The 57,671-nt window shown below is 63.9% G+C and carries 46 protein-coding genes (2 of these 46 running past the window's edge); 21 read left to right on the top strand and 25 right to left on the bottom strand.

The annotated features are described in order from the left end of the window. Nucleotides 1–1,192: the 3' portion of a flavocytochrome c gene (locus tag K7R21_RS14230; RefSeq protein WP_224983955.1), read on the top strand. 605 nt of this gene lie to the left of the window's left edge; 1,192 of the gene's 1,797 nt are visible here — the last part of the coding sequence; the start codon falls outside the window, past its left edge; it ends in the stop codon at nucleotides 1,190–1,192. Nucleotides 1,193–1,317: 125 nt separating this feature from the next. Continuing rightward, on the top strand, nucleotides 1,318–2,511 hold the full coding sequence (locus K7R21_RS14225; RefSeq protein ID WP_224983954.1) for an MFS transporter: 1,194 nt from the start codon (nucleotides 1,318–1,320) through the stop codon (nucleotides 2,509–2,511). A gap of 80 nt (nucleotides 2,512–2,591) precedes the next feature. Here K7R21_RS14225 and nifJ read toward each other — a convergent pair whose 3' ends face one another. Beyond that, entirely contained in the window at nucleotides 2,592–6,308 is a 3,717-nt protein-coding gene (gene nifJ / locus K7R21_RS14220) for a pyruvate:ferredoxin (flavodoxin) oxidoreductase (RefSeq protein ID WP_224983953.1), read from the bottom strand. Between the two features lie 250 nt (nucleotides 6,309–6,558). Beyond that, nucleotides 6,559–7,482 (bottom strand): LysR family transcriptional regulator, encoded by a 924-nt coding sequence (locus tag K7R21_RS14215; RefSeq protein ID WP_224983952.1) that lies wholly within the window; start codon nucleotides 7,480–7,482, stop codon nucleotides 6,559–6,561. Between the two features lie 515 nt (nucleotides 7,483–7,997). Between K7R21_RS14215 and extH the strand changes: the two genes are divergently transcribed. From extH to extS, 10 genes are all read left to right on the top strand, one after another. Further along, nucleotides 7,998–9,299 (top strand): selenite/tellurite reduction operon rhodanese-like protein ExtH, encoded by a 1,302-nt coding sequence (extH, locus tag K7R21_RS14210; protein WP_224983951.1) that lies wholly within the window; start codon nucleotides 7,998–8,000, stop codon nucleotides 9,297–9,299. Nucleotides 9,300–9,355: 56 nt separating this feature from the next. Then, complete coding sequence (gene extI, locus K7R21_RS14205; RefSeq protein ID WP_224983950.1) at nucleotides 9,356–10,555, top strand: selenite/tellurite reduction operon porin ExtI; 1,200 nt, start codon at nucleotides 9,356–9,358, stop codon at nucleotides 10,553–10,555. A gap of 69 nt (nucleotides 10,556–10,624) precedes the next feature. Beyond that, on the top strand, nucleotides 10,625–10,945 hold the full coding sequence (extJ, locus tag K7R21_RS14200) for a selenite/tellurite reduction operon protein ExtJ (RefSeq protein ID WP_224983949.1): 321 nt from the start codon (nucleotides 10,625–10,627) through the stop codon (nucleotides 10,943–10,945). A gap of 65 nt (nucleotides 10,946–11,010) precedes the next feature. Continuing rightward, nucleotides 11,011–12,363 (top strand): multiheme c-type cytochrome (seleno)protein ExtKL, encoded by a 1,353-nt coding sequence (gene extKL / locus K7R21_RS14195; protein ID WP_263630715.1) that lies wholly within the window; start codon nucleotides 11,011–11,013, stop codon nucleotides 12,361–12,363. 204 nt (nucleotides 12,364–12,567) lie between these two features. Next, nucleotides 12,568–14,391 (top strand): selenite/tellurite reduction operon c-type cytochrome ExtM, encoded by a 1,824-nt coding sequence (gene extM / locus K7R21_RS14185; RefSeq protein WP_404813673.1) that lies wholly within the window; start codon nucleotides 12,568–12,570, stop codon nucleotides 14,389–14,391. Next, on the top strand, nucleotides 14,345–15,601 hold the full coding sequence (gene extO, locus K7R21_RS14180) for a selenite/tellurite reduction operon b-type cytochrome iron-sulfur cluster-binding subunit ExtO (protein WP_224983945.1): 1,257 nt from the start codon (nucleotides 14,345–14,347) through the stop codon (nucleotides 15,599–15,601). Before extM ends, extO begins: the two co-directional genes overlap by 47 nt. Then, nucleotides 15,556–15,948 carry a QcrA and Rieske domain-containing protein gene (locus K7R21_RS14175; RefSeq protein ID WP_224983944.1) on the top strand — a complete coding sequence of 131 codons (393 nt, stop codon included), beginning with the start codon at nucleotides 15,556–15,558 and terminating at the stop codon, nucleotides 15,946–15,948. The genes extO and K7R21_RS14175 overlap by 46 nt, the downstream gene beginning before the upstream one ends. Before the next feature lie 99 nt (nucleotides 15,949–16,047). After that, the gene (locus K7R21_RS14170) at nucleotides 16,048–16,668 is read left to right on the top strand and encodes a cytochrome b N-terminal domain-containing protein (protein WP_224983943.1); all 621 of its coding nucleotides are present in this window, start codon (nucleotides 16,048–16,050) and stop codon (nucleotides 16,666–16,668) included. Then, complete coding sequence (gene extQ / locus K7R21_RS14165; protein WP_224983942.1) at nucleotides 16,665–17,078, top strand: selenite/tellurite reduction operon b-type cytochrome membrane protein ExtQ; 414 nt, start codon at nucleotides 16,665–16,667, stop codon at nucleotides 17,076–17,078. The genes K7R21_RS14170 and extQ overlap by 4 nt, the downstream gene beginning before the upstream one ends. Next, nucleotides 17,054–17,869, top strand: a complete 816-nt coding sequence (gene extS, locus K7R21_RS14160) for a selenite/tellurite reduction operon c-type cytochrome lipoprotein ExtS (RefSeq protein ID WP_224983941.1) — start codon at nucleotides 17,054–17,056, stop codon at nucleotides 17,867–17,869. The genes extQ and extS overlap by 25 nt, the downstream gene beginning before the upstream one ends. An 80-nt stretch (nucleotides 17,870–17,949) precedes the next feature. Here extS and K7R21_RS14155 read toward each other — a convergent pair whose 3' ends face one another. Next, the gene (locus tag K7R21_RS14155; protein WP_224983940.1) at nucleotides 17,950–19,068 is read right to left on the bottom strand and encodes a methyl-accepting chemotaxis protein; all 1,119 of its coding nucleotides are present in this window, start codon (nucleotides 19,066–19,068) and stop codon (nucleotides 17,950–17,952) included. A gap of 302 nt (nucleotides 19,069–19,370) precedes the next feature. On the opposite strand from K7R21_RS14155, the gene K7R21_RS14150 reads away from it, so the two are divergent. Next, nucleotides 19,371–20,486 carry a glycosyltransferase gene (locus tag K7R21_RS14150; RefSeq protein WP_224983939.1) on the top strand — a complete coding sequence of 372 codons (1,116 nt, stop codon included), beginning with the start codon at nucleotides 19,371–19,373 and terminating at the stop codon, nucleotides 20,484–20,486. Between the two features lie 39 nt (nucleotides 20,487–20,525). On the opposite strand, the gene K7R21_RS14145 is transcribed toward K7R21_RS14150, so the two are convergent. The 6 genes from K7R21_RS14145 to glf form a co-directional block, all read right to left on the bottom strand. Beyond that, on the bottom strand, nucleotides 20,526–22,760 hold the full coding sequence (locus K7R21_RS14145) for a family 1 glycosylhydrolase (RefSeq protein WP_224983938.1): 2,235 nt from the start codon (nucleotides 22,758–22,760) through the stop codon (nucleotides 20,526–20,528). An 11-nt stretch (nucleotides 22,761–22,771) separates the two neighbouring features. Then, entirely contained in the window at nucleotides 22,772–23,848 is a 1,077-nt protein-coding gene (gene galK, locus K7R21_RS14140; protein WP_224983937.1) for a galactokinase, read from the bottom strand. Nucleotides 23,849–23,861: 13 nt separating this feature from the next. Continuing rightward, entirely contained in the window at nucleotides 23,862–24,953 is a 1,092-nt protein-coding gene (locus tag K7R21_RS14135) for a M24 family metallopeptidase (protein WP_224983936.1), read from the bottom strand. Continuing rightward, nucleotides 24,950–26,035, bottom strand: a complete 1,086-nt coding sequence (galT, locus tag K7R21_RS14130; protein WP_224983935.1) for a galactose-1-phosphate uridylyltransferase — start codon at nucleotides 26,033–26,035, stop codon at nucleotides 24,950–24,952. Before galT ends, K7R21_RS14135 begins: the two co-directional genes overlap by 4 nt. A 58-nt stretch (nucleotides 26,036–26,093) precedes the next feature. Continuing rightward, nucleotides 26,094–27,881 (bottom strand): glycoside hydrolase family 2 protein, encoded by a 1,788-nt coding sequence (locus K7R21_RS14125; protein WP_224983934.1) that lies wholly within the window; start codon nucleotides 27,879–27,881, stop codon nucleotides 26,094–26,096. A gap of 64 nt (nucleotides 27,882–27,945) precedes the next feature. After that, nucleotides 27,946–29,082, bottom strand: coding sequence for a UDP-galactopyranose mutase (gene glf, locus K7R21_RS14120; protein ID WP_224983933.1), 1,137 nt, complete (start codon nucleotides 29,080–29,082; stop codon nucleotides 27,946–27,948). 315 nt (nucleotides 29,083–29,397) lie between these two features. Here glf and K7R21_RS14115 point away from each other — a divergent pair, with 315 nt between their 5' ends. The 3 genes from K7R21_RS14115 to K7R21_RS14105 are packed head-to-tail and all read left to right on the top strand — an operon-like array spanning nucleotide 29,398 to nucleotide 33,613. Further along, nucleotides 29,398–30,066, top strand: a complete 669-nt coding sequence (locus tag K7R21_RS14115) for a cobalamin B12-binding domain-containing protein (protein ID WP_224983932.1) — start codon at nucleotides 29,398–29,400, stop codon at nucleotides 30,064–30,066. Further along, the gene (locus K7R21_RS14110; protein ID WP_224983931.1) at nucleotides 30,063–31,097 is read left to right on the top strand and encodes a uroporphyrinogen decarboxylase family protein; all 1,035 of its coding nucleotides are present in this window, start codon (nucleotides 30,063–30,065) and stop codon (nucleotides 31,095–31,097) included. Before K7R21_RS14115 ends, K7R21_RS14110 begins: the two co-directional genes overlap by 4 nt. Before the next feature lie 2 nt (nucleotides 31,098–31,099). Beyond that, nucleotides 31,100–33,613, top strand: a complete 2,514-nt coding sequence (locus tag K7R21_RS14105; RefSeq protein WP_224983930.1) for an ATP-binding protein — start codon at nucleotides 31,100–31,102, stop codon at nucleotides 33,611–33,613. Here the strand turns inward: K7R21_RS14105 and K7R21_RS14100 are convergent. From K7R21_RS14100 to radA, 11 genes are all read right to left on the bottom strand, one after another. Continuing rightward, nucleotides 33,588–35,009, bottom strand: a complete 1,422-nt coding sequence (locus K7R21_RS14100) for a glutaredoxin family protein (RefSeq protein ID WP_224983929.1) — start codon at nucleotides 35,007–35,009, stop codon at nucleotides 33,588–33,590. The genes K7R21_RS14105 and K7R21_RS14100 overlap by 26 nt on opposite strands. An 8-nt stretch (nucleotides 35,010–35,017) precedes the next feature. Continuing rightward, nucleotides 35,018–36,022 carry an AI-2E family transporter gene (locus K7R21_RS14095; protein WP_224983928.1) on the bottom strand — a complete coding sequence of 335 codons (1,005 nt, stop codon included), beginning with the start codon at nucleotides 36,020–36,022 and terminating at the stop codon, nucleotides 35,018–35,020. 133 nt (nucleotides 36,023–36,155) lie between these two features. Next, nucleotides 36,156–36,659, bottom strand: coding sequence for a thiol peroxidase (gene tpx, locus K7R21_RS14090; RefSeq protein WP_199390705.1), 504 nt, complete (start codon nucleotides 36,657–36,659; stop codon nucleotides 36,156–36,158). 60 nt (nucleotides 36,660–36,719) lie between these two features. Next, the gene (locus K7R21_RS14085; RefSeq protein WP_224983927.1) at nucleotides 36,720–37,091 is read right to left on the bottom strand and encodes a hypothetical protein; all 372 of its coding nucleotides are present in this window, start codon (nucleotides 37,089–37,091) and stop codon (nucleotides 36,720–36,722) included. 3 nt (nucleotides 37,092–37,094) lie between these two features. After that, nucleotides 37,095–39,275: a putative bifunctional diguanylate cyclase/phosphodiesterase gene (locus tag K7R21_RS14080; protein ID WP_224983926.1), complete on the bottom strand. Its 2,181-nt coding sequence runs from the start codon at nucleotides 39,273–39,275 to the stop codon at nucleotides 37,095–37,097. Between the two features lie 8 nt (nucleotides 39,276–39,283). After that, complete coding sequence (locus K7R21_RS14075) at nucleotides 39,284–42,118, bottom strand: response regulator (RefSeq protein WP_224983925.1); 2,835 nt, start codon at nucleotides 42,116–42,118, stop codon at nucleotides 39,284–39,286. A gap of 202 nt (nucleotides 42,119–42,320) precedes the next feature. Then, on the bottom strand, nucleotides 42,321–42,749 hold the full coding sequence (locus tag K7R21_RS14070; protein ID WP_224983924.1) for a bacteriohemerythrin: 429 nt from the start codon (nucleotides 42,747–42,749) through the stop codon (nucleotides 42,321–42,323). A gap of 169 nt (nucleotides 42,750–42,918) precedes the next feature. Further along, a complete protein-coding gene (locus tag K7R21_RS14065; protein ID WP_224983923.1) occupies nucleotides 42,919–43,563 on the bottom strand; it encodes a flavodoxin family protein in 645 nt (214 codons plus the stop codon). 145 nt (nucleotides 43,564–43,708) lie between these two features. After that, entirely contained in the window at nucleotides 43,709–46,012 is a 2,304-nt protein-coding gene (locus K7R21_RS14060; protein WP_224983922.1) for a GAF domain-containing sensor histidine kinase, read from the bottom strand. 38 nt (nucleotides 46,013–46,050) lie between these two features. Then, nucleotides 46,051–46,407, bottom strand: a complete 357-nt coding sequence (gene dksA, locus K7R21_RS14055) for an RNA polymerase-binding protein DksA (RefSeq protein ID WP_183343984.1) — start codon at nucleotides 46,405–46,407, stop codon at nucleotides 46,051–46,053. Between the two features lie 127 nt (nucleotides 46,408–46,534). After that, nucleotides 46,535–47,896, bottom strand: coding sequence for a DNA repair protein RadA (gene radA / locus K7R21_RS14050; protein WP_224983921.1), 1,362 nt, complete (start codon nucleotides 47,894–47,896; stop codon nucleotides 46,535–46,537). Between the two features lie 178 nt (nucleotides 47,897–48,074). Here radA and K7R21_RS14045 point away from each other — a divergent pair, with 178 nt between their 5' ends. Next, complete coding sequence (locus K7R21_RS14045; RefSeq protein ID WP_224983920.1) at nucleotides 48,075–48,815, top strand: HD-GYP domain-containing protein; 741 nt, start codon at nucleotides 48,075–48,077, stop codon at nucleotides 48,813–48,815. A gap of 5 nt (nucleotides 48,816–48,820) precedes the next feature. Here K7R21_RS14045 and K7R21_RS14040 read toward each other — a convergent pair whose 3' ends face one another. After that, nucleotides 48,821–49,414: a HEAT repeat domain-containing protein gene (locus K7R21_RS14040; protein ID WP_224983919.1), complete on the bottom strand. Its 594-nt coding sequence runs from the start codon at nucleotides 49,412–49,414 to the stop codon at nucleotides 48,821–48,823. Nucleotides 49,415–49,484: 70 nt separating this feature from the next. Here K7R21_RS14040 and K7R21_RS14035 point away from each other — a divergent pair, with 70 nt between their 5' ends. After that, nucleotides 49,485–49,796, top strand: a complete 312-nt coding sequence (locus tag K7R21_RS14035) for a hypothetical protein (RefSeq protein WP_224983918.1) — start codon at nucleotides 49,485–49,487, stop codon at nucleotides 49,794–49,796. A 76-nt stretch (nucleotides 49,797–49,872) separates the two neighbouring features. Further along, on the top strand, nucleotides 49,873–50,853 hold the full coding sequence (locus K7R21_RS14030) for a beta-ketoacyl-ACP synthase III (protein WP_224983917.1): 981 nt from the start codon (nucleotides 49,873–49,875) through the stop codon (nucleotides 50,851–50,853). A 276-nt stretch (nucleotides 50,854–51,129) separates the two neighbouring features. On the opposite strand, the gene K7R21_RS14025 is transcribed toward K7R21_RS14030, so the two are convergent. The 4 genes from K7R21_RS14025 to K7R21_RS14015 all read right to left on the bottom strand — a co-directional run bounded on the left by K7R21_RS14025 (nucleotide 51,130) and on the right by K7R21_RS14015 (nucleotide 54,362). After that, entirely contained in the window at nucleotides 51,130–52,182 is a 1,053-nt protein-coding gene (locus tag K7R21_RS14025) for a chemotaxis protein CheR (protein WP_224983916.1), read from the bottom strand. 1 nt (nucleotide 52,183) lies between these two features. Further along, complete coding sequence (locus K7R21_RS14020; RefSeq protein ID WP_224983915.1) at nucleotides 52,184–53,527, bottom strand: MATE family efflux transporter; 1,344 nt, start codon at nucleotides 53,525–53,527, stop codon at nucleotides 52,184–52,186. 99 nt (nucleotides 53,528–53,626) lie between these two features. Then, nucleotides 53,627–53,881 carry a GSU3128 family (seleno)protein gene (locus K7R21_RS20720; protein ID WP_263630714.1) on the bottom strand — a complete coding sequence of 85 codons (255 nt, stop codon included), beginning with the start codon at nucleotides 53,879–53,881 and terminating at the stop codon, nucleotides 53,627–53,629. Between the two features lie 127 nt (nucleotides 53,882–54,008). Further along, nucleotides 54,009–54,362: a hypothetical protein gene (locus K7R21_RS14015; RefSeq protein WP_224983914.1), complete on the bottom strand. Its 354-nt coding sequence runs from the start codon at nucleotides 54,360–54,362 to the stop codon at nucleotides 54,009–54,011. A gap of 244 nt (nucleotides 54,363–54,606) precedes the next feature. Between K7R21_RS14015 and K7R21_RS14010 the strand changes: the two genes are divergently transcribed. Beyond that, nucleotides 54,607–55,938 (top strand): GAF domain-containing sensor histidine kinase, encoded by a 1,332-nt coding sequence (locus tag K7R21_RS14010; protein ID WP_224983913.1) that lies wholly within the window; start codon nucleotides 54,607–54,609, stop codon nucleotides 55,936–55,938. Between the two features lie 186 nt (nucleotides 55,939–56,124). Continuing rightward, nucleotides 56,125–57,671 carry the 5' portion of a PAS domain S-box protein gene (locus K7R21_RS14005; protein WP_224983912.1) on the top strand. 931 nt of this gene lie beyond the right edge of the window, so 1,547 of the gene's 2,478 nt are visible here — the first part of the coding sequence; its start codon is at nucleotides 56,125–56,127; the stop codon falls past the right edge of the window.

Genomic DNA, 57,671 nt, shown 5'->3' with positions numbered 1-57,671 from the left:
GACTCGCTACCAGGAGCGGCTGGGGATGCACGACGACCCGGCCGAGATGGTGAAGGAAACCATGAAGGGGGGGCGTGACAAGAACGACCCCGAACTGGTCAAGGTCCTTGCCTACAAATCCGCCGATGCGGTTGACTTCCTGGTGTCGCTGGGTGCCGACATGACCGACCTGGTACGCTCGGGTGGCGTCGCGGTCGACCGTACCCACCGTCCCGTGGGTGGGGCCGCGGTGGGCCCGCACCTGATCAAGGTGTACCGGGAGAACGCGGCCAAGCGTAACATCGACGTCAGGGTGAACTCCGAGGTGGTACAGATCCTCTCCGACGGAAAGGGGCGCGTCACCGGTGTCCAGGTCAAAGGCAAGCATAGCGGCGTGTACACCATCAACGCCAAGGCCGTGATCGACACCGCGGGCGGCTTCGCCGCCAACAACGAGCTGGTCGGCTCCTACAAGCCGCAGTTCAGGGAAACCGCCTCCTCCAACCAGCCGGGCGCGACCGGCGAAGGGATGTTCCTCGCGGAAAAAGTGGGCGCCAAGCTCATCGACATGGAACAGATCCAGATCCACCCGACCATGGGGGGCGAAACCAAGGTCCTCATCTCCGAAACCGTGCGTGGCAGCGGCGCCATCCTCGTGAACCATGCCGGCAAGCGCTTCGTCAACGAGCTGACCACCCGCGACAAGGCCTCCGCCGCCATCCTGGCGCAGCCTGAGAAGTCGGCCTTCCTGGTCTTGGGCGAGAGCACACGCAAAAGCAACGTCCAGATCGACGGCTACATCGTCCTCGGGCTGGTGCAGCAGGCGGACAGCATCGCCGGCCTGGCGGCCAAGATGGGTGTGCCGGCTGATGCGCTTAGCGCCACGGTGGCAGCCTACAACAAGGCGTTCGAGGCGAAGAAGGATCCGGAATTCCAGCGCCAGGACATCCCGCGCCCGGTGGACGGACCGAAGTACTACGCCATCTGGGTCAAGCCGGGTCGCCACCACACCATGGGCGGCGTGAAGATCAACACCGAGGCGCAGGTGATAGCCAAGGACGGTAAGCCGATCACCGGCTTCTACGCAGCGGGCGAAGTCACCGGCGGCGTGCATGGCTGGAACCGCCTGGGCGGCAACGCCATCACCGACACCGTGGTCTTCGGCAGGATCGCCGGCAGCAACGCGGCAAGTTTCGTGAAAGAAGCGAAATAGGCAGTACCCGTCACAACAGAAGCGCCCTGTGCCGGCAAGCGCAGGGCGCTTCACCATGAGCACAAGGCAGGGCACCATCGGGCAGGGACGGACGTACGGAAGCGAAACCCTGCAAGGACACCGGCATGAAGAACGAAAACCTGTTCCAGTCGCTGTTTCTGATAAATTTCGCCACCAGCCTCGGCTTCGGCATCGCGGATGCCTTCTTCTCCACCTACCTTTTCAGTCTGGGCGGGCGCGGCATCCTGCTGGGCCTGCCGCTCCTCCTCTTCTCCCTTTCCAAGATCGTTTTTGGCCCACCGATGGGGGCCTGCGTGGACCGCTTCGGCCCGAGGACGGCCGTCACGCTCAGCCTTTCTCTCTATCTCCTGGTTTCCATTGGCTACCTTTTAAGTTCCAGCCTGGTGCTCATCACGCTGCTGAGAGTGGTGCAAGGGGGCGCCTGCGCGATGTTCCGTCCCGTGATGTTGTCGCTGGTTGGAGCCACGAGCAGCAACAAAGGGGAGGGGTGCGCCACCGGGACCTTCGACATCTCCTTTTACCTTGCCATCGGGATAGGGCCGCTTCTCGGCGGTGCCCTGCACGACTGGTGCGGTTTCTACGGCATATTCTCCTGCCTTGCACTTCTCTGTCTGTTCGCGCTGACCGTCGCATTGCGGCGCATACCTCGCAACGCTGTGGCAGGCCCGTCCCGAAAGCCGGCTGCGGCCGTGGCACTGCCGGACGCCCTGGAAGCGGCACGCCACGGCGCTATGGGCGGGCTGTTGGTATTCATCTTTGGACGGGGGTGCGGCATTTCGCTGCTGGCGGGCTTCCTGCCCCTTCTGTTGAACGGGCGGCTGGGACTGACCGGCACCCAGACCGGCGTGGTGCTCGCCTCCAGCACCGTCGTGATCAGCTCGCTGCTGCGCCCGGTCGGCCGGTTGTCGGACCGGCTTCCCCGCAAGGGCCTCGTGCTCCTGGGCGGGGTCTCGGTGTCGCTGCTCTATTTCCTGATTCCTGTTGCCCAAGGGTTTCATCAGGTGCTCATGCTGGGGGGCGGGATCGGGCTGTGCAGCGTCCTTTCGCAGCCGGCCAGCACGGCGCTTCTTCTGGAACAGGGCGAGCGTCACGGGACGGGGCTGGCGGTCGGCATCTTCAACACTGCGCTGAACCTGGGATTCGTGGTGGGACCGCTACTTGGGGGATGGTTGCAGAATCATTTCGGGCTCACTGCCGTCTTTTACGCCGCCGGCTGGATCGGCCTGGCGGCAGCGGCCCTTTTCGCAGTCTGTACCATGGTGCGGGAGAAAAGAAACTGCGCCTGCTCACCTGCCTGAAATAACTTCGGGAGCGGCTACCACGGCCGGATCAACACCGTCGCCGTGGTCAGCAGCTCCCGTTTTTCCTTCCTGTCTATCTACTCCTTGATGTTCTTGTCGATCCCGGCGCGACCGTCGTCGCATTCCTCCTCCGGTTCGCTGGGGCGGCTGTAGCGCGGGTCGCTGGTCGCGCTGACGCAGACCGGCGACGGCTCCTCGGCGGCACCCGCTGCGGCGGGGACGTGGTCGTGCTTCCTGCCACCCTCCTTGGGGACGTCCCCCTTGGTCGGTTGCCAGTCGGCCATGTCTCGGAACATGCGGAAACGCTCCATTGCCTCTTGCTCCATCTGCTCGCGCAGTTGCCGCGCCACCTCGGGGTTCTGCTTTTCCAGTGCCTGAAAGCGCACCTCGCCTGAGAGGAACTCTGCCATGCTGCCGTCGGGCTTCTTCGACTCCAGGATGAACGGGTTCTTCCCGTCCAGCTTCAGGAGCGGGTTGTACCGGTACAGCGGCCAGTAGCCGCACTTGACCGCGAGCTGGCTCTCCTCGATAGATTTCCCCATCCCTTTCCGGAGCCCCTGGTTGATGCAGGTCGAATAGGCGATGATGAGCGATGGGCCGGGATAGGCCTCCGCCTCCGTGATCGCCTTCAGTGTCTGGTTCTTGTCGGCGCCGATGGCGATGGACGCGACGTAGACGTAGCCGTAGGTCATGGCCATGCGCCCCAGGTCCTTCTTGGAGGTCCGCTTGCCGGAGGCTGCGAACCGGGCAATGGCGCCCAGTTGGGTGGCCTTGGAGCACTGGCCGCCGGTGTTGGAGTAGAGCTCGGTGTCCATCACCAGGAGGTTCACATCCTCGCCGGTGGAGATGACGTGGTCCAGGCCGCCGAAGCCGATGTCGTAGGCCCAGCCGTCGCCGCCGTAGATCCAGATCGACTTCTTGGTGAACAGGTCGGCAGAGACGGCAATCTGTTGCAGGAGTTCGTTGTCGCCTGCTTTTGGTAGCAGCTCCTTCAATCGCTCGCCGTGGCGTCGGGAGAGTTCCGGGTCCATCATCCCCGCCAGCCAGGCATTAAGCACTTCCCTGAGTTCCCCTTCCGGCAGGCTGTGCACAGCGCGGCGCACCTGGTCGGCTAAAAGGTGCCTGCGCTGAGAAACTGCCATGTGGTAGCCGAAGCCGAACTCGGCGGCATCCTCGAAGAGCGAGTTGTTCCAGGCGGGGCCGTGCCCGTCGGCGTTGGCGCAGTAGGGTGAGACCGGCGCCGAGGCACCCCAGATCGAGCTGCAGCCGGTGGCGTTGGCGATCATCATCCGCTCGCCGAAGAGCTGGGTGACGATCCTGGCGTACGGGGTTTCGCCGCAGCCGGAGCAGGCGCCGGAGAACTCGAGGAGCGGCTGCTGGAGCTGGCTGCCGATCACCGTGGTCCGCTTCACCAGGTGCCCCTTGGGGGAGAGGGTTTCGGCGAACTTGCGGTTTTCCTCCTGAACAGCGGACTGGGTGTCGATCGGCTTCATCACCAGCGCCGGCACCTTGGCGGGGCAGATGTCGGCGCAGTTGCCGCACCCCATGCAGTCCATGGTGTAGACCTGGATCCGGAAGCCCATCCCCTTGAGTTCCTTGGCGTTGACCGGAATCGTCTGGTAAGTCTCGGGGGCGTTGGCCAATTCACCGTCGGTGGCAACGAAGGGGCGGATGGTGGCGTGCGGGCAGATGTACGCGCACTGATTGCACTGGATGCAGTTTTCCTTGATCCACTCGGGGACGTTGATGGCGACGCCTCTTTTTTCGTAGCGCGCGGTGGAGAAGGGGAAAACGCCGTCGGGGGCGAACGAGGAAACCGGCAGGTCGTCACCCTTCTGGCGCAGGATGGGGAAGACCATGTCGCGCATGTAGTCCGGCATCTGCTGGTTGAGGCGGAAGTCGGTGCCGCGCTGGTCGTCGGCGTCGCGCCAGGAATCGGGGTAGGAAATCTCGATCAGGCTCTGCACGGCAAGGTCAACCGCGGCCAGGTTCATCTCCACCACCTGGTCCCCCTTGCGGCCGTACTCCTTGCGGATGGAATCCTTCAGAAGTTCCACGGCCCGCTCGAAGGGGAGGACGCCGGAGAGCTTGAAGAAGGCGGTCTGCATGATCATGTTGATGCGCCCACCCAGCCCGGCGGACTGGGCGATGCTGATGGCGTCCACGTTGTAGAGGCGCACCTTCTTCTGCGCGATGGCGCGGCGCATGGTGGCGGGGAGGTTGGCCTCCATCGCCTCGACGCTGTTCCAGGGGGAGTTGAGCAGGAAGGTGCCACCTTCCCGGATCCCCTCCAGCAGGTCGTAGATCTGCACGTACGGGGCCTTTTGGCAGGAGATGAAATCGGCCGCGTCGACGAGATAGGTAGACTGGATGGGGCTCTCGCCGAAGCGCAGGTGCGAGACGGTGATCCCGCCCGACTTCTTGGAATCGTAGGAGAAGTAGGCCTGGACGTGGAGGTCGGTGTTGTCGCCGATGATCTTGATGGCGGCCTTATTGGCCCCGACGGTGCCGTCGGCGCCCATGCCCCAGAAGCGGCACTGGATGGTTCCCTCGGGCGTGGTGGAGAGGGTGCCTTCGACGGGGAGCGAGCTGTCGCTCACGTCGTCGGTGATGCCGACCGTGAAGTGGCGCTTGCCGGGGTGGCCGGCCATGTTGTCGAAGATGCTCTTCACGTGCACCGGCCGGAATTCCTTGGAGCCCAGGCCATAGCGCCCGGCGTAAAGTTCCGGCATCTCGCCCCCGCGCTCCAGCAAAGCCGTGCAGACGTCCTGGTAGAGCGGCTCGCCCAGCGAGCCCGGTTCCTTGGTGCGGTCGAGCACGGTGATCTTGGCTGCGGTGGGGGGGATGACGGCGAGAAGGGCATCAGCGTCAAAGGGGCGGTACAGGCGCACCTTGACCAGGCCCGCCTTCTCGCCTTGCCCGTTCAGGTACTGCACCACCTCCTCGGTAGTTTCGCACGACGAGCCCATGGTGATGATGACCCGGTCGGCCTCGGCGTGGCCGATGTAGTCGAAGAGGCGGTAGTGCCGCCCGGTCAGCTGTCCCACCCGCTCCATAGTCTCGGTCACCACCTGTGGTAACGCCTGGTAGAAGGGATTAGCCCGCTCGCGTCCCTGGAAGTAGATGTCCGGGTTCTGCGCGGTGCCGCGCAGTTCCGGGTGCTCCGGGTTCATGGCTTTCTTGCGGAAGGCGGCCAGCTTGTCGTGGTTCACCAGCCGGAGCATTTCCTCGGAGTCGATCACCTCGATCTTCTGCACCTCGTGCGAGGTTCGGAAGCCGTCGAAGAAGTGCAGGAAGGGGAGGCTCGCCTCCAGGGCGGCCAAGTGCGCCACCAGGGCGAGATCCATCACCTCCTGCACCGACGACGAGCAGAGCATGGCGAAGCCAGTGGGGCGCGCCGCCATGACGTCCTGGTGGTCGCCGAAGATGGAGAGGGCATGGGTGGCTATGGCGCGGGCCGAGACGTGGAACACGCCGGGAAGCTGCTCCCCGGCGATCTTGTACATGTTGGGGAGCATCAGCAGCAGCCCCTGCGAGGCAGTGAAGGTCGTGGTCAGCGCGCCGGCCACCAGCGACCCGTGCACGGCGCCCGCAGCTCCCGCCTCCGACTGCAGCTCCTTGATGTTGAGGACCTGGCCGAAGACGTTCTTGCGACCCTCCGCCGCCCACTCGTCCGCAACTTCCCCCATCGTTGAGGACGGGGTGATGGGATAGATGGCCGCGGTCTCACTGAGCGCGTAGGCGACATGAGCCGCTGCGGTATTGCCGTCCATGGTTTTCCTGGTTCCACTCATGTGAACAGTCCCCCTTGTCCAGAGATGGCCGCACCCGTCAACTGGCCCGTTCGGCAATAATGGGGACGCAGAGAGGGTGGCGATAATGAAGTTTAATATGCTATCACTAATTTAATGGATGGGAAGAGTGGCATGAGGGGCAGCGGGATCACGAGGGAATTTTCGGGACTGAGCCAAGCTGAGAGAGGATCGTGCGGGATCAGGCGGGCAAGCGAGGGGGGGCAGACGAATCGGCCTGTCCCGGAGGGATTCAGCGCGGCGCCAGTTCGTGGGGCGGTGTGAGCGAGAACCTGTGGAAGATCTCCTCGATCAGGTCGAACAGTGTCGGGTCGAGGCTGCGGTTCTTCTCCAGGACCAGGCGCCGCGGCCTCGACGGTGCGAATCCCTCAACGTGGTGGCTGACCAGCGAACCGTCGGCCAGGTGCGCTGCAACTAGGCTGCGGGAGATGAAGGTGACCCCTTCTCCAGCTTGGACCGCCTTGATGATGAAGGGAATGTCGTCGAAGTAGACAGTGTTGCGGAACTCGGCGGCGTCCCGGCCGATGCTGTGCATGCTCTTTTCCAGGAAGCGCCGGGCGCAGCAACCTGATTTTTTGCAGTACAGGCGCTGGCCGAGCATGGTCTCGACGTCGACCACCTTGGCGTCGATGCCGAAGCCGGGCCTGCTCACGAACACCATATCGTCGTCAGGCAGTGGGTAGACCGCGAACTCATCGAGGTTAAGGTCCTCGCAAAATTCGATCAGTACCAGGTCGTATAGCTTTTCCTTGAGCCCCTTGAGCGCCCCTTCGGGCATGTCGAAGACGAAGCTCAGTTCACTGGTTTCGGAGTTGCGGGACATGAATCGCGTGAAGATGTCGGGGAGGTAGGAGATGCCAAAGGGAGCGGTGCAGCAGAAGGAGATCTTGCGCTTGCGCGCCAGCAGCTGCAGGTCGTAGAGAAATTCCTGCTCCACCTTCAGGACCTGGCGTGCCTTCTCGATCAGCAGGTGCCCGGCGGCGGTCGGTTTCAGTGCGAGCCCAGAGCGGTCCAAGAGGAGTTGGCCGTAATGATCCTCGAGGATCTTGATTCGGCGGGAGACGGCGGACTGGGTGACGCAGAGGATCTCGGCAGCCTTGGAAAAGCTGCCGCATTCGACTGAAACTACCAGGGTTTTCAGATTCGTGAAATCCATGTCAGGTCACCCGGTGGCGTCAGCTATGCGAAACAAGCATAGCCGGTGTGAGAATATGTCGTTTGTGCATATTGCAAAAAACTTATATAGATTGCAACAGCCAATTTGATGAAATACGCTGACTGTCAGTGTGGGAGCTTTAAATACTATTAATTACTATGCCTGTTGTGCATGGTCCTATGAAAAAGTTTCGTTTGAGTAGTTCACCCCATCCTGCGAAGAAGCAACAACGCCGCTGCAAGAGAGGCGACGTGCCTGCTTTTGACATAAAAAGACGGTAGATCCACTGTTTATATGGAGCTGTGCGGTGGCGGGTGCTCCGCCTGCCTGTGTTACACGTTGCTACTGTTCATCTTCTTGTTTCGTTAGTCTTCAAACCAACATTCTTGACCCAAAACGAAAATATTTTAACTTTGTCGGCAATTTTACTTTGACAATGCTAATCGAATGGAAAGGAGGAGTGAAAACGTAAACCCTGTTGGACGCCACTATTTACCCAATCCAAAGGAGGTTGTATGTCGGAAAAGATGATGCAAAAGAGCAGGCTATTGCTGTTCACGCTGCTCGGCCTCGTGGCCGTTGCGGCCCTCAGCATCTGGGGCTGCGGTGGTACTAGCTATGACAGCCCGGCCAGCGGAATTACCACGACCAAAACCACGACCGCACTGATCGAACCCGCGGAACTGAACCAGTGGATCACCGAGGGTAAGTTAAACAAGGCTGGCGGCTATGACCGCGTAGTGGTACTCCAGGTCGATGGGACGGTGACCAACTACGATCTCGGCCACATCGCCGGCTCCCAGAGCGTCGGGCTCAATACCGAACTCGCGCAGACCCGCGTGGAGGGGCCGATGTACACCGGCTCGATGGTTCCCGACGGGACCACCATGGACACGCTTATCCAGCGCGCCGGCATCGATGCCAACACCACAATCGTTTTCACCACCTCCGAGGCCGAGAGCGCGTCGCCCTGGAACCTGACCAGGGGCTACACCGTGTTCCGTTACTGGGGTTTCCCCAAGGAAAGGCTCAAGGTACTCAACGGCGGCAACAAAGCCTGGAAAGCCGCCGGGCTGCCGCTGGTCTTCGACAAGCCCACCATTGCCAGGTCTAGCTACGTGGTCACCCCTAACGGTGTCAACCGCGTCCGTGCTGACCTTAGGGCCTCGCTCTCGGATATGATCGCCGCCGTCGGCGCTGGTACCACCACCAACGATTTCATCGATGGCAGGAGCACGGACGTTCCAGCAGGTCCCACCACTGACCTGATTGACACGACCAAGTACGTCGTCTTCGAAGGTGCCGTCCACGGCGGGCGCAACAAGGCGCACACCCTGCTGCACACAGCTGGCAAATTCAAATCTGTCGACGACGTCAAGACGGCGCTGGCGATTCCCGCCGGCCGCACATCGATCTACACCCTCTGCCGCGCCGGTAACATCGCCTCGGTCCTCTTCTTCGCCGTCGACGGCTACGCCTACTACAACGAGACCTCCGCCGGCACCATGAAAGCGGTCTGGTACGACGGTTCGTGGGGGCAGTGGGGGCTCATGGCCAGCTCCGACAAGGTCGGCACTACCCTCAACGCCGGAGGCCAACTCGTCGTCGGTTCGATCTGGGATACCACCGCCCTGACCGATTCGCGCACCTACAACGTCAACGCCGGGCGCACCATCGTACCCTACCTTTCCAGGATGTTGAGCCCAGAGCCTACCTTTGCAACCGGCAACCAGATCGAGGACTCCGATGCGGCCTATCACAGCCCCATAAGCACCAGCGGCGGCAGCGGCACTAGCGGCGGCGGAGGCGGCTGCTAAGCAAAACCACCGGCAGATTCGAGCACATCAAACGACCACATAGGGAGTAGACGACCATGATCAAGATAAACAAGACCGTCTGTACGGCCCTGCTCGGGCTGGTGCTGGCTAGCGGGACCGCATACGCGGGGCCCAAGATGACCTTCGGCCCCAACGACGAGGGTGCCCTGCAGCTGGACTACAAGGGGCAGTTCCAGATGACCTTCCGGGATATCGGCTCGGGGGACAACAACGAGGACACCACGGCCAACTTCAACTTCCGCCGTAACCGCCTCGCCCTGATGGGCAAGTACGGCGACATGATGTCCCTGTACGTGCAGACCGAGTACACCGACGACCAGAACCTGACCCCCCTGGATGTCTCCAGCGAGAACCAGGGCTCCAACTTCCAGCTTCTGGACGCGGTGGTTCGCTTCAAGATCGACAACGCCTTCCGGGTCAACGTGGGCAAATTCAAGTACAACCTCTCCCGCGAAAACCTGGAAGCGTGCGAGATGCCGCTCACCCTGGACCGCTCGCTCTTCATCCGCGCCCCCTACGTGACCACCCGCGACACCGGGGTCGCCGTCTGGGGTAACCTCTTCAACGACATGTTCCAGTACCGCGTCGACGCAATGGAAGGACGCAAAGCCGTTTCCGGCGAAACCGCGCCAGCCTCGAACTTCCGCTACTCGGCGCGTGCCCATGTGACCCTGCTCGACCCGGAAAACGACTATGGCTACAAGGGGACCTACTTGGGCAAGAAGAAGGTCGCTACCTTCGGCGCCGCCTACCAATTCGAGCCTGAGATTGCCTATGCCGACACCGTTGCCAGGACCGGCAAGAAGGATTACAAGGCCTGGACCTTTGACGGCTTCGTGGAGTACCCGGTCGAGGCGGTGGGAACCTTCACCGTTTCCGGTGCTTATGAAAAGATCGACCTCGACCATGCCTACCTGGGCGACAATCCTGACCCCAACGTGGTCGGCATCAACGGGGAGAAGAACGGCTACTACGTGAAAGCCGGCTACATGCTCCCCAACATCCCGCTGCAGCTCTTCGTGCGCCACGAGAACTGGAAGTTCGCGAACCTGAACGGCATCTACAACCAGCGCATTTTCTGGACCGGCGGCGGCATGAACTACTACCTGCGCGACCAGAACCTGAAGCTCACCTTCGAGGCCAACTCCACCGGCTTCCAGAACGGCAGCGGCACCACGGCCGACGGAACCGAGGACTTCATGACCTACGTGACCCAGCTCCAGGTAATCTTCTAACCACTGACAACCAAGGGGGGACTGGCTCCGCCAGGTGCCAGTCCCCCTCGGCTTAAAGGAGGAAAAGCGATGTTAGCAAAAGCGATGAGAATAGCAGCAGCGACACTGGCCGTGCTGAGCGTGGCGGCCATGGCCTTCGCGGCGGGACCTGCCAAGGGCAAGGTAACCAAGGTGGATGGCGAGCAGGTCACGGTGACCCTGGAGGGGGCTCCCCCGGCATTCGTGAAAAAAGGCGCCTCTGTCTCGGCCGCCGGCGGCTCTCCCAAGGTGGTCGCCGTGCAGGGGAACGAGGTTACCCTGAAGTTCGGGAAGGCTAAGGCGGAGAAGATGAAAGTGGACTCCCCGGTGTCGATCACGGAGTGCGAAGGGGACGAACTGCAGGGTTGCTAACGAAAAGTGCGGCCCGCCACGGCGGGCGCACGCACCGGCAAATCACAGGCTGAACGGGAGTACCCATGAACCTGACTATTGTGCGGGGTGGCCTAGCCGCCGCCCTTCTTTTGGGGGTGCTGACGGCACCCTCTTTTGCGGGAAAAGCCGGCATCGGCTGGCAGGATACCATCGCGGCCAAATCGGGCAAGGCGAAGACGCTCGCCGAGCTGGCCAAGATGTACGACTCGAGTTCCTGCGTGGAATGCCACCAGGAGCAGCATGACCAAGCCTCCAAGTCGATCCACTCGCGCTCCCTCTTTGGAACGGCGCGCACCGCGATGACCATCATGACCACCATCGAGAACGGCCTGATGGAAGAGCCGTATTCGGGGGTGAAGAGTCCCAAGGACGTTAAGGTCGAGCACCTGATGGGGTGTGCCAAGTGCCACCTGCCGCAGCTGGCCGACGCCGAAGACTCGGTGGCCCAGGAGCTGGTGACCACCCTGTATGGCTGGAAGGAGGCTCGCGCCAAGAAAGACAAGGAGGGGGCCAAGAAGCTGGAGGAGAAGCTGAAGAGCGTCTCCATCAACTGCCTGGTCTGTCACAACAGGAATGCCATCACCCACAAGTGGCAGGACGGCTATCCCAAGGCGGGGGTAGTCTACGGTTCCAAGGACGGCGACCATCCTTCGGACAAGTTCCCCAAGATGGCCAAGAGCCCGATCATGGACCAGGCCATCCAGTGCGGCCAGTGCCACGGCCTGGGGCCGAACCTGGAGCTCGACGAGCCGACCCAGTGCTGCACGTCCTACGGCAGCTACCTCTGGGTCTACAAAGCCGAGGTCGGCCAGGAGAACTGCCAGGACTGCCACATGAAGAACTCCAAGCTCGGCCACAACATCCAGGCCTATCGCGATGCGGCCATGAGCGACAAGGCGGTCGAGTTCAAGGCGGAGGCCTTCGGGTACTACTGGCGCGACGGTGCCAAGATCAGGCCCAGGGCGGTGGTCAAGGTCGAGATGCTGAACAAGGCGGGACATTCAATCCCCGACGGCTGACCGACCCCCAACCGACTGGTTCTGTCGGTAATCGGAAAGACCAAAGACGGCAAGGAAGTGTTCAACCAGGAGAAAATTTACATGCCGGTCCCGCAGCAGCTGGGCCGCGGTGACCGGATGGGGCGCGGCCCCTACGAGAAGAGCGGCCTGATCGAGGACACCGGGCTTCCCCCGGGCAAGCTCGTGAAGGAGCGCTTCGAGATCTTCTACCCGCTGGAAGAGGTGGAAGTGAACGGCAAGACGGTCGAGAAGCCGGCCGCGTACGACCTCGACGTGGAAGTGAAGCTGACGTATCTCCCCTTCGGCACTCCCAACAGCGATCCTTTCGTCTGGAAGGAGTTCACCAAGAGGGTGAGCATCAGTCAGAGCGGCAAGTAACATAAAGAGATGGTTCCTGGTTTGTGATGGCCGGCATCCTCCGTGATGCCGGCTTTTTTTGTGTACGGCTCATGAAAGGTTTTGGAGAATGGTCTTAATGTCGCTATAATGCGCGGGAGTCCAGGGGAAGAAGCAACGGGTGACATGAAAGCGACTGGGAGCATGAAAACAAAAGCGGTAAGCGCAGGCGGTATCCTCCGCCGCATGTTGCTCCTTTCCGTGGTGCCCGTCCTGGCGCTCGCCGGCTGCAACGGCAAGAGCGCGGCGGGAGGGGGCTGCCTCGCCTGTCACGCCGGCATCGAACACGCCTCGGCAACGCACCGCGACTGTGTCGCCTGCCACGGCGGCGACGGTAAGGCCACCGAGAAGCAGGTCGCCCACCGTGGCATGCTGGGACGCAGCAACCCCTCCGCGCCGGAACACTGGGACAAAAGCTGCGGCTCCTGCCACCAGTACCAGCTGGACCGGGTTAAGTCGAACCTGATGTACACGACGACCGGGATGATCCGAAACATCCGGCTCACCTGGGAAGGGCCGGAAGAGGGGGAGTACGCCAGCCGCGCCGGCGAGGTCTACGATCCCGCCGGCAAACCGCTGCGGCTCAAGCCGGTGGCGGAACTCGACCACGTTTCCGGGGAGCTGTACCGTAAGTTCTGCTCCCAGTGCCACGTGGCACGGGAGAGCGGGGAGGTCTACGGCGCGAGCCACGCCTCGGGATGCGCCGCCTGCCATTTCCCCTACAACGACCGCGCCGTCTACCGTGGGGGGGACGCCACCGTGCGGGGGCGCGGGACGTACGCGGCGAGCCACGCCATGGAGCGGCTCCCGGGCAACGAGGTTTGCTCCCGTTGCCACAACAGAAGCGGGCGCATCGCCTACTCCTACCAGGGACTGAACGACGGCAACAACTCGCTGGTGCCGACCCGCTTCGGATTGCCGGGCCCCCAGCTTGCCAGTGGCAACAGGAACCTGACCCGCATCGCCCCGGACGTCCACTTCGCCGCCGGGATGGATTGCATCGACTGCCACACCTCGCGCGACCTGATGGGGGACGGCTACTCGCACCGCAACATGTACCTGCAGACCGAGATCGCCTGCGAGGACTGCCACGGCGGTGCCAAGCCTCCCCGCTACCGCGAGATCGCCAGCGAAAGCGACGAGGCGCTCCGCGAGTCACAGGGGTACCGGATGCAGATGCGGCAGGGGATGAAAATGATCCTCACCGCCAAGGGGCGCGCCTACTCCAACGTCTTCTACAAGGACGGCGCGGTCTGGGTGCTGGGCAAGCGCAGCGGCAGGCTGTTCAAGAGCCGGGTTATCACCGGGACCCCGGAGCACACCGTGGTCGGCCACGGTCGCATGGAATGCTATTCCTGCCACAGCCGCACCGTGGTCCAGTGCTACGGCTGCCACACCAGCTACGACAAGACCCGGTCCGCCATGGATTACGTCAAGGGGGTGCCGACCCCGGGGCGCTTCAGTGAGAAGGAGGATTACCGGATGCTCTATCCCTTCCCGCTGGCCCTGAACCAGCGCGGCAGGATCTCCACGGTGACACCCGGGTGCCAGACCTTCGTGAGCGTGGTGGAGCCGGACGGGAGCCTTTCCAAAAACGAGTACGTGGCGCGCTTCAAGGGGAAACAACAGCTTCGCTTTGCACCCTTTTATTCGCACAACACCGGGAAGAAGGCGATCGGTTGCGGCGAGTGCCACGGCAACCCGGCGTTCCTCGGTTTCGGACAGCACGTGGTCTCCGGCAGGAACATCGAGGGGACTATGATCTGCGAACAGTCGGCGGACAAGCCGCTGGATGGCTTTCTGACACTGCAAGAGGGTAAGGTACGAGCCTACTCCGCCATCACCCGCGAGCACTCCCGTCCCCTCAACGCAGCCGAGGTGCGGCGCGCCTTGGCGGTCAACCTCTGCCTGGTCTGCCACGATAAGGCGGGCGACCCTATATATCGAAAGGAGCTGGACCATCGTGCGCTCAATGATGCGTTGCATCGTCGCCTTATGCCTGCTCCTTAGCGCAGCGCTGGCGCTGGCCGGGGAGAACTGCACCGTCTGCCACAAGAAGGTGGTCAAGGGGGTACACCGGGGGCTGCCCTGTCTCTCCTGCCACCTGGACGAGACTAAAACCCTCGCCAACCCCGCCTCCCGCGAGAGCGGCGCTGCCGGCTGCGTCGGCTGTCATAAGGGGTACGCCGCGCTTTTCAATCAGGCGATGGGGAGCCGACGGGGGGAAGTCGAATTCGTAGCGGCGAGCTATGGCCAGGCTGACCGGGGCTTTTTCACCAAGAACTGCGGCGCCTGCCACCTGAAGGGGTGCAACGACTGTCATGCCGCCAAGGGGCACGACATCGGCAAACCGCGCGACCGCGACTGCTTCGCCTGCCACAAGGGGTACTTCGTCGGGACCGACTACTACGGGATGGCGCCGCGCGAGGACAGCATGCGCTACCAGCGCGGCGAGGTGGCCTATGGCGAGGCATACCTGAAGATGACCCCGGACCTGCACGCGGAGGCAGGACTTGTCTGCGGCGACTGCCATTCCATGGCGAGTCTCGTCGCCGGGCGCAAGTCGGCCAAGGGTTGTCGGGATTGCCACGAACCGAAGCGAAGCGTGCCGGAGCACCGCATCGCGGCGCACCTGGAGAAGATGGAATGCTGGGCCTGCCACTCGGCCTGGGCCGCGCAGGAGTACGGCACCTTCTTCCTGCGCTTCACCAACAGTCCCTCGCAGGATCTGTACGGGCTGCGGCGGGACCAGGGCGCCGAGGAGTACCTGAAAAGCGCTTACCTGCGGCGCCAGGACGCACCGCCGCTCGGGTTGAACGGGAGGGGCATGGTGAGCCCGATAAGACCGGAGTTCATCGCCTACTTCACCGACGTGAGGAACGATCGGGCGATCTGGGACGAAAACCGGCTCCTGGCGGCGCGGTGGAAGGCGTTTTTTCCACACACGGTGCGCCGGGGCACGGTGATGTGCGAGGGGTGCCACGACAACCCGCGTCGTTTCTTGCGGGAGCCCAAAGGGGACCGGATCTACCAGTTGCAGGCCGAGGGTATGACGCTTGCCTCGTTCTGGGACGCGACCGGGCAGCAGGTCAGTAACGGTTCCTTCTACCCGGAGCGGCGCTACCTGGAACTGAATCGAAAGAGCACGGCCTATCGGAGGGCCTACCTGGAAAAATGGCAGAACTTGGTCAATCACGTCGAACCTTCCTCGGTACCCTGATCGCGCTGGCGGCGGGGGGATGGTTCCTGGGGAAGTTCCTGACCCCGCGCGGCAAACGCAAGAGGACGCTGCTCACCGTGGCCAAGGCGGAACTCCCGCGCGACGGTGCCCTGGTGTACCGCGAGGCACGCATCGCACTTCTGGACCGGGGCGGGCGGGTCTACGCGTTGGACCTGGTCTGCACCCATCTTGGCTGCACGGTCAACGTCACCCCCGCCGGCCTGGTCTGCCCCTGCCATGGCTCCGAATTTGACCGCGAGGGGAAGGTGCTGAAGGGCCCCGCGGACCGGGCGCTGCAGCGCTATGAAGTGGAACTGGTGGGAGAGACCTATCACGTGCATGTGTAGGGGCGAATAATCATTCATCCTGCCTCTTCCGCAAGGGAGGAAGAAGTCGGCGAGGCAGGGAACGCAGGTGGTACAGGTTAAACAGCGGGAGCAACTGATTTGATCGAGGACTTCCTCAAACATCTCTTTCCGAGGGCGGTGCTGCAACGAAACCTCACCCTCTCCTACACCCTCTGCCTTGGAGGGCTGGCCTTCACCTGCCTGCTCCTTTTGGCCGCCACGGGGCTGCTGCTCCTTTTCTACTACCAACCGACCCCGGCCGCGGCGTACCCGTCGATCCTGCTCCTGGAGTCCTCGGTCTGGGGTGGGCGCTACCTGAGAAGCCTGCATCGGCTCGCGAGCCACTTCTTCCTGGTGCTGATCGTCTTGCACACCCTGCGGGTCATCCTGACCGGCGCCTATCAAAAGCCCCGACAGTTGAACTGGCTGGTCGGTTGCGCCCTCTTTTTCCTGGCGGTGTTCGAAGGGTACACCGGCTACCTCCTCCCCATGGACCAGCTCGCCCTCTGGGCCACCCAGACCGGGATGGAGCTGCTGCACATCATGCCGCTGGGCGGGGCGCTGCGCGCCACACTGGTGCCGGACGGCGTTGGTGAACCTGCCTCTCTGCTGCGCTTCTACGTGCTGCACATCCTGATGATCCCGGGAGCGCTTCTGTTTCTGAGCGGGCTCCACTTCTACCGGATCAGGAAGAACAAGGGGGTGCTCCCCTACCTATGAAACGAGGCTACGTAAAGAGTTCGCCGCACTTCTTCCGGCTCATCAAGATCGCGCTGGCCCTGACGGTAGTGACCCTCATGGCCCTTGCCACGCTGGTCCCGGCTCCCCTGCAGGAACAGGCGAACCTCGCCCGCGTCCCCAATCCGGTCAAGTCTGCCTGGTTCCTGCTCTGGATCCAGGAACTGGTCAGCTACTCCAAATACCTCATCTACCTGGTGCTGGCGCTGGCCGCGTGTTTCGTCGCTCTTCCCTGGCTCACCCGCTCGACGCCCGACTCCGCCCGCTGGTTCCCCCGCGAGTGCCGGGCCGTCAACTGCGCGGCACTCGCTATCGCCATCCTGGTGTTGGCGCTGACTTTCGTGGCCATGTTCTGCAGAGGTGCCAATTGGCAGTTCGTGTCCCCCTTCTGATCGCGCTCGGTCTCGTGGTGGCCCCGGTGGCCGTGCAGGGAGCCGTGCGACCCTCCTGCCTCAAGTGCCATCCTGCGCACTACAGTTCCCTGGGCAGCTGCGTGGGTTGCCACGGTGGCGACCCGCGCTCGGACCGGCCGCGCATCGCCCACCACGACCTGGTGCCGGGGCGCTTTGCCTGGTTTACTGTGCCCGGCTCGGCGCCTACGCGGCGTGGGCGCGACCTCGTGGAGCAGTTTGCCTGCCGGCGTTGCCACATTCTGGCGGGGAAGGGGAACCGGCTCGCCGCGGACCTGGACCGGCTCCCGGCAGGGACCACGGCGCAGACGATCTTTGAGGCGATCGGCAACCCGGCGCTGTTGATGCCCCAGTTTCACTTTAACGAGCGACAGAAAACGGACCTGGTGAATGCGGTACTGGCGGGGGCACGGGAGGAAAGGGCGAAGGGGGGACGCGGTAAGGAAGAATCACCCCAGGTGGTGCATTTCCAGGATGGGGACACCCGTAGGGACAACGTCTTCGAGAAGCGCTGCGGCGCCTGTCACCGGGCGCTCACGCGTACCCTTGGGGGGCTGGGCCACGGCGCCATCGGCCCCAACCTCTCCGGATTCTTGTCGGAGTTCTACCCGAAGACGGCCGAGGGGCGCACCCCCTGGAGCCAGGCTGCCCTGAAGAAATGGCTGGACAACCCGAGACAAAGCCGGGCGCAGACCCAGATGCGGCCGGTAACCCTGCCGGAAGGAGATCTGGAAAAGCTGGTGGGGATTCTGACGGACCGGCAGGGGCGATAAATAAAGATGCCCCGCCGAGTACCGGGCCCGGCGGGGCTTTCCCTCCCCGGCTCAAGGAGGTGAGAGGTGGGGTGGATTCGTTAGCCGCGCACGATCTCCTCGAGGTTCGCGGCTATGGTGGTCGAGGTCGCGGCCTGTTCCTCGGACGCCGTGGCGATCTGCCCGATGACGTGTTCGATCTGCTCGATGGAGTTGACGATGTTGACGAGCGAGCTGTCGACCTGGTGCGAGAGCGCCTCGCTCACCTCGGCCTCGCTCTTGCCACGCTCGATCGATTCCACCGCCAAGGCGGTTTCCTTCTGGATCTCCTCGACCATGAGCCGGATTTCCTTGGTGGAGGCGACGGTGCGATCCGCCAGGCGGCGCACCTCGTCGGCCACCACGGCGAAGCCGCGTCCCTGTTCGCCGGCCCGGGCAGCCTCGATGGCGGCGTTCAGCGCCAGCAGGTTGGTCTGGTCGGCGATATCATTGATGACCGAAACGAATTCCCCGATCTTCGCCGATTTTTCCCCCAAGTTCCCGACGATCTCCGCCGAATCCCTGACGATCTCAGCCACCTTGCGCATCTCGCTCACGGCCTGGCTCACCACGCTCTGTCCCTCGCGGGCGTTGCCTGCCACCTCGGCGGCGGAGTCGGCGGCGTTGACCGTGTTGCGTGCCACCTCGTTCACCGTCATGCTCATTTCCTCCATGGCGGTGGCGATCTGGGTCACCCGCGTCTCCAGGTACTCCTTGCGCTCGATGGCGTCGTGCTGGTGCTGCGCGACCGCCTTTTCGGCGGTGATGTCGTTCCAGCAGGCCATGTAATAGAGCACCTTGGAAGGATCGCGGCTGTCCCAGATGGGGTAGGTGGAGGTGCGCAGGGTTACCTCGCCGATGGGGATCTCGGCGGTGTGGGGCATCCGGCCGCGCGGCTCACCGAAGATGCCGCGAATACGAGCCGGGTCTTTGTGGAACTGGTGGATGCTGTTCCCCTCGGCGTTGGCGACGTCGGCACCGCGCAGTCCCGCGTTCAACTGGCCGCGGAACTGCTGCATCAGGGCGCGGGCAGGCTTGTTCATGTAGATGATCTTGTTCTCGTGGCTGGTGTCGCAGAGCATGACGATGTTGTCGACGTTGTCGAGCATCTGGGCCATCTTTGCGATTTCCACCGCCTGTTCGTCCACCTTCGACTGACAGGAGTTGCCGAAAAGTTTCATGAGTTCTCCCTCCGCGCCTGGCCAGGCGCCGCTTCGGTAGTGCCTACCCCGGCGCAGCATTGCGCGGGGAGACGCATGGGTCAGATATCTTCATCGGCAGGAAAAGCTAAAGCTTTAATGTGAGGCAGTAGTATTCACCGTTTTTATGTGGGACTTTACGCGACTGGCGTTACGCAGCTTCCCTTCACGTTGGCTCATGTTAAAATCCTCTACTGTTAATTTTAAGCGGGGAACTTGCCTGAGGGCGGTATCATAGCGCACGGCAGCCAGTCTGACGCGGCAGCCGTCGACAGGAGGCGGGGATGCACGAAGCGATCATCGTTTTTTCCCACCTGCGCTGGAGCTTCGTCTACCAGCGTCCGCAGCAGCTGCTGGCGCGCATGGCGGAACGCCGCCGCGTCATCTTCTTCGAGGAACCGGTGCTGGACAGGGAGTCGGATCCTTTTCTGGAGTGCACCAACCCGGCCCCTGGCGTGCTGGTTTGCCGTCCGCACACCCCCGTGGAGCGACCGGGATACGACGACGAACAGATTTCCTGCCTGACCCCGCTACTCGAGGAACTCCTGCACGAGGAGCGGCTGGAGCGTTACGTGGCCTGGTTCTACACTCCGATGGCGCTGCCGCTCGCGGCCACCCTCAAGCCCCGCCTGGTGGTGTACGACTGCATGGACGAACTCTCCGGGTTCCTCGATGCCCCAAAGGAGTTGGCGCAGCGGGAGCGCGCGCTGCTGGAGCTGGCGGACTTGGTCTTCACCGGCGGCCCCAGCCTATACCGAGCCAAGCAGCGCCACCACGCGCGGGTCTACTGTTTCCCGAGCAGCGTCGATGCGGCCCACTTCGGCCTCGCCTGCGACCCCGACATTGAGCACGAAAGCCAGCGCCCCCTGCCGCGCCCGCGTCTGGGTTACTTCGGGGTCCTGGACGAGCGGCTCAACCTCCCCCTGCTGTACGCGCTGGCCTTGTCGCACCCGGAATGGCAGATCGTCATGGTGGGGCCGGTGCTGAAGATCTCCCCCGAGACCCTGCCCCGGCGCGACAACATCAGCTACTACGGCCAGCAGGAGTACGCCCAGTTGCCTTGCTTCCTGGCCGGCTGGGATGTCTGCCTGATCCCCTTCGCCCTGAACGAAGCGACCCGCTTCATCAGCCCCACCAAGATATTGGAGTACATGGCGGCAGAAAAACCTGTGGTAAGCACACCAATCACGGACGTGGCCGAGCCCTACGGCGACATAGTCTTCATCGGGGATGGTATCGAGAGTTTCATCGCCGGGTGCGAAGGCGCCCTCGCGTTGACCGAGGCGAAGCAGCAGGAGATGGTGCGGGCGATGCGGGAGGTGGTGGCGGGGACCTCGTGGGATGCCACGGTCCGCTCCATGGAGGAACTGCTGGCGGCTACGCGGCCACCACACCGGTAGCGGACCCAAGCCAGGCAGCAGGAAAGAAGAAGGCCCCGTTCAGGGGCCTTTTTTCGTGCCGCCGTTGCCGGCGTGCTCCAACTGGAGGGCCAGCATGTCCGCGGCGGCCTCATGCAGGTAGCGGGTGAGGGCATCCTGGAGGGGGGGGAGCGCTCCCCAACGCTCGCTGGTGAGGGCGGAGAAGGGGGGACGGGGGGCGGCCAGGCCCAGGGTGGCGGCCGGGCGGGGTACTACGGCGGCCGGATCGAACCCCGCCATGGTGGCGCAGTTGGTGGCCAGTTCCGCCCAGGTCACGGCCCCGACGTTGGCGACGTGCCAGATGCCGCGGGCGGCGTCCACCAGGAGGTCCAGGCAGGCGTGCACCAGGTCGGGGACGTAGGTGGGGGAGACCACCAGGTCGGAGGCGGCGGTGACGGTCTCCCCCAGGGCAAGCCGGCGCAGCGTTTCGGTGACGAAGTTGTACCGGTCCCAGGGGCCGAAGAAGGCACTGGTGCGGATCAGCAGCGCCCCGGGATGGAGCGCGAGTACGCGGCGCTCCGCCTCGGCCTTGCTCCGTCCGTAAACGTTCAAGGGCGCAACCGGGTCGCTTTCGTGGTAGGGGGCTCCCTTGCTGCCGTCGAAGACCATGTCGGAGGAGAAGGTGACCAGGGCGATCCCCCTGCGGGCGCATTCCTCAGCGAGAATTCCCGGGCCAAGGGCGTTCTGTTCGAAGCAGGTGGCGGCGTCCTCTTCAGCCTCGTCGACCCGCACGAAGCCGGCTGCGTTGACGACGGCCCACGGGGCGAACAGTTCCAGCGCCGCGACCACCGAGCCTCGGGAGGTGATATCGAGCTCGGCGCGGGAAAGCAGGTGACAGGGGACGCAACGGCTGGCGCAGACCAGGGAGAAAGCACGCCCCAGGGTCCCGGTCTTGCCGATGACCACTACCCCTCCGGTCGCGGGGTGAGGCAGGTCCGGGATAGTGGGCATCGGGCGGCAACCGGGGAGAAACCGCTCTGGGCGGCGCCACCAACCGGGACGGGTGAGTGTGGGGTGGAAAGCACGGCCAAAGAGGGCAACCTGTTTCAGTGCCGTGGCGAGGGCAGTGGGGCGGGGCGCGGAGCCGCTTACGTCGAAGACGCCCGGCTCGTACCTGCCGTCCATACTGGTGAGCAGCCCGCACCAGTCGTAGGATCCCAAGAGCGCCCACGAGGTGACCGCCCGCACTGGGACCCCCTCCCGGCACAGCTTTAGCGCGGCCTGCCACGCCTCGTGGAACCAGCGTAGCTGGTCCTCCCTGGTGGCGCCGGCGTGGACCTCGGTGAGGGCCACCTCGCGGTGGTAGCGCAGCCAGGCCGCGCGCAGCACCTCTTCGTGCCCCAGGATCCCCTCCGGGCAGACCCGCACTGCCTCGACGTCCGCGTAACGGTGCCGGTGGTTGCCGCCGTGACTCTGCCCGGGGTAGCGCTCCAGTCGCTCGTCCAGGTGACGGTCACTGGTGAGGTAGTAGTTGAGCCCGATCACGTCCGGGGTCATCTCGCAGCCAAGGAAGTAGGCGAAATCCTCTTTGGTTACCCCGGTTCCGGCGAGCCACGGGCGCAGGGGGTGGTCCCGGTCCACCCGGCCGGCCAGAAGGTCGAGGCTGAGCCAGCGGCGGCTGTTCTCGTAGTTGGCCTGGTATGCCAGCTCACTGGTGGAGGAGGTTCTCCCCATGTCCTCGGTCATCACCAGCCGCGCCCCCGGGATCACCCGCCTGATCGCGCGCATCGCCTCCACGATGCCCCGGCACTGGGTGATGATGGCCCTGACGAAGCTGCGGTCGTCGCGGCCATGGGGGTACCAGTGACCGTAGAGGCAGCTGAAACGGGCGGTGGTGAGCGGTTCGTTGACGGGGGTGAACGAGGTGAGCCAGGGGTAGCGGGCGGCGACCATGCCGGCGTAGCGGGCCAGGAGGTCGGGGAAAGCGGGATCGGTGAGGTCGGTATAGCGCGGGCCGCTGCCGTGGTGCAGGAAACCGACAATGGGCTCGATGCCGAGCCGGCGTAACAGCGGCAGCCGCTGATCACTGAAGCTCCAGTCGGGGCGGTCCAGGGAGTCGGGGGCTACCATCTCCCAGAGCACTGGGTAGCGCAGCGCGGTAATACCGAGAGTGGCGAAGAGCTCTAGGTCGACCGGGCGCCCCAGGTGGCCGCTCAGCTCGATCTGGCTGTGGAAGCTGTCGCCGACGCGGTGCAGGGTACACTCGACCCCGCCCCAAAGCTCGGGAAAGAGTCGCCTCCCCTGCGCGCCGGTCACGTCCTCCCTCCTTACTGCGGGACCAGCAGGGTGCCCTGCTGTCCCTGGTCCTGGTCCTGGTACAGGGCCAGGACCCGCTCGCCGACGGCGCGGGCGGTGCCTGTCCGGACCAGCGCCACGCAGGCGCCGCCGAACCCCGCACCGGTGAGGCGGGCGCCGAAGACCTCGACCTGCTGCTGTAGCAGCGAGACCAGGAGGTCAAGCTCGGGGGTGGAGACATCGAAATCCTCCTTGAGACTGCGGTGCGACTCGTTCATCAGCTCGCCGAACTGGCACGCATGCGGCGCCACCAGCGCCTGCAGCACGCGCTCGTTCTCCTTGAGCACGTGCCGGGCCCGGCGCGCCAGGTCCCGCGGCAGGCGGCTCAGCTCGGTGGGGTTGTCCAGGTCCCGAAGCGAGGCAAGGCCCAGGAGCCGCGCCGCCTCCTCGCACTCCTGCCGGCGCAGGTTGTACCTGCTCTCGCCCAGCCGGCGCGGCACACCGGAATCGAGCACCAGGAGCTCGGAGTTGCGCGGCAGCGGCACCAGCTTGCGCTCCAGCGAGCGGGTGTCGAGAAAGAGCATGTGGGTGGTGTCGGCCAGGCTCGACGCCATCTGGTCCATGATGCCGCAGTTCACCCCGGCGTAGCGCACCTCGGCCTGCTGCGCCATCAGGGCCAGGGAGAGGTCGTCCAGGTCGAGGCCGAACAGCGTGCGCATGGCGCGCAAAAAGGCGACCTCGAGGGCGGCGGAACTGGAGAGCCCGCTCCCCATGGGGACCTTCGAGGAGACCCGGGCGCAGACCGGGTCGCAGTGGTAGCCGGAGACGCGCAACAGCGCGAGGCAGCCATGCAGGTAGGCGGCGAAGCCGCTCGGCACGGCGCCCCCGGCTTCGGACCAGGCCCGCTCCCTCAGTTCGCTGGCGTAGTAGTGGTTCAGGCCGTCGTAGCTTCTGGCCACCTCCACCCGGGTCTCGAGCGGAATGGCAATAGGGAGGACGAAGCCGTCGTTATAGTCGGTATGCTCGCCAAGGAGGTTCACTCGACCGGGCGCGCTGGCCGCGGCCTGTACCGCAAAGCCGAAGGTGTTCTCGAAGCTGGTCTCGTCCATGGCGTCCTCTTCTCTACCCCTGCCAGACCAGCGGCCTCTCCAGGCCGGCGACCGGTGCGCTGGGCCAGACGGGGTCGATGGTGAGGTTCAAAAGGCCGATCTCGGTAATAAGGAAGGTGTCCTCGATCTTGGCGCCCGGCAGGCTCGGGTTCCAGGCTACCGCCATTCCCGCCTGCAGCACCTCCTGGCTTTCCGGCCCTGCGATCACCTCGCGCGACAGGTACCCCGTGGTACCCCCCTGGTGGTGCTCACGAATTGCGTCGCCGAAACCGAAGCCCGCGTAGGCGTAGTTAAGCTCCCGGTAGATCTCGTTCAACTGCTCGTCGGGGCGGGACAGGGCGAGCGCACGCGCTTCGATCTCGCGCACCAGCCGGTGCCGCTCCTTTTCCTTCTCGGCCAGGGGGGCAAAGGCGACAAAGCGGGTCAGGTTGGCGTAGAGGCCGAAGCCCCGGGCGCAGAAGACCAGCATGGCATGACGACCGAGCTGGTCGTCGCCGGGCAGGGGGTGCCGGTACAGCTGACAGCGCCGCTCCCCGGCGGCCAGGATGAGCGCCGGGGCGAGACCGCGCGCGTAGAGGGCGCGGGCACCCGCCCCCGCCAGCTGGCGTTCGCTCCACTGTGGCTGTGCCTGGGTGAGCACCTCGGTCATCGCCTGCGCGGCGAGCAGCCCCACCGAGCGGTAGCGCTGCACCTCGGTCGGCGTGAGCACCCGCCTGGCGGTCACCAGCGGCGCGGGGAGTTCATGCTCCCCTTCCTCGGGGCGGTCGGAGCAGACCGGCAGGCCGTGAACCAGTTCGCGCAAAACGACGTCTACCTGCGAGGGGTAAGCCCACGGCAGGACCCGGAGCTCGAAACCGTCCGGAAGCTGTTCGTCCACCAGACGCTGCGCCTCGATCTCGTTAGTCACCACGAAGGCCCCGTCGGGTGTGACCACCACCTGGGCAATCCCCGTTTCCGCGGCGAGGAGCACCTCGTTAGAGCCGCCCGCCGTGATCCAGGCGAACCAGTCGACCCCTTTCAGGCGCACCGCCATATCCGGGCAGAGCGACTCCCGGATCAGCCGTACCTTTTCGGCCGCTTCGGCCGCGCGGATGGCGTCGTTCATAGCAGCACCTCCACATTTTTCAGTTCACGCGCCTTCTCCTCGGGGAGCGCGTCGTTGGCGAACATGCCGGCGGCAAGTTCGGTGCCGGCCAGGTACTTGAGCCGGTCGCTGGAGCGGTAGGGGGGATAGAACTCGGCGTGCAGGTGGCTCTCGGGGTGGTGCCTGCCGTCGGTGGGGGCGCCGTACCACGCCATCAGGTAGGGGAAAGGGCGCTGCCACAGTCCGTCGTATTTGAGGAGCGTGGTTTTCAGGGCCCGGGCCAGGTCGGCCCGCACCGCCGGCTCCAGCCGGTCGAACCCGGGGACCGCCCGGCGCGGCGCCACCCACACCTCGTAGGGGTAGCGGGCGCAGGGGGGGACGAAGGAGACGGCGTGTTCGCCTGCGTAGAGGATGCGCTCTCCGGAGATCACCTCCCCCTCGATCAGTTCCTCGAGCAGCGGGCGCCCCCGCTCGCGGTAGTGCATCAGCTCCTCGGTCTGCATGCGCGCCGGGGCCGGCGGGACGAAGGGATAGGCGTAAATCTGGCCGTGCGGGTGGTGCAGGGTCACCCCAACCTCGACCCCCTTGTTCTCGAACGGGAGCACGTACTTGATGCACTTGTCGCTGCCGAGCACGGCCACCCGGTCCCCCCAGACTTCCATGAGGAGCTCGATGTGGTCCAGGGGCAGCGAGGCGAGCGAGGCGATCGGGTCCTTGGTAAAGACCACCACCTCGCACTTGCCCCGGGCCGGTGCGGTCTTCACCGCCTCCCGCGGCGGGTCGTGGGCGGCCTGGGCCAGCGAAGGGAAGCGGTTGTCGAACACCGCCACCTGGTACTCCCCCTGGGGGAGCTCGGTCGGGTTCTCCGGGTCGCGGGTGGGGGCAAGCGGGTTGAACTCGGGGGGGGGCATGAAGGTGCGCCCCTGGCGGTAGCTCGCATAGGCGACCCATTCCCCCCGCAGGGGGTGCCAGCGCAGGTGCGGGTTGGCCTGCAAAGGCTCGCGGTTCGGGCAGGGGGCCTCCCCCTCGACCCGGATCGGGGTGCGGCCGTAGAGGGTGAGGCTGCGTCCGTCGGGCTTCTTCATCTCTTCCCTGTAGAGCATGTCGTCGTCCCTTTCCCTCGGCGTCGGGGCCTGAGGGTATCTGTGCGGGGGATTTGTGCTAGGTGCTTTCCCAATGCAGCGCCCCCTCCTCGACCTGTCCCCGTACCGCCTGGGCGATTTTCTCCAGCGGGATCTTCGGGGTCCGGTCCGGGTAGAGGAGGCCGTTGGCTTCCTGGAAGGTGTCGGCGAACTGGGTGTAGCAAAAGCCGCTGAACATGGCGGTGCCGCGGGCGACGTCGATCAGGGCGAGCACCAGTTTCTCGAACTGCTCCAGGTTGTCGTGCCTGAAGTAGCCCCAGGTGCCCCGGTGCGACTCGTCCGCGGGGTTCACGTAGGCGACCCCGCCGAACTCGGTGAGGATGATGGGCTGGCCCCGGTGCGGGTAGCCGTCCAGGGTGAGGATGCGTCCCCCGGGGCGGCGCCGGTCGAAGAGCTCGTCCGGCTTCACCTGCGGGCCGTAGCGCGCCCGGAGCGTGTCCGGGTTGTTGTCGTAGTCGTGGATGCCAATGATGTCGGTTGCCGAGCTTTCCCAGCCGTCGTTGCCGATCACGGGGCGCTCCGGGTCGAGCGTCTTGGTGAGGTGGTAGAAGGCGTGCACCGCATCGCGGTGGGCCTGGGTGGCGGTGAGGTCGGGGACCCCCCATGATTCGTTGAAAGGGACCCAGACGATGACGCAAGGGTGGCTGTAGTCGCGCTCTATTGCCTCGGTCCACTCCCGCATCAGGCGCTTCACGGCGCGGTTGGTGAAGCGGAAGGCCGATGGCATCTCGGCCCAGACGACGAGGCCGAGCCGGTCCGCCCAGTACAGGTAGCGCGGGTCCTCGAGCTTCTGGTGTTTTCTCACCCCGTTGAACCCCATCGCCTTGGCGAGCTCCACGTCGCGCCGGGCCGCCTCGGAGGAGGGGGGCGTCATCAGGGTATCGGGCCAGTACCCCTGGTCCAGCACCAGCTTCAGGGGGTAGAGCCGGCCGTTCAGGAGGAAGCGGTCCCGGTGCACCTTCGCGGAGCGAAGCGCCGTGTAGGAGGTGATGCTGTCAATCACCTCGCCCCCCTGCATGAGCTTCACCTCCGCATCGATCAGGCGCGGGTGCTCGGGGGACCAGAGCAGGTCATTTCGGAAGTCGTCGATGCCGGGGTCGGAGAGGGCTATCCTGCGGTGCACCTCGCCGCGGATCACCCGGTAGCGGTCCTCGACCAGGAGGTCGCCGTCGCTGGAGAGGCGCACCTGCACCTCGAGTTCGTCGGCGATGGGCCCCAGGATGAAGGCCTCAAATCCGATCTCCCAGCGTTCCAGGTGCGGCGACCAGCGGATCCTCCTGACGTAGGTCTCAGGCACCTGCTCCAGCCAGACCGTCTGCCAGATGCCGGTGGTGCGGTAGTACCAGATGGCATGGGGCTCTGGGCGCCAATCCTGCTTGCCGCGCGGCTTTTCCAGGTCTTCGGGGTCGTCCTCCACCCGCACCGTGACCCGCTGGATGCCGTTGGCGGAGAGCACGTGGCCGATGTCGGCGCTGAAGGGGGTAAAGCCGCCACGGTGCCTGGCCACCAGCATATCGTTGACCCAGACGTGGGCCAGGTAGTCGACGGCGCCGAAGTGCAGCAGCACCTTCTTGCCCGGTTCGGGGCGCAACTCGAAGTCGCGCTGGTACCAGCAGACCTTGTGGAAACCGGTGTCCCCGATGCCGGAGGCGTTGGCTTCCGGGGCGAAGGGGACCTCGATGGTGAGCGGCCAGGACTCGATGTCGGACGGGATGCCGTAGCGCCCGGCGTCGTCGTAGGTGAAGCGCCAGGGGCCGTCCAGGGAGAGCCATTCCGGGCGCTGCAGTTGGGGGCGGGGATATTCCATGCGCCATGCCTCGATGAAGGATTAAAAAAAATTCATCCGCAAAGACTAGCAGGGCAACCGCGATTTACAACAAGTCGGCGTCGGCCCCCTCCAGGCCGTGGAACAGGTCGAGGGCGTTCTTGAAGGCCTGGTCCATGTTGAAGTACTTGTAGTTGGCCAGGCGCCCGACGAAGTGAACGTTGGCCAGCCGGTCAGCCTCCTCCTGGTAGCGCCGGTAGATGGCCTCGTTCTCGGGGTTGGGGACCGGGTAGTACGGTTCCCCCTCGTCGGTGGTGTACTCGCGGGAGATGGTGGTCTTGTGGTGCTTCTGGCGGGTGAAGTGCTTGTACTCGACGATGCGGGTGAAGTCGCCGTCGACGGGGTCGGGGTAGTTGATCACCGAGTTCTCCTGGAAGTACTCCTGGTCCAGGGTGATCCACTCGAAGCGGATGGAGCGCCACTGCAGCTTCTGGCGCCGCGAATGCCGGTAGTCGAAGAAGCGGTCGATGGGGCCGGCGTAGAAGAGCTTGCGGCAGCCGCGCACCTCGGCGCTGTCCCTGACGTCGAAGTAGTCGGTGTTCAGGCGCACCTCGATGTTGGGGTGGGCGAGCATCTTCTCGAAGAGTTTCGTGTACCCCTCCAGGGGTAGCGCCTGGTAGCGGTCGCTGAAGTAGCGGTCGTCGAAGTTGGTGCGGATGGGGATCCTCTGCAGCACCGAGGCGTCCAGTTCGTGCGGATACTTGTTCCACTGCTTCTTGGTGTAGTGCTTGAACATCTTCTCGTACAGGACGTGCCCCACCCGCGCCAGAGCCGCGTCCTCTCCGTTTGCGGGGGCGGGGTGCTTCACCTGGACCCGGTCCAGGAAGCGCTGCATCTCGGCTTCGCATTGCATGGTGAGCCCGAACACGGAATTGACCGTGGTGATGTTGACGGGGATCGGCACCAGCTTGCCGTCCACCCGGGCCAGCACGCGGTGCTGGTAGGGGTACCACTGGGAGAAGCGGTTCACGTAGCGCCACACGTCCTCGTACTCGGTATGGAACAGGTGGGCGCCATAGTTGGAGACCAGGATGCCGTGGTCGTCGAAACTGTCGTAGCAGTTGCCGCCGATATGGTGCCGCTTCTCCAGCACCAGCACCCGTGCACCCCGGGCGGCGTAACGTTCCGCCAGTGTCGACCCGGAAATTCCCGCTCCCACGACCACAATGTCAAATGCGCCCATGGCTATCACCTCCGATGAATAATTAGAGTATGATAATTGTTTGGGCGCTCCAGTCAATGCCGGGCTTTGGCCGGCAGGGAGGCTGCCGCGAAGACTGACACAGCGAGAGTGATTACAGTCACAAAGAATCCAAAAAATAGTCAAAAGAGCTCCATGGCTGTCAAAAAGGTGAACATTGCAGTGGACTAATATCCGAAGGAGGTGTAAGTTTTAGTCCTAACCGAAGTGTCTTCTTCGATTCCCCTGATGTTTAAGCTGTATTGACTGGATCTGCTTGTCGTTTTCCGTGCAACAAGTTGCTATCTGGAGAGATACATGGTCACCTCCTGCTATTCCGGTAACGCTGCCGATTATCGTGAAGGTTCCCCCGTGCTGCTGCTGGAATCCGCCCTGGTTGGGATGGACCGGCTGGCCATACAGCGCATCCATGCCGATTCCGGCCTCTCCCCTTTGAACTTCTGCGAACAGGTGATCGCTCCGGCCCTGACTGTCATCGGCGAAAAGTGGGACCGCGGCGATCTTTCCCTCTCCCACGTCTACATGAGCGGACGCCTGTGCGAGGAGTTCATGGAAGAGGTGCTCGGCGGGCGTTCCGGGTCGGTGCAGGAACGCCGGCGGGTGGCGCTGGCGGTGCTCGAGGACTACCACCTGCTGGGCAAGCGCCTGGTGGGGTTCGTGCTCAAGGGGGCCGGCATCCCGTACCTCGATTACGGCACGGTGGATGTGCAGGAGTTGGTCCGGCGCGTGCAGCGGGACGGGGTGCGGGTGCTGTTGATCTCGGCATTGATGCTCCCCTCCGCCCTCAAGGTGCGCGAGGTGCGTGAAGCCCTGGACCGGCTCGGGATAACGTGCAGCATCGTGGTGGGAGGTGCCCCCTTCCGCCTCGACCCGGCGCTGCACCGTGAGGTGGGGGCGGACCTGAGCTGCGACACGGCGTCACAGGTGCTGCCCGCACTGGCGCAGCTCAGGGAGGGGGAGTCATGACCAGCATGGAGCGCGTCCTCACCACCTTGTCGCACCGGGAGCCGGACCGGGTGCCCCTGTTCCTGCTCCTTTCCCTGCACGGCGCCCGCGAACTCGGGCTCACCATCGAGGAGTACTTTGCCAAAGCCGAACACGTGGTGCAGGGGCAGTTGCGCATGCTCAAGCGCTACGGGCACGACTGCATCTACGCATTCTTCCACGCCTCGCTGGAAGCGGAGGCCTGGGGGGGAAGCACCATCTTCAGGGAGGACGGCCCTCCCAACGCGGGTCCGCCGCCGCTCAAGGCCGACACCATTGCCTCGCTCACCCCGCCGCGGATAGCGGACGTGCCGGGGCTCACGCGGGTACTGGAAGCGCAGCGCGCCCTGAGGCAGGCGGTCGGCGACAGCGTCCCCATCATCGGCGTGGTCATGTCTCCCTTCTCGCTGCCGGTGATGCAGCTCGGCTTCGACCACTATCTCGACCTCATCTTCGACCGTCCCGACCTCATGCACCGGCTCATGGAGATCAACGGCGCCTTCTGCGCGGCATGGGGCAACGCCCAGCTTGCCGCCGGAGCCCACGCCATTTGCTATTTCGACCCGCTCGCCTCTGCCAAGATGATCGACCCCACCCTGTATCGCCGCTTCGGCCGTCCGGTGGCACAAAAGGCCATAGCCGCCATGGCGGGGCCGACCGCCACTCACCTGGCGTCGGGGCCCTGCCTGCAGGTCGTGGACGACCTGGTTGACACCGGCACCAAGATGGTCGGCGTTGGGGGGGAAGAGGACCTTGCGGCGGTGAAGGCGGCCTGCCGCGGGCGCCTGGCGGTACTGGGCAACCTCAACGGCGTCCAGATGCGCAGCTGGGACGAGGCCGCCACCGTCGCGGCGGTGCAGGGGGCAATTGATGCCGGGGCCTCCGGCGGTGGCTTCGTCCTCTCGGATCAGCATGGCGAGATCCCGTGGCAGGTGCCCGAAACGACCCTCGGCCTTATCGGGCAGGCGGTGCGGGAATACGGGCGCTATCCGCTCGCCGGCGGGAGGGGGTGACCATGGCCACCACGCGTATCTACTGCTGCGAGGCCCTCGGGGAGGAGGTGAATAGCGCCCTGGCTGGCGGATGCCTGCAGGGGGCGAAGTGCACCACCTTCGCCGGGTGCTGCGGCCGTCCCCCGATTTCCTGGGACGATCTGCGTCGCCTGTGCGGCGGCTCACCGGCGATCGTGGTGGGGGGCGAATGCCTGGGACACCTGGGAGCCCCCCCCGACGACCTGCGCCGGATCCAGCTGCTGAAAAAGCGGCACTGCGCCGCCCTGATCTGCGGCGACTACGCTTTCGACAGGCTCACCGCCGCCGGGGGCTACCTGGTCACCCCGGGTTGGCTTAGCCGCTGGCGCTCTTTCGTCGAGGGCTGGGGGTTTGACGAGATTACCGGGGCCGAATTCTTCGCCGAGAGCTGTGCCAGGATCACCCTGGTCGATACCGGGAGCTTGCCGGGAAGCCTCACTACCCTGGCGGAGTTCGGCGCCTTCGTGCAGCGGCCGGTTGAGTCGGTACCGGTCGGACTGGAACTTCTCGCGCTGCAGTTGCAAAGGGCGCACGACGAACTGGAACTGCAGGAGACGGGGGAAGGGGACGACGGCGTCGCGCCGGCCTCCGATTACGCGCTTTTGCTCGATCTGCTCTCCAGGCTGTCCAGTAGCAGCGGTGAGCAACGGGTGGTCGAGGAGCTGCTCTCCGTATTCGCAATGCTGTTCGGGGCCAGGGAGGTTGCTTTCATCCCGGGCAACGGCGGACCGCTCTACCGTCACGGCGAGGTGCTTACCAAGGACGTCACCTTGCGCCAACTCGCCGGTAGGGTAGGAGGGAGCTTCGAGATAACGGCGCAGGGCGCAGGTTTCATGGTGCGCCTGGACCACAACGGCTTGGTAGGGTGGCTCTGGGCCGGCTACTTCGCTATGCCCCAGCACCTGCAAAGGTACCTGAACCTTGCGGTCAGCGCCGCCAACGTCTGCGCCATGGCTATCGTCTCGGCCCGAACGGTCTATCGCAACCTGAAGGAGAGCGAGGACAAGTACCGGCTGCTGTTCGAGAACATGGGCAACGGCTTCGCCCTCTTGAAGATGCTGCTGGGGCCGATGGGGACCCCTGCCGACTTCAGCTTCGTCGAGGTCAACCCCGCTTTCGAGGCCTTCACCGGCCACTGCGAGGAGGACCTGGTGGGGCGCACCATGCTGGAGCTGCTCCCTGAGTTCGAGCCTTCCCAGCTGGAAAGCCTGGGGCGGCTGGCCCGCGAGGGGACGCCGCTGTTCCTGGAGCGCTACTTCTTCAACGGCAAGTGGTGCCAGGTCTGGCTGTTCCGTCCCAAGCCGGGCTATTGCGGCATGATCATCAACGAGATCACCAAGCAGAAGCTTCTGGAGGACAAACTCAGGCAGGCCATCAAGATGGAATCGGTGGGACGCCTGGCGGGAGGGGTGGCGCACGAGTTCAACAACATGCTGTCAGTCATCATCGGCTACGCGGAGATGTTGGCGATGGAGTACCACGGTCACCAGCGCATCGCCGAGAATCTGCACGAGATCTGCAAGGCGGCGCAGCGTTCCCGCGACCTCACGGCGCAGCTCCTGTGCTTCTCGCGGCAGCAGCTCATTTCCCCGAAAACCATCGACGCGAACGAGGCGCTGGCAGAACTTGCACGCAAGGTGTCAACCCTTGCCGGGAGCGGGGCCAGGATCGCGCTGAAGCTGTGCCGGGAGTCGTGGCCGGTGCGCATAGATCCGGCCCAGCTGGAAGAGATCGTTGCCAACATCGTCAGTAACGCAGGCGCTGCCATGCCGCACGGCGGGGACTTGGTCATCGGCACCAAAAACATCTCGGTAGGAGAAGAGGTCTGCAGCACCAACATAGACGCGGTGCCCGGCGAATACCTGGAGATCGCCATCTCCGATTCCGGGCACGGCATGGACCGCGAGACCTGCCGGCGGGTCTTCGAACCCTTCTTTACGACGCGGGAGGTGGGGCAGGGGAGCGGGCTTGGCCTTGCCAGCGTCTACGGCATGGTGACCCAGAACGGGGGCTTTGTGACCGTGGAGAGCGAGCGCGGGGTGGGCACCACCTTCAGGGTCTACCTGCCGCGCTTCCAGGAGCGGGTCCAGGAGCTTAAGGCGGTGCCGGTGGGGCAGGCGACCGGTACGGTGCTGGTGGTCGAGGACGACGAGATCGTGGGGAAGATGACGTTGAAGATGCTGGAGCACATGGGATACCGCGTGCTCCTGGCCGAGAATTCAACCCAGGCGCTGGAGCTGTGCCGGGCGGAACACAGTATCGACCTGGTGCTCTCGGACGTGATGCTGCCGGGGGCGAGCGGCAAGGACGCGGTGGAAACCATCCTCGCCCTGCGCCCGGACCTGAAGATCATCTACATGTCCGGCTATGCCCCGGAGACGCTCTTGGACAAAGGGGTGGACCACAGCCGGGTCAACTTCATCCAGAAGCCCTTCGACATGGCGAGCCTGGGGGAGAAGATCAAGTCGGCCCTTACCGGCTCCTTCGCCGCGGAGTAGTCCTCCCGCCGCCGTCCCCTCCCGCGTGCACCCGCCGCCAGCACATGGCGAGCGCACCGGCGAGCGCCAGGGTCGCCACGAGGAGCAGACCCGAGACGGCCGGGTTGCTCAACAGCGCCGGCCTCACCAGCAGCATCCCGCCAAGCCCCAGCATCATCAGCCCCGAAACAAGCTTCAGCACCCGCCCCTGCCATTCACTCAGCTTGCTCCCCCCGAGTGTCGCGGTAAAGAGCGCCACGATCAGCGTCAGCGGCACCACGTAGACCAGACAGTACAGGGCGAGGTAGAAGTAGTACCCCGCCGCGGTGAGCCCGTGCAGGGTCAGGGCGCGGGTAAAGACCATGGGGAAGCCGGCGGTGCACAAGAGTTCGTAGCTGTTGGCGGCAACGGCGAGCACGCCGGTCCCGGCCAGAAGCGATGGCAGGGAGTCCGTCTTCAGAAGCCGTCGCATCCGGGCGAAAAGCTCGGGCTTTTTCCCTTCCGGTATGCCGAGGGTCACGCCGCGCCGGAACAGGAAGAAATCCTTCACGTTGACCAGGCCGATGAGGAGCGCCAGGATGCCCGCGGCCGTGGTGACGGCGGGGAGTGCCCCGGCGATCAGGAACAGGTTCAGCCAGGCGGCCAGGAACAGGAAGTACAAAAGCCCCGAGACGAAGACGAAGACCCCGCCGATGAGCAGCATGCGACGCCGCGAGCGGGCGTGGATCAGAAGGCTCAACAGGAAGAAGAGGACGAAGAAGGCGCAGGGGTTGAAGCTGTCCAGAGAGGCGAGCACCAGGGTGAAGGCGGTGAGGGAGCGCCGCGGGTCGATCTTGCCCACCCCCGGTACGGTAAGCGGCGCCACCCCGGGCGCGGCTGCTTGGGGCAGGGGAGGGCGGGCCGGCTGCTGCAGCGCCTCCTTGACCGCCTCTTCCAGCTGCGCCGAAGTCCCTTCCGAGAACCCGCTGAAGTAGTGCGCCCCGATGATGAAGACCGGTACCCCGGTCGCCTCCCGTCCCCGCTCCTTGGCCATCCGCATGAGAAGCGGTATGTTCTCCCGGTGTTTCAGCACCTCCGTTGCCTCCACCCTGAGGCCGGGGTAGCGGCGCCGCAGCTCATCCAGGCAGGGCTTCGCCTCGGCGCAGTGCGGGCATCCCTCGCCCCAGAAGAAGTACAGGGTGGCGGTCGGGGCGGCCTCGGCCGGGGAGCACGGGCCGGCGACCCAGAGCGCGACCAGGAGCAGGGCGCAGGCCAGGCGCGACAAGAGGAGCGGGAAACGGTGCAGGGTTGATATGCCGGGGAGGGTGCGGCGACGCGACGCGCCGACGCGGGGGACGGAGCATGGAACGGGGTTATTTTTTGCGGGGAGCTTGGCGACCATGCCGGAAATGATACTACGGGCGGTCCCTTTGGCCAAGGGGAGGCTCACACCAGCCGGTATGCCTTCAGTTCGGCCTTGAGCCAGGCGTAGACCACGGGGGCGGCGACCAAGCCGGCCACGCCGAAGATCGCTTCCATGACCAGCATGGCAGTGAGTAGCTCCCAGACGCTTGCCTTGACCTCGCTGCCGACGATGCGGGCGTTGGTGAAGTACTCCAGCTTGTGGATCAGCACCAGGAAGGCCAAAGAGGCGACGCCGACCATGGGGGAGACCCCGAGGCTGATCAGCACGATGGTGAAATTGGAAATAAGGTTCCCCACCACCGGAAGGAGGCCGGCGATGAAGGTGAGCAGGATCAAAAGCGTCACCATGGGAAGGTACACCCCGCACAGGGGGAGGATCACCGCCAGGTACAGCGCGGTGAGGGCGGTGTTCAACAGCGAGATCTTCACCTGGGCGAAGACCACTTTGTCGAAGGCGCTGGCCAGGTTCAGGAGCCGGTCGTGCAGGTGGCCGGCCAGGGGGGGGAACCCTTCCTCCCTGTTGAAGCGGTGCAGGACCGCGAGGCTCCCCACCACCATGCCCAAGACCAGGTGGGCGAAGGTCTTCACCCCCGAGATCCCCACCGAGGAGATGTTCTTGCCGTGCTCGCGCAGCATGGTGACGATCTGCTCGCGCAGCTCGTCTACCGTGTCCGGCAGCAGCGCGGTCAGGTCCGCCGGCAGGTTCCGCTTCAGGTTGTCGAGCGTCTCCGCCGCGGTGTCGAGCAGGTTGGACATGCCGTGGTGCCCGCGCATAAAGGACCATAGCCCCAGGCAGATCCCCGATACCAAGCCGATCACGAACAGGATGATACCAGCCAGCGCCACCTTCTGGGTCAGCGTCCCCCAGCGTACCGGGAGCTTGAGCGCCAGCTTCGCCGTGAGCGCGTACACCGCCAGCCCGGCGAAAACCGCCGGCAGCAGGTGGAAGTGCAGCACCGTGATCACGGCGAGCACCGCCAGCACGTAGCTGATCTGCAAGGTGGTGGGGATGGTTCGGGTTTCCATGACAATCCTTTTACTATCAACCTGTGCACCGCGTCCAGTAAAATCAGGACGATAACCGGCGCGGCGCGATAGCAAAAAAAGGCGCCCGCGGCTTCAGCTGCGGGCGCCTTCGGCATTTATACCGGTGTCCGGGCTATCCCAGTTCCTTCGCCGCCGCCAGCACCGCAGCGTAGTCCGGCTCTTGGGTCACCTCCGGGACGAAGTGGATGTAGCGGATCACGTTCTTCTGGTCGATGACGAAGATGGCGCGGGCCAGCAGTTTCAGTTCCTCGATCAGCACCCCGTAGGCCAGGGCGAAGGAACGGTCGCGGTAGTCGGAGAGGGTGACCACCTTGTCGATGCCGGCGGCCCCGCACCACCTCTTCTGGGCGAAGGGGAGGTCGGCGCTGACGGTCAGGACCACCACGTTGCCGGGGAGCCCCGCAGCTTCCTGGTTGAAGCGCCTCGTCTCCGTGTCACAGACCGGCGTGTCCAGTGAAGGAACGGCGCTGATGATCTTCACTTTTCCCTCATAGTTGGCCAGGGTCACCTGGTTGAGAGAGTTGTCTACCACGGCGAAATTGGGAGCGGCGTCTCCCACCTTCAGTTCAGGCCCCACCAGTGTCACCGGGTTTCCCTTGAAAGTAACTTTAGGCATAGTTCCTCCTGCGCAGGTTGAATTCTCGGGAAAGGGTAAGACATTTTCAGCAGATTGCAACTATGCCGCGATCCACTCCATCGCCTCCTCCATGCTTCGGAAGACGGCGTAGCTGAACGGTAGTTGACTGAGCGAGGCGATGGTGCCGTACATCTGCGACATGCCGTAGGTGAGGTCCTTGGTCGCAACCAGGGCTGTTTTCCCGCCTGGCACACGGTTGGTGAGGCTTTTCAGCAGCAGGGCCGCCACCATGTGGAACTCGTCCCCGGAAAGAGAGCCGAGGTCGGCCTGGTTCAGGTCCCAGACCAGGTGCCGTCGGATTTTAGGGCCGTACTCGGCGATGAGCGCCATCAGTTCCGCGTGTTCCAGTTTCCCGGTAACGAGCATCACCTGCAGGTCCGGGCTCACCTCTTCCAGGGTTACCGTGGCCATACGCTACCTTTCTTTCGCTGGCGCGGCGGCGTCAAGTCGCTGCGGCATGGCAAGCCCCTCCACCAGCAGGCGGGTGATCTCCTCCGGGGGGACCGGGCGGCAGAAAAGGTACCCCTGCATTACGGTGCAGCCGTGCTCCAGGAGGAAGTTCATCTGTTCGGCGGTCTCGACCCCTTCGGCGACGATCTCCAGCCTCATGCTGGTGGCCATGGAGATGATGGCGGTGGTGATGGCCGCGCCGTCGGGGTCCTTGGTTACGCCGGTGATGAAGGAGCGGTCGATCTTCAGGGTGTCGATCGGGAAGCGCCGGAGGTAGCTCAGCGAGGAGTAGCCGGTGCCGAAGTCGTCGATGGAGACGGTCACCCCCATGCGCTTCAACTCGGCCAGCGTGGCGGTCGCCTGCTCCACGTCGCGCATGATCACCCCCTCGGTCAGTTCTACCTCGAGGTGACGCCCCTCCAGGGTGCAGTTCTGCAGGCACTCGGCCACCATCTCCACCAGGCTCTTCTTGAGGAAATGGCAGCCGGAGAGGTTGATCGCCACCCTGGGGGGGGCGATCCCCTGGGCCAGCCAGCCGGCCACCTGGCGGCATGCGGCATGCACCACCCATTCGTCGATCAGCGTGATCTGCCCGCTCTCCTCGGCAAAGGGTATGAAACTCGCCGGGGGGACGAAGCCAAGTTCCGGGCTCTGCCAGCGGATCAGCGCCTCCAGCCCCACGATGGTACCGCTGACGGCATCGATCTGCGGCTGGTAGAAGAGCACGAACTCCTCGTTGGCCAGCGCTTTCCTGAGCTGCCGCTCGAGCTGCAACCTTTCGCAGGCGGCGTCGTTCAGGGCCTGCATGAAGAACTGGGCGTTGTTGCGCCCCTCCCGCTTGGCGTGGTACATGGCGGTGTCGGCATTGCGCACCAAGGTCATGGCGTCCTCGCCGTCATCGGGGTAGATGCTGATGCCGATGCTGGCGGAAATGCAGATCTCGCCCTCGTCCAGGAGGAAGGGGTCCGACAAGAGCTGCAGGATGCGTTGCGAAGCGGCGATCACCCCGTTGCTGTCCTGGATGTCCTCCATGATGACGGTGAACTCGTCCCCTCCCAGCCGGGCCACCGGCGTGCCCTCCGTCGCCCCGATCCCCTGCCAAACCGAGTCATAGCCGCGGATGCAGTGCTTGAGGCGCTCCGACACTTCCCGGAGCAGGTTGTCCCCCACCGCGTGCCCCAGGGTGTCGTTGATCTCTTTGAACCGGTCCAGGTCCAGGAACAGCACCGCCACCTTCTTGCGGTAACGGCGCGCGAAAGTGAGGGCGCGCTCCAGCAGTTCGCCGAAAAGGACCCGGTTGGGAAGGCCGGTGATGCTGTCGTAGTAGGCAAGGGAGCGCACCTGCTCCTCAATATGCTTTCGTTCGGTGATGTCCTGGATGGTGCCGGAGATATAGACCACGCGCCCGCTCTCGTCGGTGCCGACCTCCCCCTCGGTGTGGCAGTAGCGCTCGTCGCCGCGCGGGAGCACGATCTGGTGGTCCAGGCTGATCGGCCGCTGCAAGGCGCAGGCGTCCTCAAAGGCCTTGTTGACTAGTTCCTTGTCCAGCGGGTGGATGGTGCTGATGAAGGCGGAGTAGGAGGAGTCGAATGCTGCCGCGTCGACGGCGAAGATGTTGGCGATCTCCTGGGACCAGTAGAACTTGTCGTTGAGGACGTCCCACTCCCAGCTCCCCATGTGGGCGATGCGATGCGCGTTGCTCAGGCGTGCCTCGCTCACCCGGAGGTCGCGCATGGCCTTGCTGGAGCGGAGCATGTAGCGGACCCGGTGCCGCAGGATGGCCCAGTGAATCGGCTTGGTGACGAAATCGGTGGCCCCGGCGTGGTAGGCCTGCTCGATGGCCCTTGTGTCGTCGAGGCCGGTCATCATGAGGACCGGCACGTCGCCGCCGGCGGCGAGCTCGCGCAGGGCGCGGCAGGTAGCGAAACCGTCCATCTCCGGCATCATCACGTCGAGCAGGACGATGTCGGGCTGCAACTGCCGGAACCGCTGCAGCGCCACCACCCCGTTCTCCGCGGTGGCTACGAAGAAGCCGGCCTGCTCCAGGGCCGCCACGGCCAGGTCGCGCATCATCTCGTCGTCGTCGACGACCAGCACCAGCTCGGGACGCAGTTCGTTCTCCTCGTCGCTTACGTATGAATCCATTTTCCCTGTCATCTCCCCCATGTGGTATCCCCGCAGCCCGGTACTGCCGCGAGGTACTCCACCGCCTTGCGGTGCTGCGCCTCGATCTGCCGCAACAGCGGTTCGGCTCCCTCCAGCGTCCCCTCAACGGTCAGCAGTTCCAGCAGCCGGCAGGTGTCGGAGAGCCCCAGGCAGCCCAGGGAGGCGCTGCTTGATTTGAGGGTGTGCGCGGCCTGGCGTACCACCAGCGGGTTTCCGCCGGCCAGCCCCTCGCGCATCGACGCCAGCAACAGCGGGCTCGACTTCAGGAAGGAGCCGACAACCTTGGCCAGCAGGTCGGGCTTGCCCGGGGCCTGCAGCGCGCGGATCTCGTCCAGCAGGGACGGGTCGATGGTGCCGGAGCCGTCATCGGCTGCCGCGTTGCCCGTGGCCTGTCCGTCCTGACGCGGTGGGGACGGTTCCTTGTCGCTGCGAGCCTGCGGCGTGATCCAGCGCTGCAGCAAGGCGACCATCTGCGCCTGGGTGAAGGGCTTGGTCAGGTAGTCGTCCATTCCGGCGGCAAAGCACTGCTCGCGGTCGCCGCGCATGGCGTGGGCGGTTAGCGCGATGATGGTGCGGCGTTTGTCCTGCGGCGCGTTCTTCTCCTGTTCCCGGATGGCGCGGGTGGCGGCGTAACCGTCCATGATCGGCATCTGGCAGTCCATGAAAATGAGGTCGAAATCGCGCCGCGCCACGGCTTCCAGCGCTTCCGCGCCGTTGTTGGCCACGCTGACCCGGCAGCCCGACGCCTCCAGCATGGCGGTCGCCACGTCCTGGTTCACCGGGTTGTCCTCCACCAGCAGCACGCTCGCCGAGAGTACTGGCGCCGGGCCCTGTTCCGCGTCGACCTGCGGTTGTGCCGCACGAGTCATACCCACCCCCAGCAGGTCCATGATGGCATTGTAGAGCCGGGACTGGCGCACCGGCTTGCTAAGGTAGCACGCGATGCCGGCCTTGATGGCCTCGCTCTCGTCGCCGTACTGACCGACCGAGGTCACCATGAGGAGCTTGGTCGAGGCCAGTGCCGGGTCCGCTTTGATGGCCCTGGCCACGTCGATGCCGTTCATCCCCGGCATTTGCATGTCCAGTATGGCGAAATCGTACGGCGTCGCCTCCCGGGCCGCCCGCCGCATCAGTTCCAGCGCGGTCGCCCCGTTGTCCGCCATGTCGGCGTTGATCCCCCAGGCGTGCAACTCGTGGTGGATGATGCTGAGGTTGGTCGAGTTGTCGTCGACGATGAAGGCACGGTAGCCGGCGAGGGTACTTCGGTCGGGGACGGTGCTGCGTTGCGAGGCATCGCGGCGCAGCTTGAGGGTGAAGCGGAAGGTCGAGCCTACGCCGAGTTTGCTCTCCAGGCCGATCTCCCCTCCCATGAGCTCGACCAGCTGCCGGGCGATGGTGAGCCCCAGGCCGGTGCCGCCGTATTTGCGGGTGGTCGAGTTGTCGGCCTGGGAGAACCCCTCGAAGATGCGCTCCTTTACCTCGGGGGAGATGCCGATACCGGTGTCGGCCACCTCGATCCGTACCACGACCTCCTCGCCGCGCTCTTCCACGAGTGTGCCCCGGATCACCACCTCGCCCCGCTCGGTAAACTTCACCGCGTTGCCCACCAGGTTCATCAGGATCTGGTGTACCCGCACCTGGTCCCCCACCAGCACCGGGGGGACGTCGCTTTCCACCAGCGCGACGATCTCGAGCCCCTTGCGGTGCGCAGTTTCGGCCAGGAGCTCGACCACGTCGGCCACCGTGTCCTGCAGGTTGAACGCGGTCTCCTCGAGTTCCAGCTTGCCGGCCTCGATCTTGGAAAAATCGAGGATGTCGTTGATGATGCTGAGCAGCGCCTCACCGGAGCGGCGCACCGATGAAACGAAACGATTTTGCTGCTCGTCCAGCCTGGTGGCCATGAGCAGTTCCGTCATGCCCAGCATCCCGTTCATGGGGGTGCGGATCTCGTGGCTCATGTTGGCGAGGAACTGGCTCTTGGCGCGGCTTGCCGTTTGCGCGGCCTCCATGGCCCGCTGCAGTTCGGCCACCGTCAGCTCCAGCTCCTGGGTGCGCTGTGCCACCTTTTGTTCCAACTTGTCGCGGTAGCTGGCCAGTTCGTCGTCGCGGGCCTGGATCTGCTCCAGCATCCCGTTGAAACCGAGCATCAGGGCCCCCAGCTCGTCATCGCTGCCTTTTTGCACCCGGACCGAGTAGTCCTGGTCCCGGGACACCGCCTCCATGGTGTGGGCCAACTGCACGATGGGTGCGGAGATCACTCCCTGCAGCCTCAGGGATACAAGGTAGGAGCAAAACAGGCTCCCCAGCATGGACAGCAAGGCGCCCGACAGTACCCAGATCAGCTTGGAGTTGACCTCGCGGTAGTCGGCGCGGATCACCACGGTCCCCAACTGCTGCCCCTCCAGGAGGATCTTGGAACTGACCACCATGTCGCCATCCACGTCCCACATGTCCCCTCCTGCCGCTTCCAGGGCCAGTGCCTTGGCGGTTTTCGCATGCGGCGCGACACCCGGTGCCTGGTAGGAGGCGAAGGGTTGCCAGTCTTCGGACAGGACGTAGGCCTCGAGGATGTACTTCTTGTTTTCCAGGAATTGCAGCGTGCGCTGGGCGTCCTTGTTGTCACCGAAGGCGAGCGCAGCAGAGCTGTTATGTCCAACGATGGAGGCGAGAGTGGAGAGTTCTTGATGCATCCCGATGCGGGAAAGGACGAAGGTGCCCACCACGAAGGTGAGCGAGACGAGCACCAGCGTGAAGCCGCTGGCGATCAGCAGGATCAGCATCAGTTTTTTTCGAATCGGCAAACGGCCGATCAGTTTCCGCATGGCTTCTACCCGTACCAGTGACCATTCTGGCCACTTTTGTTGCGACAAATCCCACGTGCGATGAGTCTTTTCCATACCTGCCGCTAGTCACAGCGTATCGGAAATATCATCGGGAACTTAAAGCAATTTGTGCGCAGCCGCCCCTGGTTTGACCGGGGCGGCTTGACGGGGGAGTCATGAAAGATGAGGCGAGTCTAGTAGATCAACCGAGGTCGATGATCACCGGTTTACCCTGGTGCGCATTGGCATAGTCACCCAGCTGAGTATCTTTCTGCGAGATGTGGTTCACGAGCCAGTCCTTGAGGAAGGTGATGATTTCCAGGGAGATGGCGCCGGTCCCGGACAGGAACTCCTTCTGGATCTCGTCGATCCTCCGGATGAAAAAAGCATGTTCCCCCAGATGCTCTTCTGTGGCAGGAAAATCAATCTGGCCCATGAGCACTTCTTCCTGTGCGAAGTGGTACGTGGCGTAATCGATCAGCTCATCCAGCACAGCTTCCAGGTTATGCCTGGATTTCCTGTCACAGAACTCGTCATAGGTCCTGTTGAGTAGTTCCACCAGGTGTTCATGGTGTTGGTCAATCATCTCGTGTCCAACCGCAAGACTTCCGTCCCAAGTCACAATAGGCATACTTCACCCTCCCGGTTCAAAGGTAATGCAGTCTATATCGGTGCCGAGGCAACGAAACTTGAAGAAGTCGCAGCTGCTAAAAGTCCTATGAGCTGACGGCAAAAGAAAAGGCGCCTGCATCATAGATGCAGGCGCCTTTTGGGGTGTAGGTGCAAGCGCTTCTGGAGGACTACGCCGAGACCAGCCGCTGGCCAAGCTCGAAAGCCTTCTGGCAGTTCTCCGGGAACAGCACGCTGTGCCTTTCGCGGCGCTGTTGCGGATCGAAGTAGCTGAAAACGTACTTGTCGTAGTCGTCGAACTGGAGCGTCTCGTTGCAGCAGAGGGTTTCGCACTCGCCGAAGATCCGGCGCAGGAAGGCTTCGTTGCCCCCCATGTGCACCGCGTAGTTGACCTGCTGCATGACAGCTTCCGGCACGTTCATGGTGTAGATGAAGGCGGTGCGGAGCTTTCGCTCGAACAGCGACTCGGGCGGCTGGGCGTAGACGAAGTACTGGAACAGGAGTCGTTCCAGGAAGGAACACATTTCCCCGCTCGCCCTGCCGAAGTAGACCGGCGACCCGAGCACCAGCCCGTCGGCCTGGGCGATCTTGTCCAGAACAGGCGTCAGACCGTCCCGCATGGCGCACGTTCCGTAGCTCTTGCCCCCCTTGAGCTTACAGGCGAAGCAGCTGGTGCAGCCCTTGAAGTCGATGTCGTAGAGGTGGATCAGCTCCGTCTCCGCCCCTTGGGCCGCCGCCCCGTCCAAAGCCTTTTGCAGCACCTGCGCCGTGTTCCATTGTTTCCTGGGGCTGCCGTTGATTCCGATGACTTTCATGGATGTCCTCCTGGTAATGGTTCCTGCAGCAGTCGCGAAAGCGAAATTTCCGGCAGCATAAAACATCGGGGCGATCGTGGGAAGTACGAACCTTTTGGTGCCATAGTACCCGTAGAGATACCTTCGGCTGCTGCGGTTAACCGGTTTACCAGTGCTTGGGCAGGACGATGCGGAACTCGGCGCCGAGGCCGGGGTGGTTGGTGACGTGGATCTTGCCGCCGTGGTTGGTGATGATCCGGTTGGCGATGGGGAGGCCCAGGCCGGTGCCGCTTACCTTGGTGGTGAAGAACGGGGTGAAGATGTTGTTCAACTGCTCGAGCGGGATGCCGCCACCAGTGTCGACGATCTTGACGGAGATGGCGTCCTTGCCGTCCAGTTCGCCGGGGTGGACCTGGATCGAGAGCTGCCCCCCGGGGGCCATGGCTTCGAGCGAATTCTGAATGATGTTGAGAAACACCTGCTTCAGTTGCTGGCAGTCGCCCAGGAGAACCTGGCGCTGACGCGGAAACTTGGTGTTGATCCCGATCTGCTTCTCCTCGGCCGTGGGTGCGGTCATGGTCAGGCTTTCCTTGACGATGTCCACGATGTTGCAGCGGGTGTAGCAGATGGTGGTCTTCTTGGAAAAGAGCAGGATCTCGGAAAGGATCCCTTCCAGGCGTATCACTTCACGCACGATCAGGTCGGCGCTGGCCCACTCGTCACTTTCGGGGGACAGCTTGCGTGCCAGGCGCCCGGCAAAACCGCCGATGGACACCAACGGCCCCTTCAACTCGTGGGCGATGCCGGCAGCCATCTCGCCTATGGCGGCCAGCCGTTCCTTCTGGAGCAGGCTCTCCTGGGCCTCGCTCAACTGGCGGTGTGCGTCCTCAATCCTGTTGTAGAGCATCGAGTTCTCGATCGCCATGCCTGCCTGGTTGGTGAAGAGCTGCAAGAAGCGCAGGTGCTCCTGGGTGATCGGGGAGAGGGTGAGCGCGTTGTCCACCAGCACCACCCCCACCGTCTGCCCGTGGGCGATGAGCGGAGACGCCGCCAGCGCGGTGCGGGAGATAGCGGAGGCATCGGGGCCGATGCCGGTCTCTTCAGGAATGTAGATCAACCGCCTCTCGAGCACGGCCTGCGATGCGATGTTCAGGGTCGGGTCCAGTTCCAACCTCTTGCCCTGGACCTGCCGGGAGAACTCGGACTCCCGCTGGGCCGCCATCTCGGCTTCGGTGATGTCCCAGCGGCTGGAGAGGAGGTCGTCGCCTCCGCCGGGCGGCATGGAAAGGGGAGGGGCGTTCTCGGCGGTGACCCCCAGCATCCCTACCAGCGATCCCGAGCGCTCGTTGGCCAGAAACAGCATGGCCCGGTCGAAGAACGGGGTGGGGCCGGAGGTGAGTGCGGTCAGGGTCAGGTGGATCAGCTTGTTCAGCTTAATGGTGGAGAGCATGGTGTTGCTCAGCCGGTACAGGAGGGACAACTCCTTCAGCTTCTTCTCGTTCTCCGTATCGAAGCTGGCCACCCGCTCCTCGCAGATGGCCTCGGTGAGCGCACCGGCGACCAGGCGCGCCACGGTCTCGGCCAGTTCGGCCTGCCCGGTGGACACGAGGTCGGCTCCGCCGAAGAGGGTGAGCGCGCCCAAGGTCTGTCCGTTGCAAATAAGCGGGGTGCACAGGGCATAGCGGCATGCTCCCGGCAGGGCGAGCTTGTCGGTACGGGTGGCGCCGGCGGCAAGGGCACGCGCCGAGAGCCTCTGCTCGAACTCCAGCAGTGCGGTCAACTCTCGCCTCACACTACTGTGGCACCCTTTGTACACCCTGTTCCGGATGCGTCCCTTGGGTGCCAGCCGGACGACGGCACAGCCGGCGACACCCGAGCCGGTGCAGAGCTTCACCACCTGCGGCAACAATGTAGCTGCCGGGGCGGGCGCCTCCAGCAACCGGCCCAGCGCGGAGACCAGCGCCAGGTCGCGACGCGCCTTGTGAGCTTCCTGTTCGGCCGCCAGGCCGGACAGGGTGAGCGAGAAGACGGGGACCAATTGCCGGCAAAACGCCAGGCTTTCAGTGGGGAGTTCGGGGTCGGGGCAGGCGAGCGAGAGGATGGCAGCGAGCCCGGTGCCGTCCAGGATAGGGATGGCTGCGAACTGGCCGGACTCGCCACTGCCGCGCTCTTCCGGGTGCAGGTCGACGGAGGTGCCGTACACCTCGCGCAATTCGGCGGCGGCACGGCCGGCGCACCCCTGCCCGTAAGGGATCAGGCAGCCGCGGCTGGCTCCGGAGAGCACCGAGCTGAAACATTCAGTGAGAGCGGGTTCGGTGGAATCGGGAAGAAACAGTGAGGCAGAGGCAATACCGGGGACGCGGGCAGCCGCGCGGAGCAGGCCGCGGAGCCGGCCCTGGTGCGAGCGGCCGGAAGACTGGGCAACGCGTAACGCTTGCTCCAGGAGGTTATTTCCCTTCCGGGCAGCCATGCGCACTCCGAAGGACGAAAACTCGTGGGATGGGAGATCTAGCGGAACCTTTCTTTCTTTTCCTGCTCCATCTTGCAGTCGATGCAGAGGGTGGTCACCGGGCGGGCCTTTAAGCGCGCTTCGCTGATGTCCTCTTCACACACCTCGCAGATGCCGAAGGTGCCTTGATCGATGCGGTTGAGCGCTTCCTGGATCTTGACGATCAGCTTGCGCTCGCGGTCCCGGATGCGCAGTTCGAAGGTGCGGTCCGATTCCTGGGTGGCACGGTCGGTCGGGTCGGGGAAGTTGGTCGTGTCGGAGTTCATTTCCATGACGGTCCGGCCGGCCTCTTCCAAGAGCGATCGTTTCTCTTCCTGCAGGATACCTCTGAAGTACTCGAGCTTTTCGGAATTCATGACACCTACCCTTTCTAATCAATACGACATTAAAGAGGATTTTTCTAAATTAGTAAAGTAAAATTTTCCTCTTAACGAAAAGACGGTCAAAAACGTAATGCCCGTGGCCCAGGCTCCTAAAACGGCTCTAAATGGCGTCGAGCGCCTCGGCCAGGGAGGTGACGCCGACCACCTTCATGCCCGCAATCTCCTTCTTGGGGGCGTTCCCCTTGGGGACGACGGCGCGGGTGAAACCATGCTTCACGCCCTCCTTGAGCCTCGACTCCCCATTGGAAACCGGGCGAATCTCCCCGGACAGCCCCACCTCCCCGAATACCAGCAGGTCCTGGGGGAGCACGGTATTCCTGAAACTGGATACGATGGCCAGCGCCACGGCGAGGTCGGCGCTGGTCTCCAGCACCCGGATCCCGCCCACCACGTTGACGAAGACGTCCTGGTCGGAGAGGACCAGCCCGCCGTGCTTGGTGATCACGGCGAGGATCATGGCGATGCGGTTTTGGTCCAGGCCGATGCCGAGCCGGCGCGGCGAGCCGTACTGGGCCGATACCACCAGCGACTGGATCTCCACCAGCAGCGGCCGGGTCCCTTCCCAGAGCACGCTGATCAGGCTTCCCGGTGCCTCCGTCTCGGTACGCGACAGGAAGATGGCGGAGGGATTCTTCACCTCGCGCAGCCCCCGCTCGGTCATGGCGAACACGCCCAGTTCGTTGACCGGACCGAAGCGGTTCTTGGTGGTGCGCATAAGGCGGTAGCGGGCGTCCTCGGTGGAGGAGAGCATCACCTGGGTGTCGACCATGTGCGACAGGGTCATGGGGCCGGCCAGCGCTTGGTCCTTGGTGACGTGGCCGACCATGATCAGCACCACGCCGGAGGTCTTGGCGAAGCAGGTGAAGGCGGCGGCGGATTCGCGTACCTGGGATACCCCGCCCGGCGCGGCGTCGATCCCCGCGCACTGCATCACCTGGATCGAATCGATCACCACCACCTCGGGGCGCTCGTTCTCGGCCGCTTCCAGGACCCGCTCCACCGAACTTTCGGCCAGCATCTTGACCCGGTCCAGCGGCAGTTGCAGTCGGCGGGCGCGCCCCGCGATCTGCTGCAGGGATTCCTCGCCGGAGACGTAGAGCACCTCCTTGCTGGCCGCCGCATGACACATGGTCTGTAGCAGTATGGTGCTCTTGCCCGCACCGGGGTCGCCGCCGATCAGGATCACGGAGCCGGGGACGAAGCCTCCCCCCAGCACCCGGTCGAACTCTTCACTGCCGCTGGAAAAGCGGGTTTCCTCGGTACAACTCACCTCGCCCAGCAGGGTCACCGCCGAGGTGGCCCCGGCGAAACCGTCGCGTCGTCCGGCCCTGGGCTCGGCGCCCAGGCGCACCTCCTTGATGGTGCTCCAGGCGTCGCAGGCGCTGCAGTGCCCTTGCCACTTGGGATAGGTTGCGCCGCAGTCGGAGCATACGTACCCGGTCTTCACCTTTACCTTTGCCATACCCCCCCAAAGCCTCGCCGGCGGCGAGTAAAAAGCTACGCAATCCTAAGCTTTTTGGCTAACAGTGTCAACTCCGGCGCGCGTTCGGGCCTCGCCCTCCATTCAGTTTGACAACGTTTCCCCGCCTAAGATAAAATCACTGCTTCCTTTTAACGGTATGCCCGAACCAGGAGGCCCGGTGGCGATTGCCGACAACAAAAAAACGAAGTCACTCTCGCCCAGTGAAATGAACCGGTTGTCCGCGCTTTGCCGCGACGCCGTCGACGCGCTGAGGGAGGTTTTTCAGGAAATCGGCAGTGGGATGATTCCGCCGGCCGAGCCGCTCATGGACCGGGTGCGTGCCCTGGCCCTGGGCACCCTGAAGGATCCGGCTTCCCTGCTGCAACTCGATCCAAACCGTGAAGATGACGGCTATACCTTCCGGCACAGCGTGAGCGTCGGATTGCTGGCCCTGGCACTGGCGGCGTCGCTTGGACATGACGCCGAACAGGTGGCCCATTGCGGGCTGGCGGGCTTTCTCCACGACATCGGCAAGACCAGGGTCGATCTCTGCATCCTGGATAAGCCGGGAAAGCTATCCAGTGACGAGGTTCTGGAGATGCAGAAGCACCCGGAGTACGGCGCCGAGCTCGTGCGCGGCATGGCAGGTGTGCCGGCCAGCGTGGTCGAGGCGGTGCTTGCACACCACGTGCGCTTCGACCGGACCGGCTACCCCGAGTCGGCGCGCACCCTCTGCCTCGGGATACCGTGCGCCGTGGTCGCGGTGGCGGACTTTTACGATGCGACCACGACCCTGAGGGCATACCAGCGCCCGATGCAGCGGGACGAAGCGGTCGAGGCGCTCAGAAGGGCGCGCGGCACCGTGCTGGACGGCAGCATAGTGGAAGGTTTCCTTGAACTGACGGATGCGGGTGTTTGAACTGATCAGGGAAGCTGTGCCAGCGCGGTGGCAGCGGCGGCGCGGGTCTTGTCGAAGGGCGAGGAGAGAAGCTTGATCATGGCATCGGCGAGGGAGCTTCCGCCAATGCGACCAAGGGCGAGGGCGGCTTCGGCGTCGAGGATGCCGTCGTTGGCGTCGAGAAACGGGGCGAGCTTGGCTGCCAGCGAGGGGTCGCGGTAGCGCGACACCGCCTCTATGGCCAGTGCCCGTACGGTGACGGCAGGATCCTGGAGCTTCTCCAGCAGTGTGGGGAGTGCATCGGGACGCGCCAGTTCTCCCAGTACCTTGACCGCCGCGCAGCGGATGTCATCTTCGGGTCTCCCCGCGCAGTAGTAGAGGATGGGCAGCACCTTGTCGTCGCCGATCCGGCCCAGGGCGTAGATGGCGGCCACCTTGGTGGCGCGGTCGCCGCGCTTGAGGCGGTCGAAGACTTCCTCCAGGCTTTCTGCAGCCTCCAGGGCCTCCAGCGCCGTCGAGGCGGCCAGGCGCACCTCCGGGTCCGTGTCCTTTAAAAGCGGGATGATGGCGTCGCGCCTTTTGATGCGTTCGGCATGGTCCATAGCGATGATAACTAGCAAAATTCGGCCCGCGGCACAACACAATTTAATCAATCCCCCGCCCAGCGGCGGGCGAGATAAGGAGATATGGATGTCGAACAGGATCAAATGCATCGCACTTTCCGCCCTGGTGCTCCCCGGGCTGGGCCAACTGTACCGGGGGAGCCGTGTCAAGGGAGGGATAATGCTCCTGCTCGACAACATTTTCCTGCTGGGCGGGCTGTTCATCGGGCTCAGGAGCGCGGGTAAACTGATGGCGGCCGGCACGCAGGGACTGACCCCGGAACAGGTGCTCGCGGCCATCCAAATGGATTCCCCTTACGTAAAATGGCTTTTGGGCGGATTCATGATCGTTTGGGCCTACGGAGTGGTTGATGCCGCATTTTTCAAAGGAGATAATTGACAAACAGTATTTTATTGTGAGATAAGGGTAGCGTTTCCCGGCCGTCCAAGCGGGAAGCAAGGGAGGCGCTCTCTACATGATACGTGCGGAAATTCTGGGGACCGGCGGCTACGTTCCGGCGCGGGTCGTCCCCAATGCTCACTTCGACTACCTGGTGGATGACGCGGACCAGTGGATCCACTCCCGGACCGGCATCAGGGAAAGACGCTTCGCGGCAGCTGAGGAGGCGACCTCCGACCTCGCCACCAACGCCGCCCTCCTCGCCCTCGAAAACGCCGACATCGACCCCCTCGAGATTGATTGCATCATCGTCGCCACCTCCACCCCCGACATGATCCTTCCCGCCACTGCCTGCATGGTGCAGAAGAACATCGGCGCGTCCAAGGCGTTCGCCTTCGACATGAACGCGGTCTGCAGCAGCTTCATCTATGGCGTGGAGCTGGCGGACAACCTGATCCGTTCCGGAAAGTACCGCAAGGTGCTCCTGATCGGCGCCGACACCTATTCAAAGATCCTCGACATGGACGACAAGACCACGGCACCACTTTTTGGTGACGGCGCCGGCGCGGTGATCCTGGGGGCGGGGCTGTCAGGGAAGGGTATTCAGCACTCCGTGATGCAAAGCGATGGCACCGGCTGGGAACTGATCCAGGTCCCCTCCTCGGGGTCGCGGAAGCCGATCAGTGCCGAGAGCATCGCGGCCAAGGAGAACACCTTCAGAATGGCAGGCAAGAGCGTGTTCAGCTTCGCCACCGACGTCATCCCCCGCATCATCACCGATCTCGCCGAGCGTGGCGGCATCAAGCCGGAAGAGATCGACCACATCATCCCGCACCAGGCCAACGTGCGCATCATCGACTTCATCTCCAAGAAGACGGGGATTCCCAAGGAGAAGTTCCTGCTCAACCTGGACCGTTACGGCAACACGGCCGCCGGCTCGGTGGGACTTGCCCTAGACGAAAACCGGAGAAACGGCGTGATCAAGCCTGGGGAGCTGGTGCTGATGATGGGCTTCGGTGGCGGGCTTTCCTGGGGCGGGGTGCTGTTCAGGGCGTAAAAGCCGGCAGGCAAGAGCGAGATTGAGACAAAGATAAAGATTGAGGAAAAACAGAAATGACAAAAGGGGACGGGCCTGTCGGCACCGTCCCCTTTTTATTTGCAGACTGTCAATAACCGTCTTGTCCATTCTCCCTCTCCTTCTGGGAGAGGGCCGGGGTGAGGGAATGGACTATCGGCTGGTTCTGCGGTGATGGCGGTGGCTGCGCCCTCACCCCAGCCCCTCCCCCGAAGGGCGAGGGGGAACTTCAAATAAGACGAGACCTGGATGGTGATCCTATGCTGCCTTTATCCCGCCTACACCCTCCGGGACCTCTATCGGGTCGAGGCCGTGGCTTCGCATCTGGGCTATGAGCGTCTCCCGCGGGACCCGGAGCCGCCAACCGGCGTGGAAACGGTCAGCGGCGAGGAGCAGGCCGCCGGGGGCGAGCCGGGCGGCAAGGCCGGCAAAGGCGGCTGCAAGATCGGCCGGCTCGTGCAGTAGCGGCCCTCCCAGCAGCCCGTTACAGAGCACCAGGTGGTAGGGTTGCCGCAGCGGCGCGGCGTCGACCCGGTCCAGGTAGAACTCCAGGGCAGGCCCAGTCGTGCTGTCCAGCACAGGCTGGACCCGGTCCCGGTAATCGCGCTCCCGCTCCCGGTCGTGTGGGAAGTGGAGATGAGCGGCGGCGAAGAGTTCGATCGGTTCCAGCGTAGACCCGTGCACGGAACTGCCCGCGCCAAGCCCCGCCTCCGCCACAAGTTGTGCGGCCTGGTACGTTCCCTCGCCGCTGCCGCAGGCGGCATCGAGCACCCGCATCCCCGCCGGGAAAGAACCCGCCTGCTCACCAAGCCAGCCCGCAAGCCACCGATACTGCTCACGATAGCGGTCGAAGCCGCCGCCGAAGTGTTGGGGCAGCATCAGGGCGAACAGGAAAGCTGCGCGCGCGTCGCCGTCCTCAGCCAGTTGACGCAGCGTCGGAGCGGGGTCGGCACATCCGAGCCATGGGGCGAGTTTCTGGAGCAGGTCGAGCCAGCTCGCCGAACTGTGCAGGTAGCTTCCGGGGAGAAGCGGATCGAAGCGGCAGCCCCGGCGCAGGATCAGCTCGAACAAGGCGCGTGGGCGGGCCAGGGGGAAGAGGGCCTCGGTCAGCCCCCGCATCTCGTTGGTGACGGCGAGTCCTGGTGCCCACAGGGGGAGGGGATAGCTGCCGGCGTAGCTCGCGAACTCGGCGGAGAGCCGCTCGATGCGCCGTTCCAGCGCGGCGTCGAATAGAGAGCCGGGGACCAGGAGCTGCGCCAGCCGTTGCCGAATCTCCCCTTGGTCGATGGTCGGGACGAAGGAACGCTCCATGTCAGATGATGACCCGGTGCAGGTCGCGGCGCTGGTAGCGCCACCAGAAGGCGCCGGCCCGGAAGAACCAGTCGAGGAGGAAGACGCTCCAGACGGCGTACAGTGAAAGCTGCAGTGGGACTGCGGCGATGTAGGAGAGGAGCACCCGGATGCCCCACATGGACACCAGGGTGACCAGGAACACGTAATGGGTGTCACCAGTGCCACGCAGGCTCCCGGCATAGACGAATGAGAGGGCCAGCGGCACCTGGGCGAAGGCGACCAGCCGCAGGAAGACGGTCCCCTTTTCGATGACGTCCGGGTCGTGGGTGAATAGGGCGATCAGGTGGTGCGGCAGGAAGAAGAAGAGGAGAGCCATGACACCCATGACTAGCACGGCCAGCCGGAGCGCCTCGGTGTGGCTCATGTGGGCGCGCCGGAGTTTCCTGGCGCCGATAGACTGCCCCATAAGGGTCGCCGCCGCGATCCCCATCCCAGCGCCCGGCATGAAGGAGAGCGACTCGATGGAGAGGCCGATCTGGTGCGCGGCGTAGGCGGCGGTACCAAAGCCGATTATGAACTTGGAGTAGAACAGCTGCCCCGACTGCTGGGCCACGCGCTCCAGCGCCACCGGGTAGCCGATGCCGATCACCTTCTTCAACAGGACCAGGTCGGGACGGCCGATCTTCAGGTATCCCTTCCGGAGCGCCTGGATCAACAGGTAGCTGAACCCGGCGGCCTCAGAGAGGTTGATGGCGTAGGCGGCTCCGAGGACGCCGTAGCGCGGGAAGCCAAGGTGCCCGTAGATCAGCGGGTAGGCGATGGCGACGTGCAGGACATTCACCAGCAGGATCCCTTCCATCGGGGTGCGGGTGTTGCCGGTCCCCTGCATGATGGCGGAGAGGATATTGAGGCCGGCGGTGAAGCCGAAGTAGAGGAAGACCAGGCGGATGTAGTCCGAGGCGTAGGCAAGTACGTCGGGTTGTGCCCCCAGGAAGACGGCGATGTTCCTTCCGAAGCCGATGCCGAGCAGGGTGGCTGCTACGGCAAGGACGGCGCAGAACAGGAGCGATGCAAACGCGGTCCTGCGGGCTTCCTGGCGGCGTCCCGCACCCCAGAGATGCGCGATGACCACGTTGGCGCCCGTGGAGAAGCCCCAGAACACCGTCATGGTGACGAAGATGAGCAACTGTCCGAGGCCGGTGGCTGCGATGGCGGCGGCTCCGAGCCCCCCCACCATGAAGATGTCCACGATGGACACCAGGCGTTGGAACAGCGAGGAGAGGAGCACCGGCATCGACAGCGCCGCGACGTTGCGCCGGATGGAAACCCGTTTGGTGGATTTTCTGAAAGTGAGGCGTCTCAAGATGGCAACCCTAAAAGAAACAGGGATGAAGGGGATACAACGGATGAAACACCCGTCTGATCCGCTCCACCCCTTTTATCCTTGTAATCCCAGTTAGTCCTACAGCTCCTTCAAAATCTCTTCCTGGCTGCGCACGAAGTTCTTGGCCCGTCCTGACGGCGCGATGATGCCGTAGGCCAGGGCCTCGTTCAGTTCCGCTTCGGTGGCGCCTGCTTCCTTCGCGACCGCGAAGTGCTTCTTAAGTCAGTCGGGACAACCGACGGCCACGGCGCAGGCGACACGGATCAGTTCCCGGTACTTTACCTCGAGAACTTCCTCATACTCGAAATCCAGGATCTTCTTACGGATTTTCATGGTCCACCTCCTTGCAGGGAACGGTCTGGCGAGCGTCTACATAACTAGCACAAACGCACGCCTCTGGAAACCTTAACCTGCGGTGGGTGGCGAGGGAGGGGGCGGCGTCCCGGAGGGGCGCCGATTGTTATTCGGTGATGGGCTCGGGGTGCGGAGAGCCGGTGAGCTTCCTGACCGCCATGGTCATGCCGCTTACCTTGCTTTCAAATTCGCCATAGGCGCGGGCGATCTCACCCTCGGCGCGTGCCACCAGCGCATTAAGCTTCCGCTCCGCGGCCTCGAGGTCTTTGCGGTACTGCTCCAGCTGCTCGTCGACGTCCATCAGCATGTTCTCCAGCTTCCAGCGCCGGTTGGCGGGGGTGAGGGAGTAGTCGTTGAGGATGGCGGTGATGTCATCCTCGGTTCCGCGCAAAAGTGCCTCCGCTTCCCTTCTCTTTTTGATCGCCTGCCGTGTCTTCTCCAACGAAATGATCTTGGCCATGCCTGTTCCTGCTCGCTAGTGGTGCGGTTAATCCAGCAAACCACCACATCATATTTGATTTCCGCGAACGGTGTAAATCCCTAAAATTGAGAGGAAAATTTCATCTGCGATGCGGCGCGGGCCCGGTGGTGGCAACATGGTCGCCGCTGGCATTTCTCGTGGCGTGCGGAAGGGATTGCTTGAAACACCAAAAAATCTTGATACTTTTCCAGCTGTGCTGTTTGGCCGCTATCACGGGAAGCAAATGACAAATTACGATTTCAGTGACATCTCGACCCATGTGGCCGATCCCACCCGACTCGCGGCGCTGCGCGCCGTGGCCCTGCTCGACACCCCCGCCGAGGAAGCCTTCGACCGGTTGACCCGGCTCGCATCCCAGTTCGCTGATGCCCCCGTCTCCCTGGTCAGCCTGATCGATTCCGACCGGCAGTTCTTCAAGAGCTGCCTTGGCCTCCCCGAACCCTGGCTGTCCCGGCGCGAAACCCCACTCAGCCACTCCTTCTGCCAGTACAACCGCATCGCGAAGCAGCCGCTGATCATCGAGGACGCCCGTGTCCACCCGTTCTTCAAGGACAACCCGGCCATAAGCGACCTGAAGGTGATCGCCTACCTGGGCATCCCCCTCGCCACCGTGGACGGCTACATCCTCGGCTCGTTCTGCGTCATCGATTGCAAGCCCAGGAAGTGGACCCCGGCGCAGGTATCGGTGATCGAGGATCTGGCGGCTTCGGTGATGACCGAGATCCAGCTCCGCTCCGAGATTCGCACCCGGACCTTGGCGGAGCAGCGGATGGAGGAAAAACACGAGGAGTTGTGCCGGGCCCATCGGGAATTGCAGCGGGAAAGCGCGGAGCGATTGCGCACCGCCGAGCAGTTGCGGCAGATGGACCAGATGCTGATCCAGCAGGGGCGCCTGGCGGCCATGGGGGAGATGATCAGCAACATCGCCCACCAGTGGCGCCAGCCGCTCAACGTGCTGGCCCTGCTGGCCCAGGACCTCCCCATGACCTATCGCATGGGCGAACTCGATGAGGGGTACCTCGACGACAAGGTGCGCAAGATGATGGAAGCCATCATCCAGATGTCGCGCACCATCGACAATTTCAGGAACTTCTTCAGCCCCGGGCAGGAGAAGGTTCGTTTCCGGGTGTTGGAAGCTGTGCAAAAGACGGTCTCGCTGGTCGATACCAGCCTACGCGAACTCAGCATCGACATAGCCGTTTCCTCGTCTGCCGACCCGATGATCGAGGGGTATCCCGGCGACTACTCCCAGGTCCTGCTCAACATACTGATCAACGCCAGGGACGTCTTCGTCGCCAGAAAGATTGCGCACCCGATCATTCGCATCGAGGTGGGGGAGGAAGATGGACGCTCCAAGGTGACCCTCTCGGACAACGCGGGAGGAATACCGGAGGAAATCTGTGACAAGATCTTTGATCCCTACTTCACCACCAAGGGGCCGCAGGCGACCGGGATCGGTCTGTACATGGCAAAGATGATCATCGAGAGGAACATGGGAGGCTCGCTGACCGCTAATAACACCAATGGTGGCGCGAGGTTCCGAGTGCTGGTCTGATCCTGACTGTTTGGTCGCTGGCAATCTATAAAAACCTTGTAGACGGGAGAGTGATTATGATAAGGTTTGGCCCCCATTAATTAACCAGCTGCTAATAGCGTGCGAGATGCCAAGATGAAGCTGACTTCCCTAGTTGAGTTGCGACATCGCTACGTTTTGCTCCCCTTCATGGTTTTGCTAGGACTAATGCTTTTTCTGCATGGTACCATGCAGTCCTCGCTCTCCTACGATCCCCCGTGGCTCCTGTTAATCACCAACACCCTCTTTGTCGGCGGCGTCAGCTTCCTGCTGGCAGCCATCTCCGCCCGTAACTACTACAGGACCGGACGCCTCAACATGCTGCTACTGGGTTCGGCCATGCTGGCGGTGGGCGCCAGCGGCGTCCTGGCCGGTATCGTGCGCGGCTGGCCCGACGGCGTCAATCTCAATGTCACCATTTATAACTGCGCCGCACTGCTGGGAGGTCTTTTGCAGGCCGTCGCGGCGTTCATCCTCGCTGCCGGACTCAATCCGCAGAGTGTACCCCGGCGGCGTACCGCGCTGCTCGCTTTCTATTACGGTGCCGTAACGGTTTTCATCGCCCTGCTCATGCTCGGCAGCATGAAGGGGGTGCTGCCGCTCTTCTTCGTCCAGGGAGCGGGGGCGACCCCGGTGCGGCAAGTGGTGCTGGGGGCGGCGATCGTGTTAAACCTGTTTTCGTTCACGGTCTTTCTGGCGTGTTACCTGCGCAACCGGGGGCCTTTCCTGCTGTGGTACGCCGGAGCGCTCGGGCTAACCGCCGCGGGGATGGGCGGCTTTTTCCTTCAACACAGCGTTGGCAGCCTGGTCGGCTGGGTGGGGCGGCTCTCGCTGTACCTGGGCGAGCTGTACTTCCTGGTGGCCCTGCTTGTGGCGGAGCAGAGCGCACAAAGCAGCGGGGAGACTTTCGACGACATCCTGGCCCTAGCTCTGAACGGGGCGGACGAAAAAATTCGCACCGCCTTCAACCACGCCACCATCGGCTTCGCTATGACCACCGTCAAGGGACGCTTCATCGACGCCAATCCCGCCTTCACCGCCCTGACCGGGTACACGCTTCCTGAGCTGCAGCAACTCGGCCTGCCCAACCTGATTCATCCCGACGATCGGCAAAAGAACGTAGATCTGACCCGACGCATGATCGAGGGCGAGATGGCGGACTTCTCGCTTGAGAACCGATACCTGCGCAAAGGGGGGGAATCGATCTGGGTGCGCAAGAGCGTGTCGCTCATTCGCGATTGCGATGGCACCCCCCGCTGGACCGCGGCGCTCATCGAGGACATCACCCAGCGTAAAGAGGTGGAACGCCAGCTGGCTTGCGAGCTCGACACCATGACCCGGCTCCAGAAGCTCAGTACGCTCTTTGTGCACCAAGGCAACCTTGAGTCGGTGCTGGAGGAAGTGCTGCAGGCAGGTATCGCCATCGCGGAAGCGGATTTCGGCACCATCCAACTCGTCGATCCGGAGACAGGCAACCTGGCCGTTGCTGCCCACTGCGGCCTGCCGCGATGGTGGATCGATTACTGGGACCACGCGGGGCAGGGGAAGGGGAAGGGGACTCCCGGGGTGGCGACCGCCATGTGCCGTCGTGTCATTGTGGAAGACGTGGCGCATAGCGAAGTCTTGTTCGACCAGGAGGCGCTGGAGATCCAGCAGCGTGCGGGAGTGCGGGCGGTACAGTCAACCCCCCTTACCAGTCGGTCCGGCGAACTGGT

The organism is Geomonas agri (assembly GCF_020179605.1).
GTDB lineage: Bacteria > Desulfobacterota > Desulfuromonadia > Geobacterales > Geobacteraceae > Geomonas > Geomonas agri.
Note: the sequence above shows the minus strand (reverse complement) of the source record. Positions and strands in the feature narration are given on the sequence as shown.

Bases quoted from the DNA above. Each gene is read 5' to 3' on its own strand.
- K7R21_RS14150 (WP_224983939.1), top strand. From the start codon at position 19,371: ATGCACGAAGCGATCATCGTTTTTTCCCACCTGCGCTGGAGCTTCGTC.
- K7R21_RS14095 (WP_224983928.1), bottom strand. From the start codon at position 36,022: ATGGAAACCCGAACCATCCCCACCACCTTGCAGATCAGCTACGTGCTG.
- K7R21_RS14070 (WP_224983924.1), bottom strand. From the start codon at position 42,749: ATGCCTATTGTGACTTGGGACGGAAGTCTTGCGGTTGGACACGAGATG.
- K7R21_RS14125 (WP_224983934.1), bottom strand. From the start codon at position 27,881: ATGGAATATCCCCGCCCCCAACTGCAGCGCCCGGAATGGCTCTCCCTG.
- nifJ (WP_224983953.1), bottom strand. From the start codon at position 6,308: ATGAGTGGAACCAGGAAAACCATGGACGGCAATACCGCAGCGGCTCAT.
- K7R21_RS14060 (WP_224983922.1), bottom strand. From the start codon at position 46,012: ATGGCTGCCCGGAAGGGAAATAACCTCCTGGAGCAAGCGTTACGCGTT.
- K7R21_RS14085 (WP_224983927.1), bottom strand. From the start codon at position 37,091: ATGGCCACGGTAACCCTGGAAGAGGTGAGCCCGGACCTGCAGGTGATG.
- K7R21_RS14175 (WP_224983944.1), top strand. From the start codon at position 15,556: ATGGCAGAACTTGGTCAATCACGTCGAACCTTCCTCGGTACCCTGATC.
- tpx (WP_199390705.1), bottom strand. From the start codon at position 36,659: ATGCCTAAAGTTACTTTCAAGGGAAACCCGGTGACACTGGTGGGGCCT.
- K7R21_RS14035 (WP_224983918.1), top strand. From the start codon at position 49,485: ATGTCGAACAGGATCAAATGCATCGCACTTTCCGCCCTGGTGCTCCCC.
- K7R21_RS14030 (WP_224983917.1), top strand. From the start codon at position 49,873: ATGATACGTGCGGAAATTCTGGGGACCGGCGGCTACGTTCCGGCGCGG.
- extI (WP_224983950.1), top strand. From the start codon at position 9,356: ATGATCAAGATAAACAAGACCGTCTGTACGGCCCTGCTCGGGCTGGTG.
- K7R21_RS14075 (WP_224983925.1), bottom strand. From the start codon at position 42,118: ATGCGGAAACTGATCGGCCGTTTGCCGATTCGAAAAAAACTGATGCTG.
- K7R21_RS14135 (WP_224983936.1), bottom strand. From the start codon at position 24,953: ATGAACGACGCCATCCGCGCGGCCGAAGCGGCCGAAAAGGTACGGCTG.
- K7R21_RS14065 (WP_224983923.1), bottom strand. From the start codon at position 43,563: ATGAAAGTCATCGGAATCAACGGCAGCCCCAGGAAACAATGGAACACG.
- K7R21_RS14105 (WP_224983930.1), top strand. From the start codon at position 31,100: ATGGCCACCACGCGTATCTACTGCTGCGAGGCCCTCGGGGAGGAGGTG.
- galK (WP_224983937.1), bottom strand. From the start codon at position 23,848: ATGGACGAGACCAGCTTCGAGAACACCTTCGGCTTTGCGGTACAGGCC.
- K7R21_RS14115 (WP_224983932.1), top strand. From the start codon at position 29,398: ATGGTCACCTCCTGCTATTCCGGTAACGCTGCCGATTATCGTGAAGGT.
- K7R21_RS14080 (WP_224983926.1), bottom strand. From the start codon at position 39,275: ATGGATTCATACGTAAGCGACGAGGAGAACGAACTGCGTCCCGAGCTG.
- K7R21_RS14025 (WP_224983916.1), bottom strand. From the start codon at position 52,182: ATGGAGCGTTCCTTCGTCCCGACCATCGACCAAGGGGAGATTCGGCAA.
- radA (WP_224983921.1), bottom strand. From the start codon at position 47,896: ATGGCAAAGGTAAAGGTGAAGACCGGGTACGTATGCTCCGACTGCGGC.
- K7R21_RS14215 (WP_224983952.1), bottom strand. From the start codon at position 7,482: ATGGATTTCACGAATCTGAAAACCCTGGTAGTTTCAGTCGAATGCGGC.
- extQ (WP_224983942.1), top strand. From the start codon at position 16,665: ATGAAACGAGGCTACGTAAAGAGTTCGCCGCACTTCTTCCGGCTCATC.
- extM (WP_404813673.1), top strand. From the start codon at position 12,568: ATGTTGCTCCTTTCCGTGGTGCCCGTCCTGGCGCTCGCCGGCTGCAAC.
- K7R21_RS14010 (WP_224983913.1), top strand. From the start codon at position 54,607: ATGACAAATTACGATTTCAGTGACATCTCGACCCATGTGGCCGATCCC.
- galT (WP_224983935.1), bottom strand. From the start codon at position 26,035: ATGCTCTACAGGGAAGAGATGAAGAAGCCCGACGGACGCAGCCTCACC.
- extH (WP_224983951.1), top strand. From the start codon at position 7,998: ATGTCGGAAAAGATGATGCAAAAGAGCAGGCTATTGCTGTTCACGCTG.
- dksA (WP_183343984.1), bottom strand. From the start codon at position 46,407: ATGAATTCCGAAAAGCTCGAGTACTTCAGAGGTATCCTGCAGGAAGAG.
- extJ (WP_224983949.1), top strand. From the start codon at position 10,625: ATGTTAGCAAAAGCGATGAGAATAGCAGCAGCGACACTGGCCGTGCTG.
- K7R21_RS14110 (WP_224983931.1), top strand. From the start codon at position 30,063: ATGACCAGCATGGAGCGCGTCCTCACCACCTTGTCGCACCGGGAGCCG.
- K7R21_RS14225 (WP_224983954.1), top strand. From the start codon at position 1,318: ATGAAGAACGAAAACCTGTTCCAGTCGCTGTTTCTGATAAATTTCGCC.
- K7R21_RS14155 (WP_224983940.1), bottom strand. From the start codon at position 19,068: ATGAAACTTTTCGGCAACTCCTGTCAGTCGAAGGTGGACGAACAGGCG.
- K7R21_RS14015 (WP_224983914.1), bottom strand. From the start codon at position 54,362: ATGGCCAAGATCATTTCGTTGGAGAAGACACGGCAGGCGATCAAAAAG.
- glf (WP_224983933.1), bottom strand. From the start codon at position 29,082: ATGGGCGCATTTGACATTGTGGTCGTGGGAGCGGGAATTTCCGGGTCG.